Genomic DNA, 56,549 nt, shown 5'->3' with positions numbered 1-56,549 from the left:
GCCCGGCGCAAGCTGGCTGGAACAGTGCCTTGTCCGGCCCGGCTGCTGCCACCGCTGGCCGCCGGCCGGCCTGAACCGAAACCTGACTGACCAACCGGGAGCTGTTGCAGGTGAACCTGACCCAAGCCCGAACAAAGATTATCTCCACCCTGTTACTGGCCAGCAGCGTGATGGCCACCCCTTTGCTGGCCAGTGAATCCGGCGAAACCGGAACAAACACCCTGTACCTGCAGCAATGCGCCGCCTGCCACGGCCCCGACCGCCTTGGCGGCATGGGCCCCGCCCTGCTGCCGGAAAACCTCGGGCGACTGAAAAAGGCCGAGGCCGAAAAGGTCATCCGCGAAGGCCGCCCAGCCACCCAGATGGCGGGCTACAAAGACATCCTGAACGACCAGCAGATCGCCGCCCTGACCGACTTCATCTATCAGCCTCCGAGCCACGAGCTGAAGTGGGGCGAGGCCGAAATCCGCAACAGCCAGGAAGTCAGCCATGCTGCCGGCTCCCTGCCGGATGAACCGGCGTTCGAAGCGGACATGATGAACCTGTTCCTGGTGGTAGAAATCGGCGACCACCACATCACCCTGCTGGATGGCGACAAGATGGAGCCCATCCACCGGTTCCCCAGCCGCTTTGCCCTGCACGGCGGCCCCAAATACAGCCCGGACGGCCGCTACGTTTACTTTGGCTCCCGGGATGGCTGGATTACCAAGTACGACATCTACAACCTGAAAGTGGTGGCTGAGGTTCGCGCCGGCATCAACATGCGTAACATTGCCGTATCCGCCGATGGCAACTACGTGCTGGCCGCCAACTACCTGCCCCACTCCATGGTGCTGTTCGACGCCGCCAACCTGGAAATGCTTGATTTCATCCCGGTTGAGAACGATGCCGGCGAAAGCTCCCGGGTGAGCGCCGTGTATACCGCACCACCCAGAAGCAGCTTCATCGCGGCATTGAAAGACATCCCCGAAGCCTGGGAAATCACCGTCGAGAATCAGAAAGCAAAACTGCGCCGGATGACCACCGACACCCTGCTGGACGACTTCTTCTTCGACCCCGGTTACCAGCACCTGATCGGCGCCGCCCGCGACGGCAAGCATGGCGTGGTGATCGATCTGGACACCGGCAAAACCACCGCGGAACTGCCGCTACCCGGCATGCCCCATCTGGGCTCCGGTATTACCTGGGAATACGAAGGCCGCCGGGTGATGGCTACCCCGCACTTCCGGGCCGGCGCCATTTCCATCATCGACATGGATACCTGGGAAGTGATCAAGACCCTGGAAACCGAGGGCCCGGGGTTCTTCATGCGCAGCCACGAGAATTCCCGCTATGCCTGGGCAGATGTGTTTTTCGGCCCCAACGCCGACAAGGTGCACATTATCGATAAGCAGACCCTGGAGATCGTCAAGACCCTGCAGCCTGAGCCGGGTAAGGTAGCCGCCCATGTGGAGTTTGACCGCCATGGCGAGAAGCTGCTGCTGAGCATCTGGGACGACGACGGTGCCATCATTGTTTACGACGCGGATACGCTGGAAGAAGAAAAACGCATTCCGATGAAGAAACCCTCCGGCAAGTACAATGTCTGGAACAAGATCAACTACGAGGAAGGCACCAGCCACTGACAGGTTCTGAAGAAATAGCCCCTTCACATATCCAGAACGGCCGTATGAGCTGATGATGGCGAGCCTGGAAGGCCACTGCGCTGCTCTGGGCCGCTTGTGCGGGACCTCCTCCCAAAACTGTGCGGAGCCAGGGATGGCGAAGCCCAAGCGCCACATGGATGTGCCGCAGGAGCGTGTTTTGGGAGGAGGTCCCGCACAAGTGGCCTTCCCCACAAGCCGCCCTCCGGCACCGAGTAATCGTTATCGACTAAGTCAAATATCTTTAATCATTTAAGTCATTTCAGATGTTTGTTTTTTTGGTAGCATAATTGACCTACGCCAATGCAGCGAAGGTTTGTTATGAACAGCAGTTTCCGACCACCGATGGCATCCGCACCCTGCCTGCTGGGTGAAGACCACCCGGACATTATTCACCACGACGCGGCACCCGCCGAAGTTGCCCTGCTGAACGGCCTGAGCCGCGCCTTTGGCATTTGCCTGAACGAAAAGCAAAACAGCCCGGAAGCACGGTTTCTGAGCGATATCGCCCGCCTGTTCCATCAACGCAGGATAGACGCAGAAACACCCCTGGAAAAACACGACCGGCCCTGGGCTAACGTGTATCTGATCCAGTACGGCGTTTTGCGCCTGTTCCGGGAATCATCTGCCGGCAAGGTCGCGATTCATCACTTCTTTACCGAAGGCGATCTGATCTGGCCGGTATTCGGGCGCAGCAGAACGGTGCGTAATACCCTGTGCCTGACCAGCGTGCTGCCGGCCACAGTCTGGGTGGCGGATTTCAGCGCTTTCCGTTCGGCAATCCAGAACCATGGCGACGGGCTCTGGCATAAGTTCGCACTGGTGCTGACCGAGGAGATTGCGGAGCTGACCAGCATGCGGGAATACCGCAAACACACCATGCCGGCCAAGGAGCGCTACCAATTGCTGCTCGATGAGTACCCGGAACTGGTCAAACGGGTGCCGGACAATCAGCTGGCCTCCTGGCTGGGTGTGGTGCCCGCCACTTATTCCAGGTTAAAGGCTGCCAGTACGAAAGCCGGCAGGCGGACATAAAAAAGGCGGTGGACTTTTCAGCCCGCCGCCCAAACCTGAGTCAACGCTTGCTACTTCGAAATCAGCCGTGCAGCTTCACTGCCAGTTCTGCAACATGCTTGCCCTGGAAGCGGGCAATGGCCAATTCTTTCTCACTGGGCTGGCGGGAACCGTCACCGCCGGCGATGGTCGAGGCGCCGTAAGGCGTGCCGCCATTCACTTCAGAGATATCAAAGAACTCCGGAATTCCATAGCCCAGAGGTACCAGCACCATGCCGTGGTGGGCCAGGGTGGTCCAGAATGAGGTAATGGTCTGCTCCTGACCGGCGCCTGTTCCGGTTGAAGTGAACACGCTACCCACTTTCCCGTGCAGCTTGCCCTCAGCCCACAGGCCACCGGTCTGGTCGAGGAAGGTGCGCATCTGGCCGGCCATGTTGCCGAAGCGGGTCGGCGTGCCGAAGATGATGGCATCGTAGTCTACCAGTTCAGCCGGGCTGGCTACCGGAGCATCTTGCTCGGCCTTGCCACCAGCGCTCAGGAACGCCTGGTCGGCCATGGTTTCCGGCACTCGCTTGACCACTACATCGGCACCCTCAACGCCCTTTGCGCCTTCGGCAATGGTGTTTGCCATGGTTTCGATATGGCCGTACATGGAATAGTAAAGAACAAGAACTTTTGCCATCGGAACAATCCCCTTTGGTTGTTTCAAACTTGGTACTAGCGTAACTGCCCGACGCAAAAGACGAAAACGGAAGATTTCCGGCAGATCGTTCAGTTTTTCTGAACATGGTCACAGGATGGTCATGGCAAACACTTGCGTACACATGTACGCTGAACTGCATTATACTTTTAGCGAACACAGGCCAGCGCGGATGACAGCAAGCATGAACCACCCAGACGATTCGTTGCCATCTATTCACCTGCGGGTAGAAGAGTGGATCAACAGCGCAACCCACGGCCTTGGCGCCATTCTGAGTGTTATCGGAACCATTGCCCTGATTGCCGGTGCAAGCCAGATGGGAGACACCTGGAAGATTGTCAGCTTCAGCGTATTCGGTGCCTCACTGATCCTGCTGTACATGGCCTCTGCGCTGTACCACGGTGCTCGCCGGCCGGAGTTAAAATCCCTTTTCAAGACCCTGGACCACTGTGCCATTTTCCTGCTGATCGCCGGCACCTACACACCGTTCCTGCTGGTGAATATGCGCGGCACCACCGGATGGACGCTGTTTGCTGTGATCTGGTCGCTGGCCCTGACCGGTGTGGTACTGAAAGTCATCTTCAAGAACCGCTTCAAGCTGGCGCGGGTGGGCATCTACGTTGCCATGGGCTGGCTGATTACCTTTGCCTCGTCTGACCTGGTCGCCAGCCTCAGCGAAACCGCGCTGCACCTGACCATTGCCGGCGGCATTGTGTATACCGCCGGCGTGGCGTTCTACCTGGCGGATCGCATTCCCTACATGCATGCGGTCTGGCACCTGTTCGTGATCGGCGGCAGCGCCTGCCATTTCAGCGCCATCTATTTTGGCGTGCTGCCCTACACGGTATAAACTCCGGTTCTGGCCCCGGTAATCTGCGGGGCCTTCCAACCGGAACCCATACCGAGGTCTGTTCAACGTGGCTGGCAAGCCCCTGCACGTATTCTGGCTGTTCTTTCCCGCTGCCGCCTTATGGGCTGCCCTGGTTGTTCCCCTGTCCCTGTTCGCCGTATTGTCTGGCACCGGCTGGCCGCCGGGGCTGATTGGCGCGGGCCATGGCCACGAACTGGTTTTCGGCTTTGCCCTGGCATTGATTGCCGGCTACACCCTTGGCCCCCAGCCCTGGCGAATACTCGGCCCCCTGTTCGGGCTTTGGCTTGCGGCCCGTGTCAGCTGGCTGCTGGCACCGGACTGGCTGCTTAGCCAGCTGTTAAGCCCGGCCTTTGCGCTGTTGCTGGCACGGTACGTGGTGCCCCGCTTCCAGGCCGCCAAGAAGTGGCGCAACAAGGTTGCCGGTCCACTAATCCTGGTGCTCTGCCTGATGGCCCTGGTCTACTTCCTGGTGCGAGCAGGCCTTCCCTTCCCCGATACCCGTATTCTTCTGCACACCGCCATCATCGGTTTGCTGTTGCTGATGACGTTTATGGGCGGGCGCATCATCGCGCCGGCGGTGGCCGGCACCCTGGAGAAGAAAGGCATACCGCTGGAAGCCCGGGTTCAGCCGTTAATTGAAGGCTGGTTACTGGCGATTCTGCCCCTCGCCATGGTGTGCATTCTGTTTACCGCTACTGAAAAACTGGCTGGCCTGCTGTTACTGGCCGCTAGCCTGCTGATTATCGTTCGGGTGGCCCGCTGGAAACTCTGGCACTGTACCGACCGCCCGGACCTGCTGGTGCTGGCCATCGGTTATCTCTGGCTGGCCGCCGGGGCGGCGGTTACCGGCGTGCACCTGGTTACCGGCCACGCCCTGTTGCCCGCGTTGCACGTGATTGCCGTTGGCGCACTGGGCACCCTGTCTTGCAGTGTGATGTTGCGCCTGGCCTGGCAGCGGGCCTGCCGGCGCTTCCCGCCAGCGTGGCAGGTTCTGGCTATTGCGGTACTTACTGCACTCGCCAGTATCTGCCGGTACCTGGCAGGCCCTGTGCCTTTCAGCGAGCCTGCCTTGCTCTGGCTGGCGGCCGGCGCCTGGAGCCTGGCCTATCTAGGCCTGTTCGCTCAACTACTGCACCTGTACTCCGCGTTCACCAAGAAAGGAAAGGCCAACAATGGCTAAATGGCTGGTAAAGACCGAACCCTCCGAAGAATGGCAGCTGATTGTTCGGCTGATGGATTAAACCGCCGTCACAGAGCTACCACCCGCTGCTCCGGGTGATTAGAATTGCCGCGCCAACCTAATCCGGAGCCTGAACGATGTCTGTGGACATAACTCCCACAAGTAGTTTTGATCAACTGAAGCGCATTGAATCGAGCAAGGTGTTTCAGGGCGTTGTGATTGCCATCATCATTCTCTCGGCCCTGACCATCGGCGCAAAAACCTACGAACTCCCGCCGCTGATTGAACAGACCCTGACCGTTCTGGATAACGCCATCACGCTGTTCTTCCTGGTGGAAATCCTGTTTCGCTTCGCCGCCTGCCCGGTCAAGCGCCAGTTCCTGATGGACGGCTGGAACCTGTTCGACACCCTGGTAGTGATCGGCAGCCTGATCCCGCTGGACAACTCCGAGGCGGTGCTTCTGGGCCGTTTGCTGCGGGTCTTCCGGGTGCTGCGACTGGTGTCCGTAGTGCCGGAACTGCGCTTTCTGATCAATTCCCTGCTCAAAGCCATTCCGCGCATGGGCTACATCGCCCTGCTGATGTTCATCATCTTTTACATCTATGCCGCCATGGGCTCAATGTTCTTTGCCAGTGTGGACGAAGAACTCTGGGGCGATGTGGCCATCTCGATGCTCACCCTGTTCCGGGTCGCCACCTTCGAGGACTGGACCGACGTGATGTACGCCACCATGGAGGCCTATCCCATGAGCTGGATCTACTACCTGACGTTTATCTTCCTGACGGCCTTTGTATTCCTGAACATGATGATTGGGGCGATTCTGGAGGTGATGAGCGAGGAACAAAATGCCAAGCAGGCCCAGAAAGCCCACGACGAACGGGATGAAATTGCCCGTCAGCTCCAGGCTGTCCAGGAACAGCTGAAGGAACTGACGAAGCAGGTCAGCGAGAAACGCTGACTCAGAACGGCTTGGCCATGGCCAGGTGGAAGATGGCGCTGACCATAATCAGGGCAAGTACCGCAGCGGTAATCCGGGCGGGCTTGCCCAGAGTGACCTTCAGTGCAAACACTCCGGCCACGATGTAGCCGACCAGCAGAACAACCTTGGCAATCAGCCAGCCCGGCATGGCCGAGGCATAGCCCACCACAAACAGCAGGGAAATCGCCGCCACCAGCAAAATGGTGTCATTGATGTGGGGAATGAACCGCAGCGGTGTCTGGCGCCAGCCCGGCCGGCCTACCGCATCCAGCAGCAACCGCAGCGCAAAGAGTGTGATAGTAAGGTAGGCTGTGGTCATGTGCAGGTGCTTCAGGATCGTGTACGACATGGAAGTTCCTTCGGTTACAAGAGATTTGCGGCCATTGTACGCAAACTACCCCCAAGCAGGTATGGTTAATACAGGCACGCAGATTTAACATATACCTGAAATATATGTATTTGGGAGATCTCCATGCAGGCCATACCCACCTCCGCTGACCAGGCACCCGCCAGCGTCAGCCAGTTATTTTCCTATCCGTTCCGGATTTTCTTCCTGTCCATGACGGTACTGACCCTTGTGGCCATACCGGTCTGGGTTCTGGAAGTAACCGGCGTTCTGCAGTTGCCACTGGCCATGCCTGCCCTGTTCTGGCACCAGCATGAAATGCTGTTCGGGTTTTTGTCGGCGGCCATTGCCGGCTTTCTGCTGACCGCCGTCTGTGTATGGACGCAAACAGAACGCACCCACGGCCTTCCCCTGGCGCTGCTCTGGGGCGTCTGGCTGGCCGGTCGCCTGCTGCTGGCCCTGGGTGGAAACCTGCCCGACTGGATAGTTCAGGGCGTTAACCTGGCTTTTCTGCCACTGGTGATGATCGATGCCGGATGGCGAGTATGGCATGCGCGCCAGAAACGCCAGGCCATGATTATGGTCGTTCTGGGCCTGCTGTGGCTGATGCAGATCGGCTTCCTTACCCGGCTGGATATGTCCTTTAGCTACGGCGCGCTGATTATGGCCCTGGCGCTGATCAGCATCATCGGCGGCCGCATCACACCGGCGTTCACTGCCGGCTGGCTGCGCCAGCGCGGTGGCAACGCCGAGGCGGTAAAAATGATTCCGGGGCTGGATATGGCCGCCCTGTTTTCGATGATCCTGCTGATGGCATCCCTGGTAACCGGCTGGAAAACCCTGGCGGCCGTAATCGCCGTGGTTGCCGCCGCGCTGATGCTGGTTCGCCTGTATAACTGGAAAGGCTGGCTGGCGCGCTCCGAGCCGCTGCTGTGGATCCTGCACCTGTCTATTCTCTGGGTACCGGTCGCGCTGTTGCTGCTGGCAGGCTCGCTGGTTGCAGACTGGCCCTCCAACGCCTGGAGCCACGCAGCAGGCGCAGGTGCTGTCGGTTGCCTGATTCTGGGCGTGATTGCCCGGGTCTCCCTTGGCCATACCGGCCGGCCGTTGAAACTTCCGAAGGGCATGGTGCTGGCGTTCGTCGCCATTCAGCTGGCGGCGGTTATCCGGGTGCTCACCGCATTGAGCATCATCCCGTGGCACCCGGGCATTGGCACCAGCACCCTGTTATGGATGATCGCCTACGGACTGTTCCTGGTGCGCTATGCCGGGGTACTGGCACGGCCCAGGGCAGACGGTCGGGAAGGCTGAGCGGCTCAGGCCGCCAGTTTCTCCTTGAGGCACTGTTCGAAGTAACTGCGGGCGGCACGGAAGCGGCCTGCAGGAAAGTGAATACTGATTCCCTCCAGTGCTGCCATCAGCATTTCCAGGTGGGCATCCCAGCCTGCACAGGCAACCGGCACCAGGTGATCGTCTGGTAGCAACAGGGTCAGCGACAACCGGGTGCCATCGCCTTCCGGCGCCAGTTCCCACCGCAATGGCCGCTCCGGATCCTCCCCGGCACTCCAGGAATACGCCAGCAAGCGGTGCGGCTCACAGGCCGATATCCGACAATCAATGGGCGTGCCACTGTTACCGAAATCCAGCTGAACCCGGCCACCGGTGCGGGCGTCCAGCGTGCCCGGCGCCAGCCAGCTGGCCAGGTGCACCGAATCCGTCAGCATCTTCCAGACCAGCTCCGGCGAATGCTCCGTTACCCGCTCCAGCCGGGCGGTAACGCACCCGTCCTGCAATGCCAGGGAGCCACTGATCACCTCGTGTTCTGCGGACATAACACCTCCTTCCGAACCGCCAAACGCACAGATTTGAATAGTCCGACACGGTAGCAAGGCCCGCGCCCGGGTACCTTGATGAGCATCAACGCCAGGGGCAGGGTTTCAGGCACAAAAACGGGGTGTTTGCGGCAATCATCCACTAAAGGTCAATAGCCGTTTCTGAATCAGGCGCTAAAGTATCAGTACATCATTTTGCAATAGAGATACTGGCAACATGTACCCTGATCACTTTGACAAAGAAGACCTGATCCGCTGTGGCCATGGCGAATTATTCCCTGGCGCCATGCGCCTGCCCATCGACGAAATGCTGATGGTCGACCGCATTACCCACGTGGGCGCCGATGACGGCCTTTACGGTAAGGGCAGTCTGGTGGCAGAACTGGACATCAACCCGGACCTCTGGTTCTTCAAGGTTCACTTCGAAGGCGACCCGGTAATGCCGGGCTGTCTGGGCCTCGACGCCATGTGGCAGCTGGTCGGTTTCTTCCTGGCCTGGAGCGGTGGCGAAGGCAAGGGCCGGGCACTGGGTGCCGGCGAAGTGAAATTCTTTGGTCAGGTTCTGCCTGACAACAAAAAGGTAACCTATTACCTGGATATCAAGCGGCTCATCCGCCGCAAGCTGACCATGGCCATTGCGGATGCCCGCATGGAAGTGGACGGGCGGGAAATCTATACCGCCAAGGACCTTCGGGTTGGCCTGTTCACCTCTACAGATGACTTTTAGGAGTTAGAACGATGCGTCGCGTAGTTATTACCGGCATGGGGATTGTCTCCAGCCTTGGCAACAACCAGAAAGAAGTCGCCCAGTCCCTTCGTGAATCCCGCTCAGGCATTGCCTTCAGCGAGGAAGCCCGGGACAACGGCTTGCGCAGCCACGTAGCAGGCAAGATCGACCTGAACCTGTCCGAGCTGATCGACCGTAAGATCTGGCGCTTTATGAGCCCGGCAGCAGGCTACTGCTACCTGGCAGCAAAAGAAGCCATCGAGCAGGCAGGCCTGACCGACGAGCAGCTGCGTGCCAACACCACGGGCGCCGTATTCGGCACCGGTGGCGCGTCCACCGTGGAACTGCTGGATGCGATCGACACCCATCGCGACAAAGGCATTCGCCGGGTAGGCCCTTACCGGGTTCCCCGCACCATGGGCAGCGCCATCAACGCGTCCATCACCACGGCGTTCGGTATTACCGGCATCAACTACGGCATTACCTCTGCCTGCGCGACCAGTGCCCACTGTATCGGCCACGCGGCTGACCAGATCGCCCTGGGCCGCCAGGATGTGATGCTGGCTGGCGGTGGCGAAGACATCCACTGGACCCTGAGCCTGATGTTCGATGCCATGGGCGCACTGTCCACCAAGTACAACGACACGCCGGAACAGGCCTCGCGCACCTACGATGCAGACCGTGACGGTTTCGTGATCTCCGGTGGTGGCGGCACGCTGGTACTGGAATCACTGGAACACGCGGAAGCCCGCGGTGCCACCATCCTGGGCGAACTGGTCGGCTTCGGTGCCACCTCTGACGGCGCCGACATGGTTGCCCCGAGCGGTGAAGGCGCCATTCGCTGCATGAAACAGGCCCTGGCCAACATCGACGGCGAAATCAGCTACATCAACACCCACGGCACCAGCACCCCGGCTGGCGACGTAACCGAGCTGAAAGCCCTGAAGGAAACCTTCGGGGACAAGATTCCACCGCTGAGTTCCACCAAGCCCCTGTGCGGCCACGCCCTGGGTGCCGCCGGCGTGCATGAGGCAATCTACAGCCTGATCATGCAACGGGAAGGCTTTATTGCCCCGTCTGCCAACATCCAGAACCTGGATGAAGGTGCCGAAGGCTACCCCATCGTTCGTGAACGCATGAACAACCAGAACATGGACCTGGTGATGAGCAACAGCTTCGGCTTCGGCGGCACCAACGCCACCCTGATCTTCAAGAAGGTGTGATCAGGACAGCCTGAGTGAGCGGTATTCAGCCGGCGGAGTGCCCATCCAGCGCTTGAACGCCCGGCTGAATGCACTCAGCTCCGAGAAACCAAGCTGTTCGGCGATTTCTACCAGCGGCTTGGTTTTATCCTTCATGTAAGTCAGCGCCTGCTCCCGGCGTACCTGCTCCAACAAGGCTGCAAACGTCAGCCCCTCTTCGCGTAACTTTTTGTGCAGGGTGTAGCGGCTCATATTCAACTGCCCGGCCACCGTTTCCACACCTACCTTTCCCCGTTCCAACTGAACCCGGATCAGCTTACTCACCCGAATGCTCAGGGAACGCTTTGAATTTTCAGGCCTTACAGGCTCTGATGCCATGCTGGTTCCTCCTGCCATTTCATGCTGGCCCAATCTGCAAACTCCATCAGCGTACACATGTTAGCCGAAACTGATCAATAAGACCTTTGAGCGAGATCAATGGCACAGCCACCCGTTTGTGGAAAACTGCACCCTTTCCATAATAGCCCACCTGCAGCCATCGACTTCCTGAATAAACCCGGAGACACCATGACTTTCCCGGAACTGCTCGCTCCCGCCGGCACCCCCGAACACCTGGAAACCGCCTTTGCCTACGGTGCCGATGCCGTTTACGCCGGCCAGCCAAGGTACTCCCTGAGAGTAAGGAACAACAGTTTCAAAGACGTTGCAGCCCTGGGCGCAGGGATTGCACGGGCCCACGAACTGGGTAAACAGTTCTACCTGGTCTCCAACATCGCACCCCACAACGACAAGGTGCGCAGTTACCTGAGGGACCTTGCCCCGGTGCTGGAGCAGAAGCCGGACGCCCTGATCATGTCAGACCCCGGGCTGATCATGCTGGTGCGGGAAAACTGGCCGGACCAGCCCATCCACCTGTCGGTGCAGGCCAACGCCGTAAACTGGGCCACCGTAGAGTTCTGGCGCCGCCAGGGCATCAACCGGGTGATCCTGTCCCGGGAACTGGCCCTGAATGAAATCCGCGAGATCCGTGAGAAAGTGCCGGAAATGGAGCTGGAAGTGTTCGTACACGGCGCCCTGTGCATGGCCTACTCCGGCCGCTGCCTGCTGTCTGGCTATATGAACCATCGAGACGCCAACCAGGGCGCCTGCACCAACGCCTGCCGCTGGAACTACAAGCCGGTGCAGCACAGCCATGACCAGACCGGCGACCTGATTGCCACCTCTGCCGACAGCGTGGAAACCTTCGAACCCAAAGAAATCCTGCTGGAAGAGCCCAACCGCCCCGGAGGCTTCATTCCCGCCTACGAGGACGAACACGGCACCTACATCATGAACTCCAAGGACCTGCGTGCCATCCAGCACGTGGCGGAACTGGTGAACATGGGCGTGCACTCCCTGAAAATCGAAGGCCGCACCAAGAGCACCTACTACGTGGCCCGCACCACCCAGGTGTACCGCAAGGCCATAGACGACGCCCTGGCCGGCAAGCCCTTCGACATGCACATGATGGATGAACTGGAAGCGCTGTCTAACCGGGGCTACACCGAAGGCTTCCTGCGCCGCCACGTGCCCCAGGAATACCAGTCCTACGAACAGGGCTCGTCCTATCTGGGCACCCAGCAGGTGGTCGGCACCATCAGCGATGCCGATGACCGCTGGCTCACCATCGACGTGAAGAACAAGTTCGCCCCGGGCGACCAGCTGGAACTGATCACCCCGGCCGGCAACCTTCACTTCCGTGCCAATGCCATGGAAAACCGCAACGGCGAAGCCATGGAATACGCACCGGGCAGCGGCCACTTTGTGCGCATTCCCAAGCCGGAAGGCCTGCCTGAATCCCTGCAATTCAGCTACCTGACCCGCATCCTGCCGGCCGGTTAACGCATCCGGAAGGCTTCCTGGTGGAAGCGCACCCGTCCCGGCCAAAGCCTCCGCAGCCCTTTGCGGAGGCTGTCCGCCATCCCTTGTGGCCCGCAAAACCATACTTCTGCTCGCTCACCGCGGGCGGCATCCGCAGCCAGAGCCTCAGCCGTCAGCCTGCCACTGGCCCCACCATGCAGGTGCAGATCAACCCCCGGACGGGCCGCGCACAGGGATTCCAGCCGAGCCACGAACGGATCATGCCCGGGATCTGTCACGCAGTAGTGAACATCAGCCCGAACCTCATCCTCGCCTCGCGAATCCAATGACTCCAGCCAGGCCAGAAACGGTGTAATACCAATTCCGCCTGCTACCCAGATCTGCCGAACACCGGCCCTGGCCCGATCAAGCTGGAACCGGCCATAGGGGCCTTCCACTTTCACCGGATCTCCTGCAACCAAACGACCTGACAGCTTTTGCGTGTAATCTCCGAGAGCCTTGATGGCAAAGGTCACAGTCTTGTCGCCACGGTCTGCACTGGCGATCGTAAACGGGTGATGCCCCTCAAACCGGTCAAAGATCACAAAAGCAAACTGGCCGGCACGATGCCCGCGCCAGGTATCAGCCAGCTTGCAAGTCACCTCGAGAATATCGCGGGACACCCGCTCTACCGAAATCACCGTTCCTTCGCTTGAGCGCCCGGCCCCGATACGCCCCGTCAGCGACCAAACGCTGGCAACGCTGCCCGCTACAAACAAGACCGCCATCAACCACCCCAGTGGCCCTTGCCAATACCCGGCAGGAGCAAGCACCACCGCATGGAACACTACCAACAGATACAGCGCAGGCATTGCGCGATGCAACGGCCGCCACAAGCGGTAGGAAAACTGACGCCACAGGCTCAGCAACAACATGGCGAACATCAGATAAATAACAAACTCACCCAGGTCTTCGCCAAGATCCCGGAGCCCGCCCGGAAACGCCGAGAACTCATCGGCATCCAGCCGGGCGCTACGGCCCGCCAGATTCTCGAAAAGGTCCTCCGACATTTCCAGCAACCAGTGCGCGGCGGCAAACAAAACCGCCAGAATCCCGCCCCACTTGTGCAGACGATAGATCTTATCCATGCCCCCGAGCGGCTTTTCGAGCCAGGCGGGGCGAGTCGCCAGCACCATAACCATCGACATCAACGCCACCGAAAGCAGGCCACTGAGAAACAGGCTTTCCAGATACACAGCCCAGACAGTGGAACCGGCATCCGGATAGCCCGGAGCCATTAGCTGATACGCCCAACCAACGGTTACCAAAGCGATTACACCAACAAGAACAAGCAACATGATTCAGCTTCCCCAGATCCCTCACAGAAGGCGGATTGCCTTCCGCAACTACAGCCTGCAACAGGCCGCCTGAACCTTCGCTGAGCAAGGCGTTAATGTTCCATTCATCTGGGGCTGAAAGGCTGACTAAGGTATAATCCTTACACGACCGATTTAATACCTGACTAAATTACTCTGGTATTGTATAATCACTCGCCAGAAGCATCGGGGAAACCGGGCCAACAGAGCCCTGCCCCGCCACTCAGGCACCAAGCCCCAGATGAGAGAATTACGGAGCGACGATCATGGCGACCACCGATAAAGAGGTGAAAGAGCTGATCAAACGGGAATACGAACACGGATTCGTGACCGAGATTGAATCCGACACCTTCGAGCCCGGCCTCAACGAAGACGTAATCCGCCGCCTGTCCGAGATCAAGCAGGAGCCGGAGTTCATGCTGGAATGGCGCCTGAAGGCCTACCGTCGCTGGCTGGAAATGGACGAGCCGGAATGGGCCCACGTGGACTTCCCGAAGGTGGACTACGACGCCATCTCTTACTACTCCGCGCCCAAGAAAAAAGAAGACATGCCCCAGAGCCTGGACGACGTTGATCCGGAGCTGCTGCGCACCTACGAAAAACTGGGCATCCCCCTGCACGAACGGGCCAAGCTGGCCGGTGTAGCGGTTGATGCGGTCTTCGATTCCGTTTCGGTAGCCACCACCTTCAAGGAACCGCTTGAAAAAGCCGGCGTGATCTTCTGCCCCATTTCCGAGGCGGTACAGAAGTATCCGGAACTGGTGAAGAAATACCTGGGCAGCGTAGTCCCGGCCGGCGACAACTACTTCGCTGCCCTGAACTCCGCCGTATTCTCCGACGGCTCCTTCGTTTACATCCCGAAGGGCGTTCGCTGCCCCATGGAACTGTCCACCTACTTCCGGATTAACGCCGCCAACACCGGCCAGTTCGAACGTACCCTGATCATCGCCGAAGAAGGCAGCTACGTGAGCTACCTGGAAGGCTGCACCGCCCCCATGCGGGACGAAAACCAGCTGCACGCAGCGGTGGTAGAACTGGTCGCCCTGGACGACGCCCAGATCAAATACTCTACCGTACAGAACTGGTATCCGGGCGACGAAAACGGCAAAGGCGGCATCTACAACTTCGTCACCAAGCGCGGCGCCTGCATCGGCAAAAACTCCAAGATCTCCTGGACCCAGGTAGAAACCGGCTCCGCCATCACCTGGAAATACCCGAGCTGCGTACTGCGCGGTGAGAACAGCGTAGGCGAGTTTTACTCCGTCGCCCTCACCCACAACTACCAGCAGGCCGACACCGGCACCAAGATGATCCACCTGGGCAAGAACACCCGGAGCACCATCATCTCCAAAGGCATCTCCGCCGGCCGCAGCTCCAACGCCTACCGCGGCCTGGTGAAATTCGGTCCGGGTGCAGAAGGTGCGCGTAACTTTACCCAGTGCGACTCGCTGCTGATCGGCGACCGCTGCGGCGCCCACACCTTCCCGTACATCGAAAGCAAGAACAAATCGGCCATCGTGGAACACGAAGCCACCACATCCAAGGTCAGCGACGAGCAGATGTTCCTGTGCCGTCAGCGTGGTATCGACCCGGAGCAGGCGGTGTCCATGATCGTGAACGGCTTCTGCAAGGAAGTGTTCAAGGAGCTGCCGATGGAGTTTGCGGTAGAAGCCGGCAAGCTGCTGGAAGTGAGCCTAGAAGGCTCCGTCGGTTAACGGGACGGCATACACAAAAGTATCGCGGAAGCCGTCAGGGTGTCCCTTCCGGGATCGTCAAAATCAGGGATGATTTTGTCGAGCGTACAGGGACGTATTCACAGCGTATCCCGGAAGGGACACCCTGATGGCTGACTCCCCCAGAATTTGGGGCGGACAAAGAATTCAGACGGTTAAAAAGAGAGAAGCGTACAAATGCTGAGCATCAAAAACCTGCACGCCTCCGTTGAGGGCAAAGAAATCCTCAAAGGCATCAACCTGGAGATCAAAGCCGGGGAAGTTCACGCCATCATGGGCCCGAACGGTTCCGGTAAGAGTACCCTGTCACAGGTTCTGGCAGGCAACGACGCATTTGAAGTCACCAGCGGCGAAGTCACCCTCAACGGCGACAACCTGCTGGACCTGGAAACCGAAGAACGCGCCCGGGAAGGCATCTTCCTGGCATTCCAGTACCCGGTGGAAATCCCCGGCGTAAGCAACCTGCAGTTCCTGCGCACCGCCGTAAATGCCATGCGCAAGCACCGGGGCGAAGAAGAAATGAACGCTGCCGAGTTCATGAAGCTGGCGAAGGAAGTCTCCAAGCAGGTAGACCTGGACCCGGCTTTCCTCAAGCGCGGCGTGAACGAAGGTTTCTCCGGTGGCGAGAAAAAGCGTAACGAAATCATGCAGGCCCTGCTGCTGCAGCCGAAACTGGCCATTCTGGATGAAACCGACTCCGGCCTCGACATCGACGCCCTGCAAGTCGTATCCAACGGCGTCAACGCCCTGCGTGCCGAAGACCGCGCCATCCTGATGGTGACCCACTACCAGCGCCTGCTGAACCACATCGTGCCGGATTACGTGCACGTACTGGCCGGCGGCAGAATCGTCAAATCCGGCGGCCGCGAACTGGCCCTGGAACTGGAAGAAAAAGGTTACGGCTGGTTGGGCATCAAAGACGAAGACACCAGCAACTGATCAGGAGGCCGCGGAATGAAATCTGTACCTATGCTTTCCGGCGCTTTCCTGCAGCCGGCCGGGCAATCCCTGCCGGAACCTTTGCTGGCACTGCGTAACGAGCGGGCTGCAGCACTGGCAGACATGCCCATGCCGACCCGGAAAACCGAAAACTGGAAATACTCCAGCAAGTACCTGAAGCTGACCGAAGACATGGCCGCCACCCTGCCGGCTACCGGAAAGGCCAGCAGCCTGGACGTACCCGGTTACCGGATTGTGCTCAACAACGGTGCAATCAACCGCGCCGACAGCCAGTACCCGGACCAGGGCGGCATCACCGTTCAGCACTTCAGCGACCTGAATGCGGACGACGCCAGCGCCCTGGCGCAGAAACTGGGCAGCACCCTCGATGCAGAGCAAACCCAGTTTGCCCAGATCAACAGCGCCCGCTTTGAAGACGGCCTGCTGATTCGCCTTGGCGCCAACGCCGTGCTGGACAAGCCGCTGTTCATCATCCATGAAACCGCGGCTACCCAGAATGGCTCTGCCTTCCCGCGCATTTTTGTCGAGGCCGGCACCAACAGCCAGATGACGCTGGTGGAAGCCTACGTCTCCGAAGGCGATTCTGCGGCCCTGGTTGATACCGTTACCGAATTCCAGCTGGCTGATGGCGCCAACATCACCAGCATTCGCCTGACCATGGAAGGCGAAACCGTGCAGCACATTGGCGCTACCGGCGTACTGCAACAGCGCAACTCCCGCTTCGAGAGCCACTGCGTAGGCTTCGGCGGCCCGCTGCGCCGGCACGACCTGCAGGTTCGCCTGGAAGGCGAAGGCGCGGAAACCAAGCTCAATGGCGTGGTGGTTACCCAGGGTAAACAGCACTACGACAACCACACCTCCATTGACCACGTAGCCGCCCACTGCAACAGCGAAGAGACCTACCGCAACATTGCTGCGGACCAGTCCCACGCGGTGTTTAATGGCCGAATTCATATCCACCAGGACGCTCAGAAGTCCAACGCGGATATGAACAACAAGAACCTGCTGCTGTCCAACGGTGCCGAAATCGACACCAAGCCGGAACTGGAAATCTACGCGGATGACGTCAAGTGCGCCCACGGTGCTACCATCGGCCAGCTGGACGAAACCTCCGTGTTCTACCTGGTTTCCCGTGGCATAGGTCGCCGGCAGGCCAACGTATTGCTGACCATGGCGTTCATCAACGAACTGGTTGAGCAGATTCCGGTAGAAGCCGTGCGCGAAACCGCCCAGGCGCGGTTGAATGATTTCTTCGATCAAACCTTTCAGGAGGCCTGAGCGGCATGACCGATCTGTCTGTGGCAACCAACACCACCTCGCCGGCGCTTGATGTGGAAAGCATCCGCCGCGACTTCCCGATCCTGGCACAGGAAATCAACGGGAAGCCCCTGGTGTATCTGGACAACGGCGCCTCGGCCCAGAAGCCCGTCGCCGTGCTGGATGCCATGGACCGCTACTATCGGGAAATGCACTCCAACGTGCACCGTGGCGCCCACACCCTGGGCGACCGGGCCACGACCGCCTTTGAAGGTGCCCGGAAAGTGGTTCGCCACTTCCTGAACGCACCCGGCACCAACGAAATCATCTGGACCCGCGGCACCACCGAGGCCATCAACCTGGTGGCCAACGGCCTGGCCCCGCGCCTGAAAGCCGGCGACGAAATCCTGGTCAGCCATATGGAGCACCACGCCAACATCGTGCCCTGGCAGATGGTGGCCGAGCGCACCGGCGCCAGGGTGATCCCTGTGCAGGTAACCCCGGAAGGCGAGCTGGACCTGGACTCTTTCAACAGCCTGCTGAACGAGCGCACCCGGGTACTGGCCCTCACCCACGTCTCCAACGTGTTGGGAACGATAAACCCGATCGCGCCGCTGATCGAGCAGGCGAAGAAACAGGGCGTGATTACCCTGATCGACGGTGCCCAGGCCGTACCCCACTTCAAGCCGGATGTGCAGGCATTGGGCTGCGACTTCTACGTGTTCTCTTCCCACAAACTGTTCGGCCCCACCGGTATCGGTGTGCTGTATGGCCGCGCGGAACTGCTGGAAGAGATGCCTCCATACCAGGGCGGCGGCGAGATGATCGAGCGGGTATCGTTCGAGCGTACCACCTGGAACGTACTGCCCTACAAATTTGAAGCCGGCACCCCGGCCATCGCCGAAGCGGTTGGCCTGGCGGCAGCCATCAACTACCTGGACAGCCTGGACCGCAAGGCCATGGAAGCCGCCGAAAACGCCCTGCTGGCCCGTGCCAACGAGCTGGTGGAAACCGTGCCCGGCATGGAAATCATCGGTACCGCGAAACAGAAAGTGCCGGTAATGTCGTTCAAGATCGCCGGCCTGCACCCCAGCGACATCGGCACCCTGCTGGACCAGCAAGGCATTGCCATCCGCACCGGCCATCATTGCGCCATGCCTCTGATGGATTTCTACGGAGTACCCGGTACAGCCCGGGCTTCATTTGCGTTCTACAATACGCTGGAAGAGGTCGAGAAATTATTCACCGGCCTGCAGAAGATCCAGCGCCTGTTTGCCTGAGGAGGTGGAAACATGACAGCCGAAGTCTTCACCCCGAACACCGTGAACGTGACCATGACCCCGACAGCGGTCAAACACGTTCGCAAACAACTGGACAAGAAACCGGAAGCCAGGGGCATTCGCCTGGCCATCAAAAAGAGTGGCTGCTCCGGCTTCAAATACGAAACCCAGTGGGTAGAAACCCCCGAGTCCGACGACCGCATTTTTACCATCGACGGCGTGGATGTGTACGTAAAGCAGGAACACCTGCCCATGGTAAACGGCATTGAAATCGACTTTGTCACCGAAGGCGTGAACTCCCTGTTCCGCTTCCGCAACCCCAACGCTACGGCAGAATGCGGGTGCGGCGAGAGTTTTACGGTGGCTTGAACAGAGGTCTTACTGAGCATGCAAGAACGGGAAGTCGTACTGACAAAGCGCGAAGTGGAAGCCCGGCTGGTGCCTTCCGGTACGGAGATCATGATTCCGTCGGATACCTTCGTGACCATCACCCAGTCCCTCGGTGGCACGTTTACCGTGGCGGTGAACGGCAACCTGGCCCGGATTGAAGGCCACGACGCCGATGCCTTGGGCAAACAGCCCCTGGAAAGCAGCTTCGAGACCCCGGAAGACGGCACGGTTAACGAAAACCAGGTGTGGGAAGCCCTGCGCAACTGCTACGACCCGGAGATTCCGGTTAACGTGGTGGACCTAGGCCTGATCTACGACTGCCGGATCCAGAACGGCACCGAAGACGGCAACCACGTGTACATCAAGATGACCCTCACCGCGGCTGGCTGCGGCATGGGGCCGGTCATCACCAACGATGTACAAACCAAGGTGGAGCATGTGCCCAACGTGGACAAAGTGACCGTAGACCTCACCTTTGATCCGCCCTGGAACAACGATATGCTCACCGACGAAGCCAAGCTTGAACTGGGAATGCTATGACCGCCAGCAAGGAACAATTTCTCGAGAACCCTCTCGGTACCAAGACCACTCTGGAAGACGTTCTGGACGCCTTCGAATTCCTGGATGACTGGGAAGAACGCTACGCCTACATCGTGGACCTGGGCAAACAGCTGCCGGCGTTTCCGGATGAGGCCCGCATCGAAGAGAACTACGTGCACGGCTGCCAGAGTCAGGTCTGGCTGATCCACCATTACGATGAAGACAGTGGCAAACTGTTCCTGCTGATCGACTCCGACGCCATCATCGTGCGCGGCCTTGCGGCTATCATCCTGGTAGCCCTGAACGGCAAGACACCCCGCGACCTGCTCGCCACCGATATCGACGAACTGTTCGAGCAACTCGACCTGTTCCGCCACATCTCTCCCACACGCGGCAACGGCCTGCGTGCCATGGTTGGCAAGATCCGTGATATTGCAGCCACAGAAGCAGTCTGAGCCGGCTTAAACACAGGGTTTCCCATGCAAACCTATCTGGTAGGCGGCGCCGTTCGTGACCAACTGTTGGGCCTGAAGGTCAAAGACCGGGACTGGGTGGTGGTTGGCGCCACACCGGAGCAGATGAAGGCGCGGGGCTTCAAGCAGGTGGGTGCCGACTTCCCGGTGTTCCTGCACCCGAAAACCGGCGAGGAATATGCCCTGGCCCGCACCGAGCGCAAACAGGGCCGCGGCTATCACGGCTTTTCCGTGTACAGCGCGCCGGACGTTACCCTGGAGGAAGACCTCAAGCGCCGGGACCTGACCATCAACGCCATGGCGCAGGCTGAAGACGGCCAGCTGGTGGACCCGTTCGACGGCCATGCCGATCTTGAGCACAAAACCCTGCGCCATGTGTCCGAAGCCTTTGCCGAAGACCCCCTGCGCATTCTGCGCACCGCCCGCTTTGCCGCCCGCCTGCATCCGCTGGGCTTCAGCATCTGTCCTGAAACCATGACCCTGATGCGCCAGATGATTACCGATGGCGAACTGGAACATCTGGTGCCGGAACGGGTATGGCAGGAAATTCAGCGGGCCCTGCACGAAAATGCGCCCACCGTATTTTTCGAAGTCCTTCGGGAACTCGGAGCCCTGGCGGTACTGATTCCGGAGCTGGAGGGTGCAACCGTGTTCCGGGCCGGCGTTAAGGCCCTGGCGTGCATTCACCAAAAACATGGCAACACCGCCCAGCGCTTTGCCGCCTTGCTGAGTGCCGTACCGGAAGAACAAGCCATTGCGCGGGCCAAAGCAATGAAGAGCCCCAATGACTGCCGGGATCTCAGCCGGCTGACCTGCCGGTTTATGGCCGGACTGTCCCGGCAGCCTGCAGACAGTATTTCTTCAGAAGAGATCCTGGAACTGCTGGATACCGCAGACCTGTGGCGCCGCAGCGAGCGTTTCGATGCCCTGCTCGACACACTGGCCTGCACGCTCCCGGAGGAGCAACAAAGCCTTCTGGAGCAGTTGCACGCCGCTGCAGGAGAAGCTACCGGGGTAAATCCGCAGGACTTGCTGAAACAGGGCTTCAAGGGCAAGGAGCTCGGCGAAGCAATCCGGAACGAGCGGCTGGCGCGTATCACCCGGGTATTGAATCCATCATCCTGAGGAAGTCGTTATGGCTGCTCCCGTTGTTCTGATCACCGGTGCTGCCCACCGCCTGGGCGCCCACACTGCCGAAACCCTCCATGGCCGGGGCTGGAATGTGGTTATCCATTACCGGAGCCGGCAAGAACAGGCCCGGCAACTGATCGACAAACTGAACCGGGAACGGGCAGACTCCGCCACCTCGGTGCAGGCCGACCTGACCAATCCTGAAGACCTCGCCCGCCTGGCAAAAACCGCCTGCGAGCACTGGCAGCGGCTGAACGGACTGGTGAACAACGCGTCGGTGTTCTACCCCAACCCCACGGAAATCGCCACCGAGGACGACTGGCAAGGAATTATGGGCGCCAACCTGAAAGCCCCGTTCTTCCTGCTCCAGCACTGCCTGCCGGCCCTCAAGAAAAGCTCTGGTGCGGTGGTGAACCTGATCGACATCTACAGCGAAAAGCCCCTCAAGGACCACCCGCTGTACTGCGCCAGCAAGGCCGGCCTCGCCGCCCTTACCCGCTCCTGGGCCAAGGACCTGGCGCCGGATGTCCGGGTAAACGGCGTATCGCCCGGCGCGATACTGTGGCCGGAGGGCGAGGCCGAAATTGACGCGGATTATCAAAAAGCTATTCTGGACAAGACCCCACTCGCCCGCACCGGCAACCCGTCGGATATCGCCGGCGCCATCACCTGGCTGATTTGTGATGCCCCCTTCGTAACCGGCCAGATTATCAGCGTTGACGGTGGCCGTAGCCTGAACATGTAAACCGCCCACAGCCACTACCCGACCATGGTGGCTTTGGCGCCCCGCCACTTTACCGCTACAATGCCCGCCATCTATTTCATACGAGGCGGGCCTGTTCCGAGCCTGCCCACTACAACGGAGATTTCCCATGCGTGATGTCGTGATCGTTGCCGCAAAACGTACCGCTGTCGGCAGTTTTGGTGGTGGCTTGTCCAGCCTGCGTGCTGACCAGCTCGGTACTGCCGTTATCAAGGCCCTGATGGAAGAAACCGGCATCGCCGGCGAGCAGGTGGGTGAGGTCATTCTCGGCCAGGTGCTCACCGCCGGTTGCGGCCAGAACCCGGCCCGCCAGGCGGCCATCAACGCCGGCCTGCCCAGTTCGGTACCGGCCATCACCATCAACAAGGTGTGTGGCTCCGGCCTGAAGGCAGTTCATATGGCCGTGCAGAGCATCCAGTGTGGCGACGCTGAAGTGGTGATTGCCGGCGGCCAGGAAAGCATGAGCCAGGCCCCGCACGTGCTCCCCAACAGCCGCAACGGCCAGCGCATGGGTAACTGGAGCATGATCGACACCATGGTGAACGATGGCCTGTGGGATGCTTTCAACGATTACCACATGGGTATCACTGCCGAGAACATTGTCGAGAAGTATGGCATCAGCCGTGAAGAGCAGGACGCCTTTGCCGCCGCCTCCCAGCAAAAGGCGGTCGCGGCCCAGAACGCCGGCTACTTTGACGGCCAGATCGTTCCGGTCAGCATTCCCCAGCGCAAGGGCGACCCGATTGTTGTAGCCAAAGACGAATGCCCCCGCGATGGCGTTACCGGTGACAGCCTGGCCAAACTGCGCCCGGCCTTCAAGAAAGACGGTACCGTCACCGCTGGTAATGCCTCATCCCTGAACGATGGCGCCGCTGCCGTTCTGGTATGCAGTGCCGAGAAAGCCAGGGAGCTGGGTCTGACCCCGCTTGCCACCATCAAGGCCCACGCCAATGCAGGTGTAGACCCCACCATCATGGGCACCGGCCCCATCCCCGCCAGCCAGCGTTGCCTGGAGCGGGCCGGCTGGAGCGCCGCAGACCTGGACCTGGTTGAAGCAAACGAAGCCTTCGCAGCCCAGGCGATCTCTGTAAACCGGGATATGGGCTGGGATACCGACAAGGTAAACGTGAATGGCGGCGCCATTGCCATCGGCCACCCGATTGGCGCTTCCGGCTGTCGCATCCTGGTCAGCCTGCTGCACGAAATGGCACGCCGCGACGCCAAGAAAGGCCTGGCGACCCTGTGCATTGGTGGTGGCATGGGTGTAGCCCTGGCCGTGGAACGCTAAGCCACGTGCTGCACGTTGTACTCTATGAGCCGGAGATACCGCCAAATACTGGCAACATCATCCGGCTCTGCGCCAACACCGGCTGCCAGCTGCACCTGATTGAACCTCTGGGCTTCTCCCTGGAGGACAAGCAGATGCGCCGGGCCGGGCTGGATTACAGCGAATACGCCACGGTAAAGATCCATCCGGATTACGCCAGTTTTCTGGAAACCGAACAGCCAGCCCGGTTGTTCGGTCTCACCACCAAGGGTTCACGGCAGTACCACGAAGTAGCCTTCGAGGATGGTGACTACCTGATGTTCGGCCCGGAAACCCGGGGCCTGCCTGTTGATGTGCGGGAAGCTCTGCCAGCGGAGCACCGGCTGCGGGTGCCCATGCAACCACAAAGCCGCAGCCTGAACCTGTCCAACACTGCCGCCTTGGTGGTGTATGAAGCCTGGCGACAGCTGGGTTTTCCCGGAGCGGTGTAGCGCAGTCAAAAGTTTACAGGCATAAAAAAACCGGCGTTGGCCGGTTTTTTTATGCTTCGAAGAACGACTGCAGCAATCAGTGCGTCTGCTCTTCCTTCGCTTCGCCTGCGGCTTCTTCCTGCTTGCGCTTGAGCGCCTGGGCGTAGATCGCATCGAAGTTCACCGGCGCCAGCATCAGTGCCGGGAAGCTGCCACGGTTAACGGTGGCGTCGATGGCCTCGCGGGCGTACGGGAACAGGATGTTCGGGCAGTAGGCGCCGAGCATCTGGCCCAGCTGGGCACCTTCAATACCGGCTACCAGGAACACACCCGCCTGCTGGATTTCAACAATATAGGCGACCTTCTCACCCACCTTGGCGGTAACGGTCAGGGACAGAACCACTTCGTACTGGTTGTCGCTGAGCTTGTTGTGGGCGGTGTTCAGGTCCAGGTTCACCTGCGGCTTCCACTGCTCCTGGAATACCAGCGGCGAGTTGGGTGATTCAAAAGACAGGTCCTTCACATAGATGCGCTGAAGGGCGAACTGGGGTTGGTTCTGGTTTTCGTTGCCTGCGGCTTGCTGGTTCTCAGCCATGATCAGTCCTTTCATTTTCGTAGGTCGGGCGCAGCCCGTTGTTATAGTCACGTGTGCCGGAACAGTCTAAACACAGGCCCCGGCAGGTAATGTGAAACAGTGCTTCAGATCGGCAATCAGATCAAGCCCTGTTACTTTTTCACCAGCGGAAGGTTGCTGGCTTTCCAGTCGGCGATACCACCGTTCAGGCGCACCACGTTGGTAAAGCCTTCTTCCTTCAGGTACTTGACCGCCATTGCAGAGTGCTGGCCCATCTTGTCCACCACGATAATCTGCTTGTCTTTGTGCTTGCTCAGCTCGTTGGCACGGCCCTTGATACCACTCAGGGGAATGTTCAGAGAACCGGTAATACGACCTTCGCCGAAGTCTTTGCGATCACGGATATCCACCACTACGGCTTCGTCTTTGTTGATCAGAGACACCGCACCCTGGGCGGAAATCTTGGCACCACCACGGCGGGACTCCAGCACCAGAAGCGCCAGCAGCAGCGCCACGAAAACAGAAACCAGAATGTAGTGGTTAACAACGAATTCGAACAAGCGATCCATGAAACTACCCTGAAAATTTGATTTGGCGGGATTATACACACCCGTGACGGCTCAAAGAAGGCAAGTGGCACGTGCCAGGGGCCTCCTTTATAGCAACAGTGCATCAGGGCCATGCAAAGCCTTGGCGCTGCGCGCGTGGCCTGCACAAATGAAAACGGTTACAATCTGCCCCACTTTTACCACGATTCCCTTGCAATCTGTTTTCGCAACCAACCGGACGACATGATGACCGACACGCGCAAGCCCACTGCACTGATTATTCTCGACGGCTGGGGCCACCGTGACCCGGCTGCAGACAACGCCATCTCCAACGCCCGCACACCATTCTGGGACAAGCTCTGGCAGAATCAGCCGAAGACCCTCATCAACACTTCAGGCATGTTTGTAGGCCTGCCGCAGGGCCAGATGGGTAACTCGGAAGTAGGCCACATGAACCTCGGCGCCGGCCGGGTGGTGTACCAGAGCCTGACCCGTATCGACAAAGACCTGGAAGACGGCCTGTTCCAGAAGAACGAAGCCCTGTGTAACGCCATCGACAAAGCCGTGGCGAATAACAAGGCCGTGCACATCATGGGTCTGCTGTCTCCGGGCGGCGTTCACAGCCACGAAGACCATATGCTGGCAGCAGCGGAACTGGCCGCAGCCCGTGGCGCCAAAGAAGTCTATATCCACGCCTTCCTGGACGGCCGCGACATGCCCCCGCGCAGCGCCCGCCCGTCCCTGGAAAAAGCCGCCGCCAGGATGAAGAGCCTGGGAGTAGGCCGGGTAGCCACCATCGCTGGCCGCTACTTCGCCATGGACCGGGACAACCGCTGGGACCGCGTAGAAGCTGCCTATAACGCCATGACCCTGAGCGAAGCCGAGTTCACCTGTGACGACCCGGTAACCGCACTGGACCAGGCCTACGAGCGGGGCGAGAACGACGAGTTTGTAAAAGCCACCCACATCCGCGCCGAAGGCCAGCCAGAGGGCACCATCAACGATGGCGATTCCGTGCTGTTCATGAACTTCCGTGCCGACCGCGCCCGGGAAATGACCCGCACCTTCGTGGAGCCGGAGTTCGACGGCTTCGATCGCCGCAAGCACCCGGAACTGGCCGATTTCGTGATGCTCACCGAATACGCCGCAGACATCAAAACCTCCTGCGCCTATCCGCCCGAGCAACTGGCCAACGGCCTTGGCGAATACATGGCCAGCCAAGGCAAGACCCAGCTGCGCATTGCCGAAACCGAGAAGTACGCCCACGTGACCTTCTTCTTCAATGGCGGCCTGGAAACCCCGTTTGAAGGCGAAGACCGTATTCTGGTGCCCTCCCCCAAAGTAGCCACCTACGACCTGCAGCCGGAAATGAGCGCGCCGGAAGTAACCGACAAGCTGGTAGAAGCCATCAAGAGCGGCAAATACGACCTGATCGTGTGCAACTACGCCAACGGCGACATGGTTGGCCATACCGGCAAGATGGACGCCGCCGTCAAGGCCGCCGAGTGTCTGGACCATTGCGTACAGCGGGTTGTGGAAGCGCTGGACGAAGTGGGCGGCGAAGCCCTGATCACCGCCGACCACGGCAACTGCGAGCAGATGACGGACCCGAAATCCGGCCAGGTTCACACCTCCCACACCATTGGCCCGGTGCCGCTGGTTTATACCGGCCATCGCAACGTCAACCTCAAAGACGACGGCAGCCTGTGCGATATCGCACCCACCCTGCTGACACTGATGGGGCTGCAGCAACCTCAGGAAATGTCCGGGCACAGCCTGGCCGAGATCAACTGATCCGGCTTAAGGCAGATACCTTGAAGTATGTCCTCGCACTGGCGCTGGCTCTCGTTCTGGGAGCCACGCCACTGCATGCCCGGGATGACGTAACCCCCGAACAGGTGGAGGCGCTGAAAAAGCGCATTGCCAGCATTGACGACTGGCTGAAAGATGCCGAGAAAGACCGCTCCAGCCTGGAGCAGCAACTGGCCCGTACCGAGCAAAGAATCAGCCAGCTGACCCGGGAGCGCCGGGAACTGCGCGAGAAAGCCGACCATCAACAACAGCGCCTGGATGAACTGCGAACGCAGGAACGCCAGTTGGCCGACACCCTGGAATCACAACGGGAAGGCCTGAAAACGCAGATTCGCGCCGCCTGGATGGAAGGCGACGCCCCGGCCCTGAAAATCCTGCTGAACGAAATAGAACCGGGCCAGATTGCCCGAACCCTCACCTACTACGAATACCTCAGCAACGACACCGTCGAGCGTCTTCAAGCCTTCCAGAAGAGCCTTCAGGAGTTGAAACAGGCCCGGGCCGCGGTGCAGGCATCGCGGGTGGAACTGGCAAAGACCGAAGCAGACCTGGAACAACGCCAGCAGCAACTGACGCAAAGCAAAGCCGAGCGGGAACAAACCCTGGTCGCCCTGAAACAGGACATCCGCAGCCGTCGCAGTGAGCGGGACGACCTGGAAACTGACCGCAAACACCTTGAGCAGCTGCTGGAAGAAGTACAGCAGGCCATCGCCAACATCCCCTCTCCCAACGAATCCCGCCCGTTCAAGTCACTGCGGGACAAACTGCCCTGGCCCGCCAAGGGCCGCGTGGTCACCAACTACGGCGCCGCCTATGCTGACGGCAAATTGCGCCGCAGCGGCCTGATCATGAACACGGCAGAAAACGCGGAAGTCACCGCCGTACACTATGGCCGCGTGGTCTTCGCTAACTGGTTGCGGGGTTTCGGGCTGATGACCATTATCGATCACGGCGATGGCTACATGACCCTGTACGGCCACAGCAGCAGCCTGTTCACCGCACCCGGCGACTGGGTTCGGGCCGGTGAAACCATTGCCCTTTCCGGCCGCACCGGAGGCACCGAAGACCCGGCGGTCTACTTCGAAGTTCGCCAGAACGGAAAGCCGGTCAACCCCCGCCGCTGGCTGGGCAAGCCCTGAGTTTTGTCCCCCGACGCAAAGGGCTGACAAACGGCGCCGCGAACGCCATACTGTCGAAATCAGGAAATTAGTCCAACTATTGGAAACAAAACAGGATATGTGGATGAAACGAGTCACCGGCAAACTCCAGATCTCACAACTTCGCAGCCTTACCCTTGCGACCTGTTTGTTTACCCTGCCCGGACTCGCCCTGGCCCAGGATGCCCAAAGCCGGGACATCATCGAAGGTATCCAGGATGGCGAGCGGGTAGAACTGAAACTGCCGGACCCGGAAGAACAACTGCCGCTGGAAGACCTGCGCAAGTTCACTGAAGTGTTCGCCCGCATCAAAGACGCCTACGTAGAAGAAGTTTCCGACAGCGAGCTGCTGGAAAGCGCCATCAAGGGCATGCTGTCAGACCTGGATCCGCACTCCACCTACCTGGCCCCGAAAGACTACGAAGAGTTGGAAGAAAGCACCTCCGGCGAGTTTGGTGGCCTAGGCATTGAAGTGGGCATGGAAAACGGCTTTGTGAAAGTCATTTCCCCCATCGACGACACCCCGGCCCAGAAAGCGGGCGTGCAGGCCGGCGACCTGATTATCAAGCTGGATGAAAAACCGGTGAAGGGCATGTCGCTGGAAGAAGCCGTCAACCTGATGCGCGGCAAGCCCGGCTCGGTACTCACACTGACCATCATGCGCGAAGGCGAAACCGCGCCGATCGAGATTGATGTAACCCGCGATATCATCAAGGTAACCAGCATCAAATCCCGGATGATTGAAAACGGTTACGGCTATGTGCGCATTACCCAGTTCCAGGCGGAAACCGGCAAACAGTTCCTCAAAGCCCTGAACGATCTGGAAGATGAGCATGGCAGCGACCTGGACGGCCTGGTGATCGACCTTCGCAACAACCCCGGCGGCGTACTGCAGGCTGCCGTGGAAACCGCCGATGCGCTGATTGATGAAGGCCTGATTGTCTACACCGAGGGGCGTATCCAGAGCTCAAGGCTGCGCTTCAGCGCCAAGCCGGGCGATGTGATGGCCGACACCCCGATTGTGGTGCTGATCAACGGTGGCTCCGCCTCGGCTTCCGAAATCCTGGCCGGCGCCCTGCAGGATCACGAACGTGCGGTGATCATGGGCACCCAGTCCTTTGGCAAGGGCAGCGTGCAAACAGTCATCCCGCTGGATGAAACCCATGCCATCAAGATGACCACAGCTCGCTATTTCACCCCCGACGGCCGCTCCATTCAGGCTACCGGAATCAAGCCCGATATCGAGGTGCGCCCGGCCGAGCTGACCGAGCTGGACAGCCGCCCGTTCTTCACAGAGGCAGACCTGACCGGCCACCTGACCGGCGAGAACGAAGAGAAAGCCAAGGAACAACGTGAACAGCAGGCAGAAACCGAACAGTCTGCCGCCAACCGGGACTACCAGCTGCGTTCAGCACTGAACCTGCTCAAAGGCATGCGCATTCTTAACCGCAAGGACGACAGCGGCCAGCAGGGCACAGATCAGTGAAATTCAGAACGACCCTGCTCCGGGTAATGCTGCTGGCGCTGAGCCCTTTTGTGGCCGCCCAGCCGGCAGAGCACCAGCCGCCCACCATCGCCATCATCATTGATGACATGGGCCACAACCTTCATGAAGGTGAACGCCTGGCCCGGATGGAACAACCGCTGACGCTGGCGTTCCTGCCTTTCCGGCGCCACACCGTGCCGCTGGCCAAGCTGGCCCACAAGAAACAGAAAGAAATCATGCTGCACGCGCCCATGGCCAACACCCGCAACTTCGGCCTCGGCCCCGGCGGCCTGACCCCGGACATGGACGAAGGCACCATGGCCACCACCCTCCGGCGCTCCCTGCAGTCCATCCCCCACGTAGTGGGCGTGAATAACCACATGGGCAGCCTGCTGACCCAGCAGCTTCAACCCATGGATTGGGTGATGAAAGAACTCAACAAGTACCCGGTGTACTTCGTAGACAGCCGCACCATCGCCAACTCCATCGCTGGCAGCGTAGCCGATGCCTACAAAATCCCGAGCCTGACCCGGGATGTGTTCCTGGACCACGAACAGACCGAGGAGTTTGTGGATCAGCAATTCAAGGAACTGATAAAAACCGCTAAGGAAAAGGGCACCGCTATCGGCATCGGCCATCCCCACAAGGTGACCGTGGACTACCTGGAAAAGCACTTACCGGAACTGGATGAACAAGGCATCGCCATCGCCACCATCAGCGGCGTCTGGGCCGTGCGTAACGGTAACCGGGAGATGTTTGCGGAAGGGGAGAAGCAGCCTGTGGTACTTTCTGTAGCCCGGAGTGATAAGGACTAGGTTTTTGCCACGGAATCCACGGAAGGACACGGAAAAAAGCAAAAGATAAGGACTCTTTGGCCACGAAATCCACGAAAGAACACGAAATTAAAGACAAAGAAATTCTAGTTATTCAGTCGTTAATCTTTGTTCGTGTTTTTTCGTGGATTTCGTGGCAAAAAAATCTTTTCAGTCCCGAACTTCGATGCCCTGCGCCTTCATAAACGCCTTGGCTTCGGGAATGGTATGCTGGCCGAAGTGGAAGATGGAAGCCGCCAGTACCGCATCGGCGCCACCCTTGGTTACGCCATCCGCCAGGTGCTGCAGCTCGCCCACCCCGCCTGAAGCAATTACCGGAACCGCCACCGCATCGCTGATGGCACGGGTAAGTCCAAGATCAAAGCCGATCTTGGTGCCGTCGCGGTCCATGCTGGTTAGCAGCAGTTCGCCGGCGCCCATATCCACCATCTTCTTCGCCCATTCCACGGCATCCAGCCCGGTAGGCTTGCGGCCGCCGTGGGTGAAGATTTCCCAGCGGGGCTCTTCGCCTTCTACGCTTACCTGCTTGGCATCGATGGCTACCACAATGCACTGGCGACCGAATCGTTCCGCTGCTTCTTTCACGAATTCCGGGTTGAAGACCGCCGCGGTGTTGATCGACACCTTATCGGCGCCGGCATTCAGCAGCTTGCGGATGTCATCTACGGTGCGCACACCACCGCCCACGGTCAGCGGGATAAACACTTCCGCGGCCATACGCTCGACGGTTTCGTAGGTGGTGTCGCGGCTTTCACTGCTGGCAGTGATGTCCAGGAAGGTGATTTCGTCTGCGCCCTGCTCGTTGTAGCGGCGGGCCACTTCAACAGGATCGCCGGCATCGCGGATGTCCACGAAGTTGACGCCTTTGACCACTCGGCCTTTGTCGACGTCCAGGCAGGGGATGATGCGTTTTGCCAGTGCCATGATCTGTCCTCAGTTTTGCAGGCTGTCGCAGTAGGCTTGCGCTTCGGCTACATCCAGGGTGCCTTCGTAGATGGCACGGCCGGTGATGGCACCGATGACGCCTTTGTCGGCGACGGTGGCCAGGCGCTTGAGGTCGTCCATGTTGGTGACGCCGCCGGAGGCAATTACGGGGATACCGCCCTCTTCCGCCAGCTTGGCGGTGGCTTCTACGTTTACGCCCTGCATCATGCCGTCTCGGGCGATGTCGGTGTAGACGATGGAGGATACGCCGTCGTTGGCGAAGCGTTTGGCCAGGTCTACGGCCATGACTTCAGAGACTTCAGCCCAGCCGTCGGTGGCTACGCGGCCGTCTTTGGCGTCCAGGCCGACGATGATGTGGCCGGGGAATTCTTTGCACATTTGCGTGACGAATTCAGGCTCTTTGACCGCCTTGGTGCCGATGATGACCCACTGCACGCCGGCCTTGAGGTAGGCTTCGATGGTTTCCGCGGAGCGGATGCCGCCGCCGATCTGGATGGGCAGGTTCGGGTATTTGACTGCAATCGCCTTTACGATTTCACCGTTTACCGGTTCGCCGGCGAAGGCGCCGTTCAGGTCGACCAGGTGCAGGCGGCGGGCGCCGGCATCGACCCATTTGGTGGCCATGTCGACGGGGTCGTCACCGAATACGGTGGAGTCTTCCATGCGGCCCTGGCGCAGTCTTACGCATTTGCCGTCTTTCAGATCGATAGCGGGGATGATGAGCATTTTGTTCTTCCTATTCAGAAAGTCGGGCAAGGAGTTTGGCGCTCGCACTCTGGAGCAGGGAGGCCTTTCAGGGACACGCTGTGAATACATCCCTGTACGCTTGACTGCAGCATCCCTGCTGCAGACAGTCCCTGAAAGGCCTCCCTACCCCAGAGCGCTATTAAGTGCTTGCCCGCTTACTTTCCAGTCCAGTTCGTAAAGTTTTCCAGCAACTGCAGGCCCGCCCGGGCGCTTTTTTCCGGGTGGAACTGCACTGCAAAGATGTTGTCGCGAGCCACCGCTGCCGCCAGGTCGACACCGTAACGGGTGCGGCCGGCCATGTCGGCGTTGCCGTCGGCTTCGGCGTAGTAGCTGTGCACGAAGTAGAAACGGTCGCCGTCCGGGATGTTGTGCCAGAGCGGGTGGTCTGCGGTTTGGTACACCTGGTTCCAACCCATGTGGGGCACTTTCAGGCGTTCGCCGTTTTCGGTGAGGTTGTCGCCGAAGTAGCGGACTTCGGACGGGAACAGGCCGATGCCTTCCACGCCGCCGTTTTCTTCGCTGCGGGCCATCAGGGCCTGCATGCCAACGCAGATGCCGAGAAACGGGCGGTCCTGGGAGACTTCTTTAACAAGTTCAACCACACCCAGGCGGTGCATTTCGGCCATGCAGTCGCGGATGGCGCCGACGCCGGGCAGGATTACCCGGTCGGCTTCGCGGATTTTGGTGGCATCGTCTGTGACCAGTACGGTGCAGTCCGGGGCCACGTGCTCTACGGCTTTGCGGGCGGAGTGCAGGTTACCCATGCCGTAGTCGATGATGGCGACGGTCTTCATGGTGTGTCTGTTCCTTTCGGTGACCGGTTACAGGGCGCCCTTGGTGGACGGGGTGATGCCCGCCATGCGCTCGTCCATTTCAATCGCCATGCGCAGTGCGCGGCCGAAGGCCTTGAACACGGTTTCGATCTGGTGGTGGGTGTTCTTGCCCTTCAGGTTGTCGATGTGCAGGGTCACCATGGAGTGGTTCACGAAGCCCTGGAAGAACTCTGCGAACAGGTCCACATCAAACCCGCCGACGCTGGCGCGGGTGTAGGGTACGTCCATGAGCAAACCTGGGCGGCCGGAGAGGTCGATCACCACGCGGGACAAGGCTTCGTCCAGGGGCACATAGGCGTGGCCGTAGCGGCGGATACCTTTTTTGTCGCCCACGGCCTGTTTGAAGGCCTGGCCGAGGGTGATGCCGATGTCTTCCACGGTGTGGTGGTCGTCGATGTGGAGGTCGCCCTTGCAGGTGATGTCCAGGTCTACCAGGCCGTGGCGGGCAATCTGGTCCATCATGTGGTCAAGGAAGGGCACACCGGTGTCAAAGCAGGCTTTGCCGGTGCCATCGAGATTGATCTCGACGGTAATCTGGGTTTCAAGGGTATTTCGCTCTACCCGAGCCTTGCGTTCAGCCATGGAGACTCCGTCTAGAAAACAGGCTTGCTACTGTAAAAATCAGATTCGCAGATTATACCCGTTAACACAGCCGGAGTCCCGCAACCGGATCAATCGCCCTGATAGCTCAGAACGCTTTCTTCAGGTTAGCCATGTAGGTGTCTACCAGGCTGTTGAACTCGTGCTTGATCACCGGGCTGATCGCCAGCTTGAGCAGGCTGGGCAGGGGGACGGTCAGCTGGGCACTGGTCTGGAAGCGCACCTTGGTGGCGTTGTCGCCATTGGCGGTGATGGTCCAGGAGCCGCTGACTTCGGCATTGCCCTCGCCTTTTACCGGATCCCAGGTGATTTTGCCGGCCTCTTTATTCGGGTGATAGGTACAGGCGTATACGGTCTGGATGGCGTGCTTATCAACACCCACCTTTTCCATTTCCCAGCGGTAGGCGTTGCCACCAAGATCAACCAGCTTGTCGACTTTCGGGAAGTGGCTGACAGAACGGGGAACGTCTGCCAGAAGATCGAAAACGTCATCATAGCCTGCCGGAATCTCGAGTTCCCGGTTCAGCTCAATCGATACAGTAATGGCCACAGCCGACTCCTTTTTATGCTTATTTGCGTATGCTTGTTTGCGCACACCGGGACAACCCCGGTTTTTAACGGAGTGTATTTTGACCCAAGACTAACGCATTGTCATATTCCTGCACTGTTAATTTGCTAACCCTGCGTTATCCTTTGGGTAATTCATTCGTAATACGGCAGCAATCCACCCTGCCGGAAAGAAAAGGAACTCGCCATGAAAGCTGTTCGCTATGTGCTCTATGCTGTTATCGCCCTGGTTGTACTGGCGGTTGCAGCGGTCGCCATTGCCGTCGCCGTGATCAACCCGAACGATTACAAGCCCCAGATTGAAGCCGCAGTGGAGAAGAACACCAACCTTCAGTTACAGCTTGAAGGTGACATCGGCTGGTCTTTCATTCCGCTGGGGCTGGAGCTGAACCAGGTTGAGGCAACACTGGAAGGCGAACGCTTCGTGGCACTGGAACAGCTGATTGCCAAGATCGATTTCTGGTCGTTGATTGCCATGTCGCCGCAGGTGAACACCTTCCTGCTGAACGGCCTGGACGCGCGGCTGGAAGTTAACGAGCAAGGCGAAGGTAACTGGGCGCGGATTATGCCGGAGAAGAGCGCAGATGGCTCGGAAGCGCCTGCAACTGACGGTGCCAGCGCCGAACCGGCGCCGACAGAAACCGCTGACACCGCACAAGAAACCCGCGGCGAAGCCCTGAACTTCAACGTAGAGAACGTGGAAATCAGCAACGCCAGCGTTCACTACAACGACAAGAGCACCGGCCAGGCCGTTACCCTGGAAGACTTCACGGTAACCGCCAGCAACATTACCCTGGGCTCCGAGTTCCCACTGGATATCCGCTTCAAGGTGGAAACCAGCCAGCCGAAGTTCGCGGTAGACGGCAGCATCAGCGCACAACTGAAAGCCAACCAGGCCCTCAACGAATTTGCCATGTCCGGCCTGAAAGCCGTTTTTGACATGAACGGTGAACCGTTCGGGGGCAAATCGGTCACTGCCGAGCTTGGTGGCTCACTGGCTGCCAACCTGGAGAACGAAACCGCCACCCTGAGCGGCTTCACCGCCAGCCTGGCTAACCTGAGCCTGAGCACGGACCTGAACGTGAAAGGCTTCGGCGATAAGCCTGCCCTTGATGGCAAACTGGCCATTTCCGAGTTTTCCCTGAAACAACTACTGAGCAACCTCGGCCAGCCCGCGATTGAAACCGAAGACCCGGACGTACTGAAGGCCATCGCGCTGTCCACCAACCTGGGCGGCGAGCCGGGCACCGTTGCCCTGAGCAACCTGAAAATCACCCTGGACGACACCACCTTCAACGGCGGCGGCAGCTACAACCTCGGCACCGGTGGGCTGGTGTTTGACCTGAACGGCGACAAACTCAATGCCGACCGCTACCTGCCACCCACGCCGGAAGAAGGTGAAGCCGCTGCCAGTGAGACAGCCGCTGAATCTGATAGCCCTGCACAGCAAACCGCCGCAGCCAGCCAACCGGAAACTGACCTGCTACCACTGGAAACCCTGCGCACCCTGCTGCTGGATATCGACTTTGGCCTGGGCGAACTGATTGTCAGCAACCTGACCATCAACGAAATCAAAGCCAGCACCACCGCCAAAGACGGCCTGCTGAAAGTGGATGAGTTCAGCGGCAAGCTTTACGAGGGCAGCTTCGGCGCCAACGTGACCATCGACGCCCGCAGCGACAATCCCAAGTGGAACATTCGCTCCGACGTCAGCAACGTGCAGACACTACCACTACTGACCCAGCTGGCCGAGGTCGACATGCTCTCTGGCGGTGCCAACCTGAAACTGGCAGTAAACACCAACGGCAACCGCATCTCTGCCCTGCGCAACAATGCCAAGGGCGACATAAGCTTCAACCTGGCCGAAGGGCAGTTCCGCAAAATGAACCTGACCCGCATGGCCTGTCAGGGCATTGCCCTGGTGAACCAGGACTCCCTGACCACCACAGACTGGGGCACCACCACTCCGTTTAACGACATGCGTGGCACCCTGAAGATTGACGGCAACACCCTGAACAACACCGACCTGGTTGCGGCCCTGGCCGGCATGCGCCTTGAAGGCAACGGCACAGTTGACCTTGAGCAGACCAACCTGGACTACGAACTGGGCCTGCGCATCGTCGGCGAAATCCACCGCGACGAAGCCTGCCGGGTGACCGAGTACGTTGAGAACGTGGTTATCCCCGTGGAGTGCCGCGGCAACTTCAGCGAAGACCCGGCCGGCCTGTGTTCCTTCGACGGTTCCCGCTTCCGCGACACCATCAAAGACATCGCAGCCAACGCAGCCCGCGCCAAGGCCCAGGAAGAAATCGACCGGGCCAAGGCCAAGGCGGAAGAGAAAGTAGACGAAGCCAGGCAGAAGGCCGAAGACAAGGTAAACGAAAAGCTTCAGGAGAAACTCGGTGAAGAAGGCGGGAAAGTGAAAGACGCCCTCAAAGGCCTGTTTGGCCAATGACCGACAGCTTCGCCGACCGGCTACTGAACTGGTACGACAACCACGGCAGGCACAACCTGCCGTGGCACCATAACCGCAACGCTTACCGGGTCTGGGTGTCGGAGATCATGCTCCAGCAGACCCAGGTAGCTACTGTTATCCCCTACTTCGAAGCCTTCATGGCCAGTTTTCCGGATGTGCAGGCACTGGCTGCGGCACCGGTAGACGACGTACTCAGCCACTGGTCTGGCCTGGGTTACTACGCCCGCGCCCGTAACCTGCACAAGGCAGCCAGGCAGGTGGTGGACGAGCATAGAGGCGAGTTCCCGCAAGACCAGGAAACACTGGAAACCCTGACCGGCATCGGCCGCTCCACCGCTGCGGCCATTATTGCCCAGGCTTTTGGCAAGCGGGCCGCCATCCTGGACGGCAACGTAAAACGCGTTCTGGCCCGCTACCACGCTGTACCTGGCTGGCCGGGGCAAACCCCGGTACTGAACCAACTCTGGCAGCATGCCGAGCAACACACTCCAAATGAGCGCGTGCGCGACTACACCCAGGGCATCATGGACCTGGGCGCCATGGTGTGCACCCGCAGCAAACCCGCCTGTGAAAGTTGCCCGGTGAACAACGGCTGCCAGGCCTATGCCCGAAACGAAACCAAACTCTACCCGGGCTCCAAGCCGAAGAAAGAGAAACCGGAAAAGACCACCTGGATGCTGATCCTGGAAGATAACGAAGGCCGCATCCTGCTGGAGCGACGCCCGCCCAGCGGCATCTGGGGCGGCCTGTGGAGCCTGCCGGAACTGGACCCCGCCTATGGCGCAGAGGAACTGCAGGAAGCCTGTGAAACGAAGCTGGGGCTTGCCTGCAGGGACCCGGAGCTGATCGGCGGCTTCCGGCACACTTTCAGCCACTATCACCTGCACATCCAGCCAGCACGACTGCCGGTAACCGGCAGTACCAAAGTAGCCGATGCCGACAGCCAGCGCTGGGTGCACCGAGACCAGGCCTTAACCCTCGGCCTGCCCGCCCCCATCCGATCCCTGCTCACCGAGCCGGAACAAACCGCCCTGCTCTGAGCACCCGGCGATCTGTTATCATTCGCCCAGTCCACCAACACAGGAGCCGACATGAGCCGCACTGTATTCTGCCGCAAGTACCAGAAAGAGATGGAAGGCCTGGCCATGCCCCCCATGCCCGGTCCCAAAGGCCAGGAAATCTTCGACAACGTGTCAAAAGTCGCCTGGGAAGAATGGCAGAACCAGCAAACCATGCTGATCAACGAAAAGCACCTGAGCATGATGGACCCGAACAACCGGAAATACCTGCAGGCCCAGATGGAACGCTTCTTCAACAACGAGCCATTCGACCAGGCCGAAGGCTTCGTTCCGCCGGAAAAATGAACGAACTGATCAAGGCATGAACAACCCAGAAAAGTTTCAGAAAATTTTTGCGGAGTGGCCTTGACTCCCCAACCCTAAACCGGTTTAATAGCGCCCCGTTGCAGCACATAGCTCAACACGCCCGGATAGCTCAGTTGGTAGAGCAGGGGATTGAAAATCCCCGTGTCGGTGGTTCGATTCCGCCTCCGGGCACCATAAGATTCAATGACTTAGCCCGCTTCTTAGCGGGCTTTGTCGTTTCTGGGCCCTCCCATGGAGCACTCATGGGACACCTCGTTACAAAACCAAGCAACAACCCGCAGCACTTTCTACCCGAAACGCTCACACAGCTGTCAGGAAGACATCCGTCTGAGCCAGGCCGGCGACACCCGCTGCCAGTCGGCAGAAGCTATCGCCGAAGGGGCGTTGCGCGAATGATCTACCGTGGCAAGGAAAGGCATTACGAGCAATCGCTTTGCTTTTTATAATCAGACGTTATTTTCCCATTTCGGGAAAATAACGTAGTATTCCCGAAAAAGGAACTTTCTTATCCCATGAAGGTCTTAGCCAGGAACAAGCTGACAGACTTTATGCGCAAACACGCTTCCTCACGCAAGGCCCTTGAAGCCTGGTTTGCCGAAGCGGAAAGAGGTGATTGGCAAACGCCAAAAGACATCAAGGAACGATTCTCAAGCGCCGATTTTCTCGCGGACAACCGGGTCATTTTCAACATCAAAGGCAACCATTTTCGGCTGGTGGTTAAAGTGCGCTATCAAAACGGGATCGTCGTGGTGGAGTGGGTTGGAACACACGCTGAGTACAGCAAGAAAACATTCTGAGGGAACGGCATAATGGACCATCTGAAAATCATCAAAACTCCAGATGAGCACGAGGCGGCTCTGGAGCGCCTTATGGCACTGATGGAGGCTGATCCACAAGAGGGCTCCCGGGAAGCCGACGAGCTGGAAGTTCTGGCGATGCTGATCGAACAGTATGAACAGCGCCAGTTCCCCATTGACCTTCCCGACCCCGTATCAGCTATCCGCTTCCGTATGGAGCAACAAGGGCTTAAGAACAAGGATCTCGTGCCCTTTTTCGGTTCGGCTTCCAAAGTGAGCGAAGTGCTGAATGGCGTTCGGCCTCTAAGCCTGAATATGATTCGCAGGCTGAACCATGGGCTGGGCATACCAACGGACATCTTGGTTCAGAGGCCCTCTCACGAAGCCGCAAGCGCGAGAGGATCTTGACAAGGGAACAACAAGCCGACGCTCTGGCACAGCGAGCCCTATAGGCCAACCTATTGGCAGCCAACTTCCAGCGGTTTGATATTGAAGGTCAAAGAGCGGCCAGAATGGTTTCCGCACTGCTAGCATCAATACCCGTGGTATCGATATTGAGCAGCTCGACCTTGCCGTCGTTGACGATCATCGCGTAGCGCTTGCTGCGCACGCCCAATCCACGCTCAGTCAGATCCAGCTCCAGTCCGATCGCCTTAGCGAACTCAGCGTTGCCATCACCCGCCATAATAATCTCCTCGGCGTTCTGCGACTTACCCCAGGCATCCATGACGAAGGCATCATTGACCGCAGTACAAACGATGGCATCGACGCCTTTAGCCTTTATCTTGTCTGCATTGACTACGAAGCCAGGCAGGTGGGTTGCTGAACAACCCGGCGTGAAAGCGCCTGGCACCGCGAAAAGCACAACCTTTTTGCCGACAAACAGTTCTTCAGTGGACACCGATTCCGGTCCATTCTCTCCCATTACCTTGAACGTAACCGACGGCAATGTATCGCCAACTTGAATAGCCATTAAAACCTCTCCTGAACGAGCGTTAATTGAAGTCTACGTCCCTCACCCCAACTGCGCCACCGGCAACCACCCCGCCAGCCCCATAAAGTGGAACAGCACCGTCACCATTCCGAACACCAGCACCAGCACAATCGCCGCCTTCCCGCCCGGAGCCATAAAGCCCGTTTTGCCACCTTGCAGTGTTCTTGATTTCCAGGCCAGCAGGGCCGGGATGATACAGGCCCAGACAGCAGCGGCTGCGCCGGCATAGCCGATGGCCAGGACAAAGCCGAAGGGTGCCATCAGAGAGAGCAGCAGCGGCGGGATGAAGGTGATTGCCCAGGTTTTGGTGCGGCCCTTTCGGTCGTTTTCGAAACCGAAGAGGTCGGCCATGAAATCGAACGTGCCCAGCCCCACGCCCACAAAGGACGACAGAATCGCCGCCGCAGAGAAGGCGCTGATGGTATTGGCCACCCGCTCGGAGTCTATGGCAAACCCCAGGGCAGCCAGCAGCACGTCGACATCGCCACCCCGGGCGACAACGGGCCCGAAGTCGGCCCTTGGCAGGTTGCCGAAGATGCTCACCAACCAGGCGATGTAAAACAGCAAGGCAATGGAGGTGCCACCGAGAATAGCCTTCTGCGCCTTCCGCTCTTCTCCATAATAGGCCCGCAGGGAAGCAACCGAATGGTGGTAACCGAAAGAGGTGAGAGCCACCGGCAACATGGCCAGCGCGTAGGGTGCGTACTGGCCATGCTGGTTGACGGTATCGAACAGCACACTGAACTCAATCCGTGATGCGAGGCCGGATACGCCCAACACAAAGCTCAGCAGCATGAAGGTAACCAGCACCACCGAAAGCCGGTCCACCGCCCGGGTGGAGTGCCACACCACCAGCGAAAACACCGCCACAAAGGCCACAGATGCAAGCTTGCTGCTGACTCCAGTCACGCCCTGGATGATCAGCCCGGACGATGTAATGTAGGCATAGAGCAGAATGCCGCCGACAAAATAGACCATCAGGTTACTGAAGATATTCACCCGTGGCCCCAGCATGGACTTGGTGACCGTATTGAACGACGCCCTCAGGTCATAATGCTTCAGGGCCTCCAGCAGCATCCAGCCGGACAGCGTCATCACCACCATGGTGAGAATCAGGGCAAAGCTGGACCACAGCGTCCATGCACCGGCGCCGGAACTTGGCAGGCCAAGCATACCCGCGCCCACGCAGACGCTGGCGATGATGCTGGCGCCGCCGATGAGTGAAGGAGATTGTCTGGAAACCGGCTGGTCTGTCACTTTGCGCCCGCCACCCGCTTGGCCAGAAACACATCCAGATCCCGAACCTCTTCCAGGCAAAGGCTGTGCTCCATCCCATAGGCGTGATACTCCGGCTCGTACCCCAACTCCTGCAGTTTCTGCTGAGCCGCCTGGCCAAGATGTTCCGCGACAACCTGATCAAACCGGCCGTGGGCAATAAAGACGGGAAGCTGGCGATTGGCCTCGCTCAGCTCGATGGAATCGGCGGTTGCAAAATAGGTGGAGAGGGCGAACAGGCCACCCAACCGCTCAGGGTAGCTCAGTGCCAACTCATAGGCCACGGCACCGCCCTGGGAGAAGCCGCCAAGGACGATGTTCTCGCTGGCGATGCCACGCTCCCGCTCCTGCCGGATCAGCTCCGCCACCATTGCCGCTGAGGCCCGCAGTTGTTCGGCATCCACCTTTCGGTCTACGTCCATGGCGAGGATGTCGTACCAGGCCGGCATCACGTAACCACCGTTGATGGTTACCGGCAACTCGGGGGCATGGGGGAAAATAAAGCGGACTGGCTTCTCGCGGGAGAACCGGAACTCCGGAACCACCGGCTCGAAATCGTGGCCGCTGGCGCCCAGGCCGTGCAGCCATATGATGGTGGTTTCGGGGTTATCGCCGGTGTCGATTTGCAGGGTGTTCAGGGCGGTCATCGGGCCTCCGGAGGTCTTAAAAAGTTGAGAGACTTTACCATCCATGGCGCCCGAGATCTTCAGTTAATCAGCCGCCCAAGGCTTTTGAGCAGCTCTTCACTTTCGCTTTCGAGTTCCGCCAGCAAGCGCTCTGCCTGAACGGAATCACCCTGCCCGTGGCTGACGACCAACTCCCTTGCCCTGTTGTGAAGATTTCTATGCCGTCGGGTTAGCTGCGCAAAGTCCGAAGACCAGATACCCTTATGGCCCGTTTCCCGTTCCAGCCACTGTCCCAGCCGGCAAAGTCGATGATCCAGTTCAGGCGGAGCGCCCTCACCGGTTGCCAGCCAGCTGGCCATGCTGGCTACCCAGTTGCGGTGCTCAATCTCGGCAGACAGCAACATCACCTTGTGGCTATCGACCGGAACGATCCCTTTCCACGCAATCTCACCCGGCCAGGTAGCCACCCATTCCGGCAGATCGCCAGCAGGCATTGGCCGGGCAATGCCGTAGCCTTGAGCCTGTTCGCAGCCCAGCTTTAACAGCAGTTCTCCGTGCGGCACTGTCTCAACGCCTTCCGCAATCACCTGTAGGCCAAATGCGTGAGCCATACTGACCACGCCCGCGATGATGGGCAGGTCGTCGGTATTTCTGAGCATGCCGCGCACGAATCCCTGATCTATCTTGAGCACGCTCGCCGGCAGGTGTTTCAGATACACCAAAGAGGAAAATCCGGTGCCGAAATCATCCAGGGCAAAGCTCACACCCAGTTGACGGCACGTCTGCATGGTTCTGGATACTTTGCCCATGTCCTGCAAGGCACTGCTTTCCAGCACTTCCAGCTGCAGGGCGGAAGGCGCAACTTCGGGGAAATCCTCAAGTGCCGAGCGCAGCTTGTCGGCGAACGTATCCTCCAACAATTGCTGGCCACTGACATTCACACTCACCTGCAAATGAAGCCCTTCCGACTGCCACTGGTCCATCTGGCGCAGCGCTTCTCGGATAACCCAGTCGCCCACCTCAATTTCCAGCGGGTGATCCTGCAGCACTGGTAAAAACCGGAGTGGCGGAACCAGCTCGCCCGAAGGTTTGAGCCAACGCAGCAGCGCTTCTGCACCCACGATCGTGCCGGTGACCATATTCACCTTTGGCTGGTAATACAGAACCAACTCTCCGGCATGCAGCGCCTGCCGAATTTCGTGCAGCTGCTCCCTGAGTTCCTGCGCACTTTGCTCCCAGCTCAGGTCATAACTGTGGAAACGATTCTTGCCATCCAGCTTGGCCTGAAACAGAGCCTGCTGGGCCTGGCGGAACAGTTGGTCCGGAAGCACATCCGAAGATGGCGCAAACTCCGCAATACCAATACTGGCAGACAACCGGATGCAAGCATCATCAATAACCACCGTCTCATTGACCACCTGAAGCAACTGACGAACCCTTGAAATATAGTCGTCTTTGCTCCCGGGCCCATCCATAAGAACAACAAACTCATCCCCGCCAATCCGTGATACCGCGCCAGGCTCCGGAAAAAAGGCGCTGAGTCGCTGGCCCATTACCTGAAGCAGGCGATCCCCCACCTCCGGACCGTACGCCTCGTTTTCTTCCCGGAAGTTGTCCAGGTCGATCATGGCCAGCGCAAGGCCCTTTCCGCGTTCCTTGCTGAGCGCCATGGCCTCTTCGAGGGCAGAGTCTGCTGCCCGGCGATTGGGTAAGCCTGTCAGGGGATCTTCAAACGCCAGGCGCCTCAATTCTTCCTGATGGCGAGCCCGTTCAGTGATGTCCTGAACGGTACCCTCCAGGCGCCCAGCACAACCGTCGGGGTCGGGTTCAATCTGAGCCAGAAGCTGGACATGCTTGATCCTAGCATCCGGTAGCAGCAGTCTGTGCTCAACCTGTAGGTCACCAAGACTAACTTTGGCCTCAGAATACGCATCAATCAGCGCCTTCTGGTCGTCTGGATGAACCAGCCTCAGGTAAGCCTCATAATCCGGAGTAAACTGCTCGGGAGTCTGCTCAAAAATACGGTACACCTCCGTTGACCAGGTAGCACGGCCTGACTTGATATCAAAACTCCAACGACCAATATGCGCCTGTTGTTCGGCACGTTCGAGCCGGGCCAGGGCCTCGGTACGATTGATGTGCAGCTGACGATGCTCCAGCGAAATACTCAGCAGATCACTGAACAGGCCGAGAAACTCAAGGACCTCTTCGCCCCATTTACCCGGCGACATCACGGCATCATTACCCAGAAATCCGACCAGCTCGCTGCCCCGGTACAATGGGTAGACGCACACCGAATGGATGCCCTGAGCTTCCAGAATGTCCTTTTCTGTCTGAGCCGCGGGAGGCATCTCTCTGACAGACGGAACCAGAACATGGCCCACACTCTGCAACTGCTCCCACCACCAGGGCGTGGAGTCCACGGGAATATTCTGAAGATTGGCAATTTCCGGACTGATCCCTGGCGCGCACCATTCGTGCGTGTTGCTCATGTATTCGCCGTTTTCCTGAATCAGAAACACGTAGATTCTGTCAGCATGCATGTATTCACCGGCATGCTTGAGGGAGCGTTCAATGGCAGCATCAAAGTCCCCCAGTGAAGACGCCATGAAATCGGCGGCAAACTCACTGATGATCGAGCGGGTGTCGCGCTCACGCTGCAACCGGAGTTCTGCCAGCTTTCTCTCGGTAATATCGGTCTGCGTGCCCACCATTTTCAGGGGCCGGCCCGCTGCATCCGTTTCAGTGATTTTCCCCCGGGCTATAACCCAGTGAACACTCCCACCCTCATCGACCAGGCGGTGCTGATGGCTGAAATTTTCGGTCTCGTTATTAATATGGGCGGCCAGGTCGGTTCGAAGTGCCGGCCAGTCTTCAGCCAGAATAGTCAGGCGGTTGCCGATCAGCACTTCGATGGAAGGCAGCCAGCTGTCGGGCTCAGACAGGTCCAGTTCAGACAAGTCCCATTCCCAGAAAATGTCATTATTGGCGCCCAGAACCGCTTCCCAGCGGTTTTGCTGCTTTCTCAACTCACGTTCGGCTTTTTCACGGGCAATCGATTCCCGCTCCAGCGACAAGGTGCGGCTGGAAAGCTGCTTGTACATGGAAAGCACGCTCTGAATCAGGCTGGACGCCTGCCCGGTCAGGGCTTTCTGGGCTGCCTGCTTGCCCGCTTCGGAATCCTTGCCTTCCCGGGCGGCAAGCACCACTACTGACAAGCGTTTGTCTTCATACAAAATATGATGCGCCAGCCAGCCGGTCAGGAAGGAAAGCATTTCGTGGAGCACGCTCTCAAGGTTGTGCTCATCCAGCCCCTGCTGAAAGTGCCGGACTTTCTCTACAAAGCCGGAATGGCCCCGACAATGGGCCTTAAACCAGGGGTCATCAACCAGAGCTTCCGCCCAGATCGCCTCCTCCGTCTCAAAGTGATAGGCGGCATAGTCAATCAGGCCCTCCACCACACGATGAGCGCGGGCGAGGTCCACACCATGGACATATTGGGAGGCAAGATCGTTCAGTAACGCAACCAACTGATGGTGTTGCTCGTCGATCACCTCAATACCGATATCGAAACTGGAGTTCCAGGGAACAATGCTAAAACGTTCAGCCAACACTAAAACAACCTCACCGGAAAATGCTGTCCAGCTGCAGCTTGGGGGTATTCGAGTCTCACGATGATGTTACTGGTCGGGCGCCGATAGAGATCACTAACGGAGTGACTGAACGAGTACAAATCTGACCCAAGGCAAAAAACATGATTATTTGACTGACTTTTACAATCAAACGCCAGGCAGCTGCACAGTCAATAACCTCGCTTGCTTACGTCCGGTTACCTGGGGTTGGGAAATCCCAGGTCAACTTTTATATCCTGCCATAATGTTCGAAAAGCATGGGCTGCCGGGCTTAAGGGCGCCAGTACTTCCAGCGGCTTGCCCTCTTCTCCCATTCGCTCGACAACACTTGCGTAGGGAACAGCCACATTGACCGGCGTGCCAAGCAACTCCGCAGACTGACCCAGTATCTCCCGGTGCAGGTTCTTGCGACGGTCGACCATGGAGAAAAACGGCCGGAGTTTCTTGTTACCCAGCTTTTTGTCTTTCACAAACTCCCGTAACTGGTTCCAGCTGTTGAGGGACAACCAGGTAGGCACCATTGGCACATATACCTTGTCGGCCATTTCCAGCACCTGTTCGGTCAGGCGCGACAGTGTGGGCGGGCAGTCCAGAACCACCAGGCTGGTGTCTTCGGACAGCGGAGCCAGCAGGTCTTTCAGGACGTTGTGCCCTTCCTCGTGCTCAAGCTTGATATCGAAGTTGCGAAAGCTGCTGTGGGCGGGGATAAAGTCGAGATTGGGGTAGACGTCTTCGTGGATAAAGCGGGCAATGGGGGATTTGCCTTCTAACAGCTTGGACAGCTTACGGCCTTTGACGACCTCCGCACCCGCCAGGTAAAAACTGGCAGCCCCTTGTGGGTCGAGATCCCAAAGCAGTGTGCTGATGTTGGCACGGCTGGCGAGATAAGCGGTGTTCACTGCGGCGGCGGTTTTGCCTACGCCACCCTTGGGGCTGTAGAAGGCGATGATTCTCATGGACGGGAGCTCCTGCTGTATCCGTTGTTACCAAACATTACAGGGTAACAGGCACCAAGACAGCAACTATGAAGCTTTTATGACAGTTATCGCGGGAGCCGGCAGGCAGAAAGGAAGGCTTTCGTAAAACCACGCTCACGCGGCTTTGCGGAAGCCCTCCATCCGCACACTTTTGTCCCGGCTGCGCTTGTACCTGGTTTTGTCTTCAACTACTCGCATCTGGTATTTTGGCGTTCTCAGTTCCCGCTGCACGGCACTGTGCTGTGTGGCTTTCGCCTTTTTTCTGGCCATCTCGGTATCTCCTCGTTTGGCTCGGTTCTAACGGCGAGTATTATATCACTCCCCTGAATTTCGCGAGCGTAAGCAATGACACTCACTGTGTGGCTCACATTTCTGATCGCAGCCCTTCTGATCAGTGTTTCTCCGGGTGCCGGCGCGGTCAACTCCATGAGCAGCGGCCTGCGTTATGGTGTGCGTAAGTCCTTACCGACCATTGCCGGCCAGCAGTTCGGATATGGCGTGCAGATTGTGCTGGTAGGCGCAGGCCTGGGCGCCATTGTGGCTTCATCCAATACAGCACTTATGGTCATCAAGTGGATTGGCGTGGCTTATCTGATCTGGCTGGGTATCCAGAAATGGCGGGAGCAACCGGTGGAGGCCTCCCGCGCAGACCTGTCCGGATTCAGTCCCCGCCAGCAGTTCTGGAATGGCGCACTGGTGAACCTAACCAACCCGAAAGCCACGATTTTCCTGATCGCCTTGTTCCCGCAATTCCTGGTGGCCGGCGCGGCCCATGGGCAGCAGTTGGCCACCATGGGGGCAACCCTCATCCTGGTCGATATTCTGGTGATGGTGGGCTACGCCCTGCTCGCAAGCCAGCTGTTCCGGTTTATGACTACACCGAAACGTCAGCGGCAGATGAACCGCGTATTCGGTAGCCTGTTCGTGACAGCCGCGGTAGCGCTGGCGAGCTTTAAGCGGGCCTGAAGGCCGCACTTCCTCGAACAAAAAAGACCCGCTGGTTCTCTCCAGCGAGCCTTTTGCTTTCAATGCACAGACGTTAACGCACCGCGTTAACCACCTCATCCACCTGCAGGCGCACACTCTGCAGGCCACCGCCAGAGAGATACCAGAGGCCCGGGTTCAGCACCACAACATCGGTGTCGGCGCCGGCATCAGCCATGGCGGCTTCCAGTATTTCCGGCTTCAGCGGTTCGGCACCAACGGCGGCGCTGCGGTCCACCACCAGCAACGTATCCGGCGCCATTTCGGCCAGTGTCTCTGCCTTCACCGGGTAGAAGGTACGCTCACCCCGCACCACCGGCTGCACGCTGGCCGGTACCGTTGCCGGCGTCAGTTCCAGCATCTGGTAAACCACTGCTTCCTGGCGCAGCGAGAAGTTGCCATCGTTGTGGGTAACCACGGTAACTGTGCCGGCATCAGCCAGCTCCGCTTTCTGTTCACCCACATGCTGCCAGAGCTCGCCCAGCTTGAGGCCTGCGGTTTCTTCAAGGCCATAGTAACTCGCCAGGCTGATAACATTGGCGCTTACCGCATCACGAAAGTCGCCTGTGGCCAGGGTTACATCGCGCACAGGGGCAACCTTTGCTGCCGAAATCTGGGCATCGGCGCCCTGACGACCGGTCATCAGTACCAGCCCCGGTTGCAGGTCTGCCAGCAGCTTCTGGTCAGGTTCTTTCAGGCTGCCGGCGTCTGGCAGTTTGGCCCCAAGATCAGCCAGGTAGTCCGGCAGCCCCTGCTGAGGAATGGCCAGGACCTTATCTTCCAGACCCAGCTCCAGCAGGGTGTCCAGGGCACCGTGGTCATAGCTGACCACGGTCGGGCCGGTGACCGAAGTGGTGGTTGCGCAACCCGCGAGCGTGAGGCCTGCCAGGGCTCCGGCCAGGGTGAGTTTCAGTGAGTTCATGCAATTCTCCTTAGAAGTCGACCGCAAGGCCAAGGTTCAGGCGGCGGCCATCCAGCACCACGCCATAGTCATCGTTGGTAATTTCTTTATCGGCGAGGTTGTACAGGCCCGCTGTTACCCGGGCGGTATCCGTCAGCCTGTACAACAAGCCCACATCCATCAGCGTGTAACCCGGCGTTCCGCTCTCCATATCTCTGCGGCCAAGGAAGTCACTGGTTTCGCCACGATAGTTAGTCTGGAACCACAGGTTCAGGCGGCCGCTGGCCTGCCAGTCTAGGTTGGCGTTGGCCATGTGTTCGGGAACCTTGTTCAGGGGCTCACCCTTGAACTCACCGGTTTTCTGCTCAGAATCGGTGTAGGTGTAGCTGGAACTGAGGGTTACCGCATCGGTCAGGTCGTAGTCGAGCGTCAGTTCAATACCGCGCATTTCGGCTTCGTCGATGTTGGCACGGGTGCTCAGGAACAGGTAGTCATTACCCTCGAATGCACAGGTCCAGGTGTCTGGGTCACCCCGGTCGCCATTCGGGGATTCGCAGAAGCGATCTTCCGCAATCTTGTCTTTGAAATCGGTCTGGAACAGCATCACGCTCGCATTCAGGCCCATGGCCCGGCTGTCGAAGACCATACCGGCCTCATAGCTGATACTGGACTCGGGGTCGAGATCCGGGTTGCCGATGATCAGCGCTCGGGGATGAGGTGCAGGCGAGCCACCGCCACCGGTGCCACGGCCAAACCCTTCCGTGACATCCGCCAGTCCGGGCTGGCGATAGCCGGTCGACACACCGCCTTTCAGGGTCAGCTCAGGCGTCAGATCGTAAAGTGCATAGACCCGGGGTGAGAACTCGCCGCCAAACAGTTCGTCGTCGTTGTAACGAAGGCCGGTGGTCACCGAGAAGTCGTCGGTCAGGCCCCACTCCACTTCCGAGTAAACAGCGGCAATCCAGCGGTCAACACTGCGCACGGCACCCGGGATATTGGAGGTGAGCAAACCGTTGGTTTCATCCGTCAGCTTCTCCTGCTTGTACTGGCCACCCACGGTAACCACGTGATCACCCCAGAACCGTGTTGCCTGGGTATCCAGCATCGACACCTGCTCTTTCTTGGTCTGGTCCTGCACCCGTTCGGAAAGATCGTGCTGAACAAAGCTCCTGGTCATCCAGTTACCGTAGTTACCGGCGTGGGAGAGCACGTAAACGTCTTTGTCGTAGATGTAGGTTAACCCGGTTTCATCCAGGGCCACGCTTTTGCCCGGAGTGCTGGTTTCTTCCAGGCGGGAGCTGTCATAGCTCAGAGCAAATTCGTTTTGGTTATCCGGAGTGAAAATCAGCTTGGCTCCGCCCATCGTGCGCTTGCTTTCCGGGGTACTTCTGGCGGAATCGTCGGCGCCGGCGAAATCGCTTTCATCGTCACCCGACCAGGACGCGTTAACCTCGGCACTCAGCAAACCTTCCACCAACGCACCACCGGCAAACAGGCTGGTTTGCTTGCTGTCGTTGCTCACATCGTTAAAGGACTTGGTGTATTCGGAGGAAACAGTGCCAGCCCACTCACCCCGGTTTTTACGGGTGATGATGTTGATGACGCCACCCATGGCCTCAGAGCCATAGAGCGAAGACATAGGCCCGCGGATCACTTCCACCCGTTCGATCATTGAAATCGGCGGCAGGGCAATCTGCTTGCCACCGTCCTGGCCGTTGGTGTTTACCGAGCGGCCGGCAGACACCGGCCGACCGTCCACCAGGTACAGCGTGTAGCTATCGTCCATACCCCGGATGCTGATGTCCTGTGCCCCACCACCACCGGTAACGTACACACCCGGAATGTTATTCACCGCATCGACAATGCTTTTGTAGGATTTCTTGGCCAGTTCATCACTGGAGATCACCGAAATACTCGCCGGCGCATCGGAGATGTTCTGCTCAAACCCCGATGCTGTAACTACAATTTCACCAAGTTCAACCGGGGCCGGCTGGGCAAAAGCAGCTCCGGCATTCACCAGTGCGATCGCGGAGGCCAGAAGAGGACGACGCATGAAAACTCCTTGTGTTGTGCAACGTTGACTTTTGACTCGTCATGCAGATGCGAATCATTATTAGTTGCGACTACATTAACACAAGGCAAGGGTTCAGGTGTTGATATGATCTGTTCCAGTATCCGGAACAATGCCCTCCGCTAAGCAGGGGCCGGCCAGCCAGGCCATGGGTACCGAGCTTCTCAAATGGGCAATAAAAGCCCGCACCCGGCGCGGCAGATGGCCGTGGGGGTAAAGCAGGGTTACCGGCAAGTCCGGGCCACGCCAATCTGGCAGGCAGCGGCGGAAACTGCCGGGATGGGCGCGCATACGCTGTTCTACCAGCCAGTCCGGCATCAGCCCCAGGCCCCGGCCAGCGGCGATGGCATCGCCCTGAACACAGAACTGGTCAACCGTAAACTGTCGCTCCGGGGCGGATAGCGGATAGGTCCCCTGGGCAGAATTGTGCAGCACCGTTCCCCCGCCATGGCGGTTTAGCATATCCACCCAGGCATACCGGCCGAGCTCTCCCGGCGTTGCAGGTAAACCGGCCTGCTCCAGGTAGCCGGGGCTGGCATACACACTCTGGGCAAGCAGGCCCAGGCGCTCCTGTCGAAACGGGCATTCGGGCGCGGCGCCCAGCCAGAGGCAGATGCCGTTATCCAGTTTTTCCGGCACCCGCTGCTGGGTATGCAGCGCCACCCGCATGTCCGGGTATTCGTCCATGAAGGCTTCCACCACGCCGGCAAACCAGCCGCGCACCAAGGATTCATGGCAGCACAGCTCCAGCCGGCCGCTGACCTCCTCTTTCAGTTCATCCAGGGCTTCCCGCCCCCGGGCGGCCAGCTCAAGAATGTCGTTGCTGTATCGATAGAACACCCGCCCCGCGTCGTTCGGTACAACCTTTCTGGACTGGCGCAGCAGCAACGGCTGACCCACTGCCTCCTCCAACTGGCGAATCCAGCGGCTGAGGGTAGATTTCGGGCAACCGAGATCCCGGGTACTGGCGGTCAGGCTGCCGGTACGAACTACCGAGACAAAGGCTTCCAACTCTTCAAGGTCGTACATAGGGCGTTCCATATTTTGCAACAGACCGTTCCAATTTAAGGCTTTAAATTATTAATGCGAACCATTATCATTCTTTTCCACTTTGAATTGCAAACTATCTAACGCCACGGCATGGAGAATTTCCGGTATGTCACAGCTATCAAACCGCCTTCGCAGCACACTGGTTCAAGCCCTGACCGTTGTCGCCGTAGCTTCTGGTGGCCTCGGCCAGGCCATGGCCGAAACCCGCACGGTTGAATCCGCATACGGTCCGGTGCAGATCAACGGCCAGCCAGGGCGTGTAGTCACCCTGTACGAAGGCGCACTGGACGCTGCGCTGGCGGTTGATGCCAATGCCGTGGGGGCAGTCATTACCCGTGGCGGCAGCGACGTGGCCGAGTACATCAAATCTGAAGCCGGCGACATCGCGATTGTTGGCGCACCGGCGGAAACCAATATCGAAGCGGTGATTGCCGCACAGCCAGACCTGATCCTGGCTCCGCCCCGCATTAACCAGCAGCAGGTGGCGTTGCTGTCCCGTATTGCCCCGGTGGTTGCCTCCAACGTGCCCATGTTCCAGCCAGACAGCTGGGAACGGGAAACCCGGCTGTTCGCAAAGGCCATGGGCCGCGAAGCCGAGGCTGAAAAGGTAATCGGGCAGGTGAAGGAGCGAATTAGCGAGGTGGCGCAAGTGGTCTCTGCAAAGATCCCTGCCGGTCAGCGTGATGCCGCCCTGGTGCGCTGGATGCCCCAGGGGCCGCTGGTGATGGCTGAGGGCCTGTTTTCCGCATCGCTGCTGCAGGCCGTGGGTTTTGAACTGACCGACAAGGATCTGGTGAAAGAAGGACGCCCGCACAGCGAGCCTCTGAGCCTGGAAAACCTGTCCAGCATGGACCAGAGCTGGGTGTTCCTGGCCACGCTGAACGAAGACGGCGACAAGGCGCTGGACGCCGCCCGCAAGTCCCCGGCCTTTGCCCGGCTGAATGCGGTGCAGAATGACCAGGTTATCGGTGTCAGCGGCCAGCTCTGGACCAGCGCCACTGGCCCCCTTGCCGCGCTTGCGATCCTGGATGATATCGAAGCTGCCGTGAACGCAATCCAGCCCTGAAGGCCGAGCCCTTGAACGCTTTATCCCCAACCAGCGCAGTTGCGTCTCGCGCTCTTTCCCTGCCGCTTATTGCGGCGGGGCTTTTGTTGTTTCTGATCATCATCGCCAGCCTGCTCTACGGGGCCGGCCCGATCTCGGCCAGCGAAGCTTTTATGGTGCTCGCCGGCAGTGGCAGCGAAGAAGCCCGGTTTGTGGTGAGCGAATTACGGCTGCCACGCACGATCATCGGCCTGGTGACTGGCCTTGCGCTTGGACTGGCCGGCGCACTGTTGCAGTCGATGACCCGCAACCCTCTGGCCGAGCCGGGCCTGTTAGGCGTCAGTGCCGGCAGTGGCTTTGCCGTGGCCCTGGCCATCCTGTTTGGCGCCAGCACCGCCACCCTGACCAGCTTCGTAGCCCAGCTGGGCGCCCTGGCCGGTTGTGCACTGGTTATTGCGGCCACTCGTGTACAGGGGCTGGGTAACGACCCGGTCCGGCTGATTCTGGCCGGCGCCACCCTGACAGGTCTGTTGCTGGCCCTTACCTCCATGCTGATGCTGATGGACCAACGTGCCGCTGATGAAATCCGTTTCTGGATTACCGGCAGCATTGCCGGCAAACCGCTCAGCATGCTGCAAGCCACCCTGCCCTCGATCCTGGCTGCACTGATTCTTATCGTTATCGTTGCCCGGCCTCTCGCCGCCATGGCGCTGGGCGAAAAAGCGGCCGTAGGCCTGGGGCATCATCCGGGGCGCATCCGGTTCCTGATCGTGCTCACGGTCGCTTTGCTGGTGGGTTCAGCCACCGCCCTGGCCGGGCCGCTGATCTTTGTCGGGCTGGTGGTGCCCTTTATTGCCCGGGCCTTTGCCGGGCCGGATATCCGCAAAACCCTGTGGCTGTGTGTGCCGGTGGGCCCGGCGGTGGTGCTGGCCGCAGACGTGGTCTCACGCCTGATCGCCGCCCCGGCGGAATTGCCCCTTGGTGTAGTCACCGCACTGATCGGCGCCCCGGTGCTGCTGGCCATTGTTCGTGCCGGCCGTATGCCGTCGCTGTAACCCTGAGGTTTACTGATTAATCATGCCGGATAAACGCACCACCCTTGCCAACAGCAGCCTGCTGGTTTTGCTGCTACTGGCGGTGATCACATCGCTATCGATGGGCACCGTTCAGGTCCCACCACCGGATGTTCTGCAGGCCCTCATGGGCAACGCAGACCCAATGACCGCCTTTGTCGTCAATGAACTGCGTCTTAGCCGGGTTGTTGCCGGCCTGCTCAGCGGCGCAGCCCTGGCCATGGCCGGCTGCCTGATGCAGACCCTGGCCCGGAACCGCCTGGCCACGCCGGGCATAATCGGTATCGATAACGCCGCCACTGCCTTTGCCGTAGCATCCGTGGTGGGTGTGGGCCTGTCGCTGGCCCCCTCCGCCATGGCCCTGGCCGGTGCCGCCTGCGCTACTGCCATCGCCTTTGGCCTGGCCGGCGCCAACGGCACCCGGGGCTACCGGTTTATTGTGGCCGGCATCGGCATTGGCGCCATCGCTGGCGCGGTCACCCAGGTGATGCTCAGCCGGGTGGCCATCGACGCTGCCAACGCCGCCTATCCGTGGACCGTGGGCAGCCTGAATGCCCGCTCCGGCAACAGCGTGCTGGTACTGGCTATCGGCCTGGCCGCCGGCTATGCCATCCTGATGTTGATCAGCCGGGCCCTGAATACCTTGCAGTTTTCCGATGCTGTAGCGATCGCCCTGGGCACCCGCCTGAAAGCGACCCGTATTCTGGGGCTGGCGCTGTCGGTGTTGCTCACCGGCCTCGCGGTTTCGGTGTGTGGCCCAGTGGGGCTCATTGCCCTGCTGGCACCGGAGCTGGCCCGAACCATCTGCCGGCCCGGCAAGGTTCCGTTGACGGCCTCGGCGCTGGCCGGAGCCACTTTTATGGTGGCAGCAGACCTGCTAGGGCGCACCCTGTTTTCGCCACTGGAAATTCCGGTGGGCATCATTACCGCCATTGTTGGCAGCCCCTACCTGCTGTGGATTCTGCTGAAACCTTCCCGAAGGAGCCTGACATGAGCCCTGCACAAACCGCGACCCTGGCGGCAGACAGCATTACCCTGGCCCATCGCCAGTTCACCGTGGCCGAAAACCTGAGCGTGACCCTGCCCACTGGCAAGGTGACCGCCATTGTCGGCCCCAACGGTTGCGGCAAATCCACCCTGCTGAACGGCCTGGCCCGCATCCACGCACCGGCAAAGGGCTCGGTGCTGCTGGACGGCAAGGACATTCACCGCTTACCGTCTAAAGACGTGGCCCGCAAACTGGCGCTACTCCCCCAGGACAACACCGCCCCGGAAGGCCTGACCGTGGCCGACCTGGTACGTTTCGGCCGCCAGCCCCATCAGGGCTGGATGAAGCAGTGGTCAAACGAAGATCAGCAGGCGTTTGATCATGCAGTACAGGCGGCAGACGTTGCCGGCCTGGCGGAGCGTGCGCTGGATACCCTCTCGGGCGGACAGCGCCAGCGGGCCTGGATTGCCATGGCGGTAGCCCAGCAAACGCCGTTGCTGCTGCTGGACGAACCCACCTCGGCTTTAGACCTGGGCCACCAGATTGAAGTGTTTGAACTGATTCGTACCCTGAGCGGGCAAGGCAAGACCATCGCCATGGTAGTGCACGACCTGGCCAGCGCCTGCCGCTATGCGGATCACATGGTGGCCATGAAAGCCGGGAAGATTATTGAGGAAGGCACTCCCGCGGAGATTGTCTCGCCGGAGCTTGTGCAGGACCTTTACGGGGTAAGCTGCGACCTGATTCAGGACCCCGCCACCGGCAGCCCGCTGCTGGTGAATGTGCGGCGCAACAGCAACTTCAGCGCGGCCTGAACCTCAGACCGCAGCCTCCGCCGCCGCTTCTGCGGCTTTCTCCCGGGCCACTGCCGCCGGGGCGCCCAGTGACAGCAACACTGCTCCCACTGAGCAGGCAAGCATACTCAGGGCAATCGGCAGCAACGCTTCACCCCCGAATGCCGCAGACAGGGCGCTGATGGCACCGGCCAGGGTAAACTGGGACGCCCCCAGCATAGCCGCCGCAGTGCCGCCCATATGCGGGAAGAACTCCAGGGCATTCGCCATGTTATTGGGCACAATACCGCCCTGACAGCCCACCGCGGCGATAATAAATCCGGCCACCGCCCACAAGGGTCCGTCCATCATAACCACCGCAACCAGGCCAAGCAGCATCACGAACTGGATAACCACCTGCACCCGCAGCAAAACCACCGATGAGAAGGTGCGCAGCAGTGGCCGGTTGACCAGGTTCAACACCGCCATCAAGCCAATGTTGGCAGCAAACAGCATGGAGAAGGTGCTGTTCGACAGCCCGAACCACTCCTGGTAGATGAATGACGAATGGGTGATAAACAGCATCATGCTGCTGAAGCTCATTACCTGGATGCCGATAAATCGCATGGTGGTGCGGTGCCTGAGCACCAGCATGTAGTTGGTCACCAGGGTTTTGACGGGAGTTGTTGCCCGGGGCCGGGGCTTGAGACGGGGAAACAAAGCCAGCTGAAGCACCACGGCCAGGAAGAAGGCGTAGCCGGCCAGGAATACATAGATCAGGTGCCAGTCGCCCAGCGCCAGCATAAGGGCACCAAGGGACGGTGCCGCCGCCGGGGCAATAAACATGATCAAGCCGATCAGCCCGAACAGTCGGGCGGCTTCCTGACCGCCAACCTGGTCCCGCACAATGGCCGGTACCGATACCGCACAGAAGGCACCACCAATGCCCTGCACCACCCGCCAGGCGATCATACTGGTGAGGTTGTCGGCCAGCGCGACCATCAGGCTGGCTATAGCAAACACCGCAAGCCCCGCAAACAGGATGTTCCGGCGCCCGTAACGGTCCGACAGCGGCCCGCCCACCAGCTGCGCAAGCCCCAGCGTCGCCACATAGGCACTCAGGGTAAGGCCAACATCGGCATGGGGAATGCCGAAGCCATCGGCGATGCTGGGAAACGCCGGCAAATACGCATCCAGGGCCAACGGCCCCAGCGCAACGGTCATGCCGAGTAACAGTGCGAGCTGAAAGTGGGACAAAATCTACCTCCTGTGCAAGGTAGATAGCTAACAGTAATTATTACCTGAATCCGTGAGTTCAACCGGCTGAAACTGTATCCAAAGCCTGCAATAACAAAGCCTTGGGCGATATAATAGCACCTGACATCCATTCACCCAGTCAGTGCATTTAGTTCATGCGTACTTTCAC

Annotated in this window: 58 protein-coding genes and 1 tRNA gene (1 of these 59 running past the window's edge); 37 read left to right on the top strand and 22 right to left on the bottom strand. The window is 59.3% G+C overall.

Annotated elements, in window-relative coordinates:
- From cobA to LWH94_RS03820, 3 genes are all read left to right on the top strand, one after another.
- Positions 1-74, top strand: partial view of a uroporphyrinogen-III C-methyltransferase gene (cobA, locus tag LWH94_RS03830; RefSeq protein ID WP_058341724.1) — the 3' portion only. 790 nt of this gene lie to the left of the window's left edge; 74 of the gene's 864 nt are visible here — the last part of the coding sequence; the start codon falls outside the window, past its left edge; the stop codon is at positions 72-74.
- A gap of 96 nt (positions 75-170) precedes the next feature.
- Positions 171-1,625: a cytochrome D1 domain-containing protein gene (locus tag LWH94_RS03825; RefSeq protein ID WP_232901394.1), complete on the top strand. Its 1,455-nt coding sequence runs from the start codon at positions 171-173 to the stop codon at positions 1,623-1,625.
- Positions 1,626-1,964: 339 nt separating this feature from the next.
- A complete protein-coding gene (locus LWH94_RS03820; protein ID WP_232901300.1) occupies positions 1,965-2,678 on the top strand; it encodes a Crp/Fnr family transcriptional regulator in 714 nt (237 codons plus the stop codon).
- 61 nt (positions 2,679-2,739) lie between these two features.
- Here the strand turns inward: LWH94_RS03820 and wrbA are convergent, their stop codons facing one another.
- A complete protein-coding gene (wrbA, locus tag LWH94_RS03815) occupies positions 2,740-3,339 on the bottom strand; it encodes an NAD(P)H:quinone oxidoreductase (protein ID WP_232901299.1) in 600 nt (199 codons plus the stop codon).
- Between the two features lie 190 nt (positions 3,340-3,529).
- Here wrbA and trhA point away from each other — a divergent pair, with 190 nt between their 5' ends.
- From trhA to LWH94_RS03800, 3 genes are all read left to right on the top strand, one after another.
- Positions 3,530-4,207: a PAQR family membrane homeostasis protein TrhA gene (gene trhA, locus LWH94_RS03810; RefSeq protein ID WP_058341727.1), complete on the top strand. Its 678-nt coding sequence runs from the start codon at positions 3,530-3,532 to the stop codon at positions 4,205-4,207.
- A gap of 67 nt (positions 4,208-4,274) precedes the next feature.
- On the top strand, positions 4,275-5,408 hold the full coding sequence (locus LWH94_RS03805; protein ID WP_232901298.1) for an NnrS family protein: 1,134 nt from the start codon (positions 4,275-4,277) through the stop codon (positions 5,406-5,408).
- Positions 5,409-5,545: 137 nt separating this feature from the next.
- Positions 5,546-6,367: an ion transporter gene (locus LWH94_RS03800; RefSeq protein ID WP_232901297.1), complete on the top strand. Its 822-nt coding sequence runs from the start codon at positions 5,546-5,548 to the stop codon at positions 6,365-6,367.
- 1 nt (position 6,368) lies between these two features.
- Here the strand turns inward: LWH94_RS03800 and LWH94_RS03795 are convergent, their stop codons facing one another.
- Positions 6,369-6,737: a SirB2 family protein gene (locus LWH94_RS03795; RefSeq protein ID WP_232901296.1), complete on the bottom strand. Its 369-nt coding sequence runs from the start codon at positions 6,735-6,737 to the stop codon at positions 6,369-6,371.
- A gap of 123 nt (positions 6,738-6,860) precedes the next feature.
- Between LWH94_RS03795 and LWH94_RS03790 the strand changes: the two genes are divergently transcribed.
- On the top strand, positions 6,861-8,045 hold the full coding sequence (locus LWH94_RS03790) for an NnrS family protein (RefSeq protein ID WP_232901295.1): 1,185 nt from the start codon (positions 6,861-6,863) through the stop codon (positions 8,043-8,045).
- Positions 8,046-8,050: 5 nt separating this feature from the next.
- Here LWH94_RS03790 and LWH94_RS03785 read toward each other — a convergent pair whose 3' ends face one another.
- Positions 8,051-8,566 (bottom strand): SRPBCC family protein, encoded by a 516-nt coding sequence (locus LWH94_RS03785; RefSeq protein ID WP_232901294.1) that lies wholly within the window; start codon positions 8,564-8,566, stop codon positions 8,051-8,053.
- A 217-nt stretch (positions 8,567-8,783) separates the two neighbouring features.
- Between LWH94_RS03785 and fabA the strand changes: the two genes are divergently transcribed.
- Together fabA and fabB are read left to right on the top strand one after the other, a co-directional pair.
- Complete coding sequence (gene fabA, locus LWH94_RS03780; RefSeq protein ID WP_022989297.1) at positions 8,784-9,293, top strand: bifunctional 3-hydroxydecanoyl-ACP dehydratase/trans-2-decenoyl-ACP isomerase; 510 nt, start codon at positions 8,784-8,786, stop codon at positions 9,291-9,293.
- Positions 9,294-9,304: 11 nt separating this feature from the next.
- Positions 9,305-10,516 (top strand): beta-ketoacyl-ACP synthase I, encoded by a 1,212-nt coding sequence (gene fabB / locus LWH94_RS03775; protein ID WP_232901293.1) that lies wholly within the window; start codon positions 9,305-9,307, stop codon positions 10,514-10,516.
- Here fabB and LWH94_RS03770 read toward each other — a convergent pair whose 3' ends face one another.
- Entirely contained in the window at positions 10,517-10,873 is a 357-nt protein-coding gene (locus tag LWH94_RS03770) for a helix-turn-helix transcriptional regulator (RefSeq protein ID WP_022989295.1), read from the bottom strand.
- 189 nt (positions 10,874-11,062) lie between these two features.
- On the opposite strand from LWH94_RS03770, the gene trhP reads away from it, so the two are divergent.
- On the top strand, positions 11,063-12,376 hold the full coding sequence (gene trhP, locus LWH94_RS03765; protein WP_058341734.1) for a prephenate-dependent tRNA uridine(34) hydroxylase TrhP: 1,314 nt from the start codon (positions 11,063-11,065) through the stop codon (positions 12,374-12,376).
- Here trhP and LWH94_RS03760 read toward each other — a convergent pair.
- Complete coding sequence (locus LWH94_RS03760; protein ID WP_232901292.1) at positions 12,373-13,692, bottom strand: ferredoxin reductase family protein; 1,320 nt, start codon at positions 13,690-13,692, stop codon at positions 12,373-12,375. The genes trhP and LWH94_RS03760 overlap by 4 nt on opposite strands.
- Positions 13,693-13,976: 284 nt before the next feature.
- On the opposite strand from LWH94_RS03760, the gene sufB reads away from it, so the two are divergent.
- From sufB to trmL, 11 genes are all read left to right on the top strand, one after another.
- A complete protein-coding gene (gene sufB / locus LWH94_RS03755) occupies positions 13,977-15,425 on the top strand; it encodes a Fe-S cluster assembly protein SufB (RefSeq protein ID WP_058341736.1) in 1,449 nt (482 codons plus the stop codon).
- Positions 15,426-15,620: 195 nt separating this feature from the next.
- Positions 15,621-16,382: a Fe-S cluster assembly ATPase SufC gene (gene sufC, locus LWH94_RS03750; RefSeq protein WP_022989292.1), complete on the top strand. Its 762-nt coding sequence runs from the start codon at positions 15,621-15,623 to the stop codon at positions 16,380-16,382.
- Between the two features lie 15 nt (positions 16,383-16,397).
- Positions 16,398-17,681: a Fe-S cluster assembly protein SufD gene (gene sufD / locus LWH94_RS03745; protein WP_232901291.1), complete on the top strand. Its 1,284-nt coding sequence runs from the start codon at positions 16,398-16,400 to the stop codon at positions 17,679-17,681.
- Positions 17,682-17,686: 5 nt separating this feature from the next.
- A complete protein-coding gene (locus LWH94_RS03740; RefSeq protein ID WP_232901290.1) occupies positions 17,687-18,940 on the top strand; it encodes an aminotransferase class V-fold PLP-dependent enzyme in 1,254 nt (417 codons plus the stop codon).
- Between the two features lie 12 nt (positions 18,941-18,952).
- Complete coding sequence (locus LWH94_RS03735) at positions 18,953-19,309, top strand: HesB/IscA family protein (RefSeq protein WP_232901289.1); 357 nt, start codon at positions 18,953-18,955, stop codon at positions 19,307-19,309.
- Positions 19,310-19,327: 18 nt separating this feature from the next.
- Complete coding sequence (gene sufT / locus LWH94_RS03730; protein WP_232901288.1) at positions 19,328-19,870, top strand: putative Fe-S cluster assembly protein SufT; 543 nt, start codon at positions 19,328-19,330, stop codon at positions 19,868-19,870.
- Positions 19,867-20,325 carry a SufE family protein gene (locus LWH94_RS03725; RefSeq protein ID WP_022989287.1) on the top strand — a complete coding sequence of 153 codons (459 nt, stop codon included), beginning with the start codon at positions 19,867-19,869 and terminating at the stop codon, positions 20,323-20,325. The genes sufT and LWH94_RS03725 overlap by 4 nt, the downstream gene beginning before the upstream one ends.
- Positions 20,326-20,349: 24 nt before the next feature.
- Positions 20,350-21,468 carry a multifunctional CCA tRNA nucleotidyl transferase/2'3'-cyclic phosphodiesterase/2'nucleotidase/phosphatase gene (locus LWH94_RS03720; protein WP_232901287.1) on the top strand — a complete coding sequence of 373 codons (1,119 nt, stop codon included), beginning with the start codon at positions 20,350-20,352 and terminating at the stop codon, positions 21,466-21,468.
- A gap of 10 nt (positions 21,469-21,478) precedes the next feature.
- Positions 21,479-22,219, top strand: a complete 741-nt coding sequence (locus tag LWH94_RS03715) for a pteridine reductase (protein ID WP_232901286.1) — start codon at positions 21,479-21,481, stop codon at positions 22,217-22,219.
- Between the two features lie 127 nt (positions 22,220-22,346).
- Positions 22,347-23,525: an acetyl-CoA C-acetyltransferase gene (locus tag LWH94_RS03710; RefSeq protein WP_232901285.1), complete on the top strand. Its 1,179-nt coding sequence runs from the start codon at positions 22,347-22,349 to the stop codon at positions 23,523-23,525.
- 5 nt (positions 23,526-23,530) lie between these two features.
- Positions 23,531-23,995, top strand: coding sequence for a tRNA (uridine(34)/cytosine(34)/5-carboxymethylaminomethyluridine(34)-2'-O)-methyltransferase TrmL (trmL, locus tag LWH94_RS03705; RefSeq protein WP_232901284.1), 465 nt, complete (start codon positions 23,531-23,533; stop codon positions 23,993-23,995).
- A 76-nt stretch (positions 23,996-24,071) separates the two neighbouring features.
- On the opposite strand, the gene secB is transcribed toward trmL, so the two are convergent.
- Both secB and LWH94_RS03695 read right to left on the bottom strand, forming a co-directional pair.
- On the bottom strand, positions 24,072-24,569 hold the full coding sequence (gene secB / locus LWH94_RS03700) for a protein-export chaperone SecB (protein ID WP_022989282.1): 498 nt from the start codon (positions 24,567-24,569) through the stop codon (positions 24,072-24,074).
- A gap of 131 nt (positions 24,570-24,700) precedes the next feature.
- Positions 24,701-25,117: a rhodanese-like domain-containing protein gene (locus LWH94_RS03695; protein ID WP_022989281.1), complete on the bottom strand. Its 417-nt coding sequence runs from the start codon at positions 25,115-25,117 to the stop codon at positions 24,701-24,703.
- Positions 25,118-25,342: 225 nt separating this feature from the next.
- Here LWH94_RS03695 and gpmM point away from each other — a divergent pair, with 225 nt between their 5' ends.
- From gpmM to LWH94_RS03675, 4 genes are all read left to right on the top strand, one after another.
- Entirely contained in the window at positions 25,343-26,890 is a 1,548-nt protein-coding gene (gene gpmM / locus LWH94_RS03690; RefSeq protein WP_232901393.1) for a 2,3-bisphosphoglycerate-independent phosphoglycerate mutase, read from the top strand.
- A 56-nt stretch (positions 26,891-26,946) separates the two neighbouring features.
- Positions 26,947-28,047, top strand: coding sequence for a murein hydrolase activator EnvC family protein (locus LWH94_RS03685; protein ID WP_232901392.1), 1,101 nt, complete (start codon positions 26,947-26,949; stop codon positions 28,045-28,047).
- A gap of 103 nt (positions 28,048-28,150) precedes the next feature.
- Complete coding sequence (locus tag LWH94_RS03680) at positions 28,151-29,551, top strand: S41 family peptidase (RefSeq protein WP_232901283.1); 1,401 nt, start codon at positions 28,151-28,153, stop codon at positions 29,549-29,551.
- Positions 29,548-30,366 (top strand): divergent polysaccharide deacetylase family protein, encoded by an 819-nt coding sequence (locus LWH94_RS03675; RefSeq protein ID WP_232901282.1) that lies wholly within the window; start codon positions 29,548-29,550, stop codon positions 30,364-30,366. The genes LWH94_RS03680 and LWH94_RS03675 overlap by 4 nt, the downstream gene beginning before the upstream one ends.
- Positions 30,367-30,534: 168 nt before the next feature.
- On the opposite strand, the gene hisF is transcribed toward LWH94_RS03675, so the two are convergent.
- The 5 genes from hisF to LWH94_RS03650 form a co-directional block, all read right to left on the bottom strand.
- Positions 30,535-31,308, bottom strand: a complete 774-nt coding sequence (gene hisF, locus LWH94_RS03670; protein ID WP_232901281.1) for an imidazole glycerol phosphate synthase subunit HisF — start codon at positions 31,306-31,308, stop codon at positions 30,535-30,537.
- 9 nt (positions 31,309-31,317) lie between these two features.
- On the bottom strand, positions 31,318-32,055 hold the full coding sequence (gene hisA / locus LWH94_RS03665; RefSeq protein WP_232901280.1) for a 1-(5-phosphoribosyl)-5-[(5-phosphoribosylamino)methylideneamino]imidazole-4-carboxamide isomerase: 738 nt from the start codon (positions 32,053-32,055) through the stop codon (positions 31,318-31,320).
- Between the two features lie 176 nt (positions 32,056-32,231).
- Entirely contained in the window at positions 32,232-32,870 is a 639-nt protein-coding gene (hisH, locus tag LWH94_RS03660; protein WP_232901279.1) for an imidazole glycerol phosphate synthase subunit HisH, read from the bottom strand.
- Positions 32,871-32,897: 27 nt separating this feature from the next.
- Positions 32,898-33,491, bottom strand: coding sequence for an imidazoleglycerol-phosphate dehydratase HisB (gene hisB / locus LWH94_RS03655; RefSeq protein ID WP_058341748.1), 594 nt, complete (start codon positions 33,489-33,491; stop codon positions 32,898-32,900).
- A 106-nt stretch (positions 33,492-33,597) separates the two neighbouring features.
- The gene (locus LWH94_RS03650; RefSeq protein WP_094623665.1) at positions 33,598-34,059 is read right to left on the bottom strand and encodes an SRPBCC family protein; all 462 of its coding nucleotides are present in this window, start codon (positions 34,057-34,059) and stop codon (positions 33,598-33,600) included.
- A 204-nt stretch (positions 34,060-34,263) separates the two neighbouring features.
- On the opposite strand from LWH94_RS03650, the gene LWH94_RS03645 reads away from it, so the two are divergent.
- The 7 genes from LWH94_RS03645 to LWH94_RS03615 all read left to right on the top strand — a co-directional run bounded on the left by LWH94_RS03645 (position 34,264) and on the right by LWH94_RS03615 (position 39,142).
- The gene (locus LWH94_RS03645; protein WP_232901278.1) at positions 34,264-36,531 is read left to right on the top strand and encodes an AsmA family protein; all 2,268 of its coding nucleotides are present in this window, start codon (positions 34,264-34,266) and stop codon (positions 36,529-36,531) included.
- Entirely contained in the window at positions 36,528-37,592 is a 1,065-nt protein-coding gene (gene mutY, locus LWH94_RS03640) for an A/G-specific adenine glycosylase (protein ID WP_232901277.1), read from the top strand. Before LWH94_RS03645 ends, mutY begins: the two co-directional genes overlap by 4 nt.
- A 51-nt stretch (positions 37,593-37,643) precedes the next feature.
- Positions 37,644-37,916 carry an oxidative damage protection protein gene (locus tag LWH94_RS03635; protein WP_022989269.1) on the top strand — a complete coding sequence of 91 codons (273 nt, stop codon included), beginning with the start codon at positions 37,644-37,646 and terminating at the stop codon, positions 37,914-37,916.
- A 119-nt stretch (positions 37,917-38,035) separates the two neighbouring features.
- Positions 38,036-38,111: transfer RNA gene (locus LWH94_RS03630), tRNA-Phe, on the top strand.
- Between the two features lie 57 nt (positions 38,112-38,168).
- Positions 38,169-38,333 (top strand): hypothetical protein, encoded by a 165-nt coding sequence (locus LWH94_RS03625; protein ID WP_154707600.1) that lies wholly within the window; start codon positions 38,169-38,171, stop codon positions 38,331-38,333.
- A gap of 116 nt (positions 38,334-38,449) precedes the next feature.
- Positions 38,450-38,734 (top strand): type II toxin-antitoxin system HigB family toxin, encoded by a 285-nt coding sequence (locus LWH94_RS03620; protein ID WP_022988141.1) that lies wholly within the window; start codon positions 38,450-38,452, stop codon positions 38,732-38,734.
- 12 nt (positions 38,735-38,746) lie between these two features.
- Complete coding sequence (locus LWH94_RS03615; RefSeq protein WP_022988140.1) at positions 38,747-39,142, top strand: helix-turn-helix domain-containing protein; 396 nt, start codon at positions 38,747-38,749, stop codon at positions 39,140-39,142.
- A gap of 88 nt (positions 39,143-39,230) precedes the next feature.
- On the opposite strand, the gene LWH94_RS03610 is transcribed toward LWH94_RS03615, so the two are convergent.
- From LWH94_RS03610 to LWH94_RS03585, 6 genes are all read right to left on the bottom strand, one after another.
- Positions 39,231-39,707 (bottom strand): peroxiredoxin, encoded by a 477-nt coding sequence (locus tag LWH94_RS03610; RefSeq protein WP_232901276.1) that lies wholly within the window; start codon positions 39,705-39,707, stop codon positions 39,231-39,233.
- A gap of 42 nt (positions 39,708-39,749) precedes the next feature.
- Positions 39,750-40,985, bottom strand: a complete 1,236-nt coding sequence (locus tag LWH94_RS03605; protein ID WP_232901275.1) for an aromatic amino acid transporter — start codon at positions 40,983-40,985, stop codon at positions 39,750-39,752.
- On the bottom strand, positions 40,982-41,650 hold the full coding sequence (locus LWH94_RS03600) for an alpha/beta hydrolase (RefSeq protein ID WP_094623659.1): 669 nt from the start codon (positions 41,648-41,650) through the stop codon (positions 40,982-40,984). The genes LWH94_RS03605 and LWH94_RS03600 overlap by 4 nt, the downstream gene beginning before the upstream one ends.
- Positions 41,651-41,709: 59 nt before the next feature.
- A complete protein-coding gene (locus LWH94_RS03595) occupies positions 41,710-45,240 on the bottom strand; it encodes a bacteriohemerythrin (protein WP_232901274.1) in 3,531 nt (1,176 codons plus the stop codon).
- 218 nt (positions 45,241-45,458) lie between these two features.
- The gene (locus LWH94_RS03590) at positions 45,459-46,217 is read right to left on the bottom strand and encodes a ParA family protein (protein WP_232901273.1); all 759 of its coding nucleotides are present in this window, start codon (positions 46,215-46,217) and stop codon (positions 45,459-45,461) included.
- A 135-nt stretch (positions 46,218-46,352) separates the two neighbouring features.
- On the bottom strand, positions 46,353-46,508 hold the full coding sequence (locus tag LWH94_RS03585; RefSeq protein WP_022988135.1) for a hypothetical protein: 156 nt from the start codon (positions 46,506-46,508) through the stop codon (positions 46,353-46,355).
- A gap of 75 nt (positions 46,509-46,583) precedes the next feature.
- On the opposite strand from LWH94_RS03585, the gene rhtB reads away from it, so the two are divergent.
- Positions 46,584-47,204 carry a homoserine/homoserine lactone efflux protein gene (rhtB, locus tag LWH94_RS03580; RefSeq protein ID WP_232901272.1) on the top strand — a complete coding sequence of 207 codons (621 nt, stop codon included), beginning with the start codon at positions 46,584-46,586 and terminating at the stop codon, positions 47,202-47,204.
- A gap of 73 nt (positions 47,205-47,277) precedes the next feature.
- On the opposite strand, the gene LWH94_RS03575 is transcribed toward rhtB, so the two are convergent.
- From LWH94_RS03575 to LWH94_RS03565, 3 genes are all read right to left on the bottom strand, one after another.
- Positions 47,278-48,144: an ABC transporter substrate-binding protein gene (locus LWH94_RS03575; RefSeq protein WP_232901271.1), complete on the bottom strand. Its 867-nt coding sequence runs from the start codon at positions 48,142-48,144 to the stop codon at positions 47,278-47,280.
- Between the two features lie 10 nt (positions 48,145-48,154).
- A complete protein-coding gene (locus LWH94_RS03570; protein WP_232901270.1) occupies positions 48,155-50,176 on the bottom strand; it encodes a TonB-dependent receptor domain-containing protein in 2,022 nt (673 codons plus the stop codon).
- A gap of 93 nt (positions 50,177-50,269) precedes the next feature.
- On the bottom strand, positions 50,270-51,223 hold the full coding sequence (locus LWH94_RS03565) for a LysR family transcriptional regulator (RefSeq protein WP_232901269.1): 954 nt from the start codon (positions 51,221-51,223) through the stop codon (positions 50,270-50,272).
- Positions 51,224-51,350: 127 nt separating this feature from the next.
- Here LWH94_RS03565 and LWH94_RS03560 point away from each other — a divergent pair, with 127 nt between their 5' ends.
- The 4 genes from LWH94_RS03560 (at position 51,351) to LWH94_RS03545 (ending at position 55,165) form a co-directional block, all read left to right on the top strand.
- Positions 51,351-52,310, top strand: a complete 960-nt coding sequence (locus LWH94_RS03560; protein WP_232901268.1) for an ABC transporter substrate-binding protein — start codon at positions 51,351-51,353, stop codon at positions 52,308-52,310.
- 83 nt (positions 52,311-52,393) lie between these two features.
- A complete protein-coding gene (locus LWH94_RS03555; protein WP_232901267.1) occupies positions 52,394-53,344 on the top strand; it encodes a FecCD family ABC transporter permease in 951 nt (316 codons plus the stop codon).
- Between the two features lie 22 nt (positions 53,345-53,366).
- Positions 53,367-54,356, top strand: coding sequence for a FecCD family ABC transporter permease (locus LWH94_RS03550; protein ID WP_058341762.1), 990 nt, complete (start codon positions 53,367-53,369; stop codon positions 54,354-54,356).
- Positions 54,353-55,165 (top strand): ABC transporter ATP-binding protein, encoded by an 813-nt coding sequence (locus LWH94_RS03545; RefSeq protein ID WP_232901266.1) that lies wholly within the window; start codon positions 54,353-54,355, stop codon positions 55,163-55,165. Before LWH94_RS03550 ends, LWH94_RS03545 begins: the two co-directional genes overlap by 4 nt.
- 3 nt (positions 55,166-55,168) lie before the next feature.
- On the opposite strand, the gene LWH94_RS03540 is transcribed toward LWH94_RS03545, so the two are convergent.
- Positions 55,169-56,380 carry a multidrug effflux MFS transporter gene (locus LWH94_RS03540; protein ID WP_232901265.1) on the bottom strand — a complete coding sequence of 404 codons (1,212 nt, stop codon included), beginning with the start codon at positions 56,378-56,380 and terminating at the stop codon, positions 55,169-55,171.
- Positions 56,381-56,549 lie beyond the last annotated feature (169 nt).

This window comes from Marinobacter sp. G11 (genome assembly GCF_021282325.1).
Taxonomy (GTDB): Bacteria; Pseudomonadota; Gammaproteobacteria; order Pseudomonadales; family Oleiphilaceae; genus Marinobacter; species Marinobacter vinifirmus.
Note: the sequence above shows the minus strand (reverse complement) of the source record. Positions and strands in the feature narration are given on the sequence as shown.

Bases quoted from the DNA above. Each gene is read 5' to 3' on its own strand.
- fabA (WP_022989297.1), top strand. From the start codon at position 8,784: ATGTACCCTGATCACTTTGACAAAGAAGACCTGATCCGCTGTGGCCAT.
- LWH94_RS03710 (WP_232901285.1), top strand. From the start codon at position 22,347: ATGCGTGATGTCGTGATCGTTGCCGCAAAACGTACCGCTGTCGGCAGT.
- LWH94_RS03590 (WP_232901273.1), bottom strand. From the start codon at position 46,217: ATGAGAATCATCGCCTTCTACAGCCCCAAGGGTGGCGTAGGCAAAACC.
- LWH94_RS03565 (WP_232901269.1), bottom strand. From the start codon at position 51,223: ATGTACGACCTTGAAGAGTTGGAAGCCTTTGTCTCGGTAGTTCGTACC.
- LWH94_RS03635 (WP_022989269.1), top strand. From the start codon at position 37,644: ATGAGCCGCACTGTATTCTGCCGCAAGTACCAGAAAGAGATGGAAGGC.
- hisB (WP_058341748.1), bottom strand. From the start codon at position 33,491: ATGGCTGAACGCAAGGCTCGGGTAGAGCGAAATACCCTTGAAACCCAG.
- gpmM (WP_232901393.1), top strand. From the start codon at position 25,343: ATGACCGACACGCGCAAGCCCACTGCACTGATTATTCTCGACGGCTGG.
- LWH94_RS03615 (WP_022988140.1), top strand. From the start codon at position 38,747: ATGGACCATCTGAAAATCATCAAAACTCCAGATGAGCACGAGGCGGCT.
- LWH94_RS03820 (WP_232901300.1), top strand. From the start codon at position 1,965: ATGAACAGCAGTTTCCGACCACCGATGGCATCCGCACCCTGCCTGCTG.
- hisH (WP_232901279.1), bottom strand. From the start codon at position 32,870: ATGAAGACCGTCGCCATCATCGACTACGGCATGGGTAACCTGCACTCC.
- LWH94_RS03695 (WP_022989281.1), bottom strand. From the start codon at position 25,117: ATGGATCGCTTGTTCGAATTCGTTGTTAACCACTACATTCTGGTTTCT.
- sufT (WP_232901288.1), top strand. From the start codon at position 19,328: ATGCAAGAACGGGAAGTCGTACTGACAAAGCGCGAAGTGGAAGCCCGG.
- LWH94_RS03790 (WP_232901295.1), top strand. From the start codon at position 6,861: ATGCAGGCCATACCCACCTCCGCTGACCAGGCACCCGCCAGCGTCAGC.
- wrbA (WP_232901299.1), bottom strand. From the start codon at position 3,339: ATGGCAAAAGTTCTTGTTCTTTACTATTCCATGTACGGCCATATCGAA.
- LWH94_RS03570 (WP_232901270.1), bottom strand. From the start codon at position 50,176: ATGCGTCGTCCTCTTCTGGCCTCCGCGATCGCACTGGTGAATGCCGGA.
- LWH94_RS03620 (WP_022988141.1), top strand. From the start codon at position 38,450: ATGAAGGTCTTAGCCAGGAACAAGCTGACAGACTTTATGCGCAAACAC.
- hisA (WP_232901280.1), bottom strand. From the start codon at position 32,055: ATGCTCATCATCCCCGCTATCGATCTGAAAGACGGCAAATGCGTAAGA.
- trhA (WP_058341727.1), top strand. From the start codon at position 3,530: ATGACAGCAAGCATGAACCACCCAGACGATTCGTTGCCATCTATTCAC.
- secB (WP_022989282.1), bottom strand. From the start codon at position 24,569: ATGGCTGAGAACCAGCAAGCCGCAGGCAACGAAAACCAGAACCAACCC.
- sufD (WP_232901291.1), top strand. From the start codon at position 16,398: ATGAAATCTGTACCTATGCTTTCCGGCGCTTTCCTGCAGCCGGCCGGG.
- LWH94_RS03550 (WP_058341762.1), top strand. From the start codon at position 53,367: ATGCCGGATAAACGCACCACCCTTGCCAACAGCAGCCTGCTGGTTTTG.
- LWH94_RS03770 (WP_022989295.1), bottom strand. From the start codon at position 10,873: ATGGCATCAGAGCCTGTAAGGCCTGAAAATTCAAAGCGTTCCCTGAGC.
- LWH94_RS03545 (WP_232901266.1), top strand. From the start codon at position 54,353: ATGAGCCCTGCACAAACCGCGACCCTGGCGGCAGACAGCATTACCCTG.
- LWH94_RS03575 (WP_232901271.1), bottom strand. From the start codon at position 48,144: ATGAACTCACTGAAACTCACCCTGGCCGGAGCCCTGGCAGGCCTCACG.
- sufB (WP_058341736.1), top strand. From the start codon at position 13,977: ATGGCGACCACCGATAAAGAGGTGAAAGAGCTGATCAAACGGGAATAC.
- trhP (WP_058341734.1), top strand. From the start codon at position 11,063: ATGACTTTCCCGGAACTGCTCGCTCCCGCCGGCACCCCCGAACACCTG.
- LWH94_RS03800 (WP_232901297.1), top strand. From the start codon at position 5,546: ATGTCTGTGGACATAACTCCCACAAGTAGTTTTGATCAACTGAAGCGC.
- mutY (WP_232901277.1), top strand. From the start codon at position 36,528: ATGACCGACAGCTTCGCCGACCGGCTACTGAACTGGTACGACAACCAC.
- LWH94_RS03725 (WP_022989287.1), top strand. From the start codon at position 19,867: ATGACCGCCAGCAAGGAACAATTTCTCGAGAACCCTCTCGGTACCAAG.
- hisF (WP_232901281.1), bottom strand. From the start codon at position 31,308: ATGGCACTGGCAAAACGCATCATCCCCTGCCTGGACGTCGACAAAGGC.
- fabB (WP_232901293.1), top strand. From the start codon at position 9,305: ATGCGTCGCGTAGTTATTACCGGCATGGGGATTGTCTCCAGCCTTGGC.
- LWH94_RS03735 (WP_232901289.1), top strand. From the start codon at position 18,953: ATGACAGCCGAAGTCTTCACCCCGAACACCGTGAACGTGACCATGACC.
- sufC (WP_022989292.1), top strand. From the start codon at position 15,621: ATGCTGAGCATCAAAAACCTGCACGCCTCCGTTGAGGGCAAAGAAATC.
- LWH94_RS03760 (WP_232901292.1), bottom strand. From the start codon at position 13,692: ATGTTGCTTGTTCTTGTTGGTGTAATCGCTTTGGTAACCGTTGGTTGG.
- LWH94_RS03785 (WP_232901294.1), bottom strand. From the start codon at position 8,566: ATGTCCGCAGAACACGAGGTGATCAGTGGCTCCCTGGCATTGCAGGAC.
- LWH94_RS03825 (WP_232901394.1), top strand. From the start codon at position 171: ATGGCCACCCCTTTGCTGGCCAGTGAATCCGGCGAAACCGGAACAAAC.
- LWH94_RS03720 (WP_232901287.1), top strand. From the start codon at position 20,350: ATGCAAACCTATCTGGTAGGCGGCGCCGTTCGTGACCAACTGTTGGGC.
- LWH94_RS03680 (WP_232901283.1), top strand. From the start codon at position 28,151: ATGAAACGAGTCACCGGCAAACTCCAGATCTCACAACTTCGCAGCCTT.
- LWH94_RS03715 (WP_232901286.1), top strand. From the start codon at position 21,479: ATGGCTGCTCCCGTTGTTCTGATCACCGGTGCTGCCCACCGCCTGGGC.
- LWH94_RS03645 (WP_232901278.1), top strand. From the start codon at position 34,264: ATGAAAGCTGTTCGCTATGTGCTCTATGCTGTTATCGCCCTGGTTGTA.
- rhtB (WP_232901272.1), top strand. From the start codon at position 46,584: ATGACACTCACTGTGTGGCTCACATTTCTGATCGCAGCCCTTCTGATC.
- LWH94_RS03740 (WP_232901290.1), top strand. From the start codon at position 17,687: ATGACCGATCTGTCTGTGGCAACCAACACCACCTCGCCGGCGCTTGAT.
- LWH94_RS03795 (WP_232901296.1), bottom strand. From the start codon at position 6,737: ATGTCGTACACGATCCTGAAGCACCTGCACATGACCACAGCCTACCTT.
- LWH94_RS03625 (WP_154707600.1), top strand. From the start codon at position 38,169: ATGGAGCACTCATGGGACACCTCGTTACAAAACCAAGCAACAACCCGC.
- LWH94_RS03560 (WP_232901268.1), top strand. From the start codon at position 51,351: ATGTCACAGCTATCAAACCGCCTTCGCAGCACACTGGTTCAAGCCCTG.
- LWH94_RS03585 (WP_022988135.1), bottom strand. From the start codon at position 46,508: ATGGCCAGAAAAAAGGCGAAAGCCACACAGCACAGTGCCGTGCAGCGG.
- LWH94_RS03600 (WP_094623659.1), bottom strand. From the start codon at position 41,650: ATGACCGCCCTGAACACCCTGCAAATCGACACCGGCGATAACCCCGAA.
- LWH94_RS03610 (WP_232901276.1), bottom strand. From the start codon at position 39,707: ATGGCTATTCAAGTTGGCGATACATTGCCGTCGGTTACGTTCAAGGTA.